The following is a 50,236-nucleotide window of genomic DNA, read 5'->3' as shown; positions in this document are numbered from 1 at the left end:
TGGCGGGTGAACGAGGCTGTATCCTGCCATTATATCTGGCATCGACGCTGGGTAAAAAACGCATAATCCAGGCGGAGGGCGCTGGGTATAGAAATCTATTCCCAAGCCTGACAACGCAGAGTATGCGTTTTTTACACGCGTCCCGGAGGGCTGGGGCCATTTTTTCACATAGCTGTGTTGCTCACACCTTATTTGGTTCACCAAATTTCACTGTTCGCGCCTTGCCATGTGAAAAAATAGCCACCAGCGATGCTCAGAGATAATGGCAGGATACAGCCTGCACCAATACTCAGTCACACATGATGTCTGCAATGCGTAATTCAGAGGTCAGGCTGTCACCTCCCACTGCATCAGTTCTTCGAGCATCTTTAAGCGCTGCGGTGCGCTCAGGCAAGCCAACCAGGACGTTTTTTCCGTCGCGGTAAAGTACTTCAACCAGAATTGACGCATAGATGACCCCTTCGTTGTCTCATCGCTTCATCGGAATCTATTATTGGCTTAATATAGGGATTATAAAATTGCTGAGTTTTCCGCAGGAGTTCCCCTTTTATGTCTTCTGGTCGTTTGCAACAACAGTTCATCCGTCTGTGGCAATGCTGTGACGGCAAAACGCAAGACACCACGCTGAACGAGCTGGCAGAGCTGCTTAGCTGCTCGCGCCGCCATATGCGTACCCTGCTTAATACCATGCAGGAGCGCGGTTGGTTAACGTGGGAAGCCGAGGTTGGACGCGGTAAACGCTCACGCCTGACATTCCTCTACACCGGGCTGGCGCTCCAGCAGCAACGCGCAGAAGACCTGTTGGAACAGGATCGCATCGATCAACTGGTGCAACTGGTCGGTGACAAAACGGCCGTACGGCAAATGCTGGTTTCCCACCTCGGCCGCAGCTTTCGTCAGGGTCGGCATATCATGCGCGTTCTCTATTATCGTCCCATGCGCAACCTGCTACCTGGTACGGCGCTACGCCGCTCCGAAACCCATATCGCCCGACAAATCTTCAGCGCCTTACTTCGCGTAAATGAGGAAAATGGGGAACTGGAAGCGGACATTGCCCATCACTGGCAGCAGATTTCACCTTTACACTGGCGATTCTTCCTGCGACCGGGGATCCATTTTCATCACGGTCGTGAGCTGGAGATGGACGATGTGATCACCTCATTGACCCGAATTAACACGTTGCCTCTGTACTCTCACATTACACAAATCGTCTCTCCCACGGCCTGGACGCTGGATATCCATCTGTCCCAGCCCGACCGTTGGCTTCCCTGGTTATTGGGGCAAGTCCCCGCCATGATCCTGCCGCGAGAATGGGAAACGCTGAATAACTTCTCCAGCCACCCGATTGGTACTGGCCCATATGCGGTGATGAGAAACACCAATAACCAGCTGAAAATTCACGCATTTGATGATTACTTTGGTTACCGGGCGCTGATCGACGAAGTGAACGTTTGGGTGTTACCTGACATCGGCGAAGAGCCAGGCGGCGGTTTGACGCTAAAAGGTCCCACAGAGGATGAAAAGGCGATTGAAAGTCGCCTCGAAGAAGGTTGCTACTACCTGCTGTTTGATGCACGATCCCACCGCGGCGCAAATCAGGAGGTCCGCGAGTGGGCTAGCCGCGTACTCTCGCCAACCCATTTAATTTGCCACGCCGACGAACAGTATCAGCGACTGTGGTTCCCCGCCTACGGCTTACTGCCTCGCTGGCATCACGCCAGACCCGGCCATGGCGAAAAACCAGCCGGGCTGGAAACGCTGACGCTCACTTACTATCGCGATCACATCGAACACCGGATTATCGCGCAGATCATGAAAACGCTGCTGGCTGCGCATCAGGTGCAGTTGACTATTCAGGAGATCGACTACGATCAATGGCATGCGGGAGAAATCGTCAGCGATATTTGGCTAAACAGCGCCAACTTTACCCTACCGCTGGACTTCTCGCTGTTCGCCCATTTGTGCGAAGTCCCGCTGCTGCAAAACTGTATCTCACGGGACTGGGAAAACGATGCGGCTCGCTGGCGAACGGGCGAAATGAGCCTGGCAGCATGGTGCCAACAGCTGCTCGCCACAAAGGCCATTGTGCCATTAATCCACCACTGGCTGATCATTCAGGGACAGCGCAGTATGCGCGGGTTACGCATAAATACCCTCGGCTGGTTTGATTTTAAATCGGCGTGGTTTGCTCCGCCGGATCCTTAATTGATGCTAAGCAACAAAATCATTACACTAACGCCGTTCTCAACGGGGTGCTAAATAAAAACATACACAGAATCATTCGATCTGCGTATGGGCTGAGAGATACCCGTCGAACCTGATCCGGATAATGCCGGCGAAGGGATTTGAGGCTTATCTCAAGTCCTTTGCCACCCAACTCTTGAGGTGCAAAGTGTTTAAAAAATGTCTTCCGCTTTTACTGCTGTGCGCAGCGCCTGTCTTCGCCAAACCTGTACTGACCGTCTATACCTACGACTCGTTCGCAGCTGACTGGGGCCCGGGCCCGACAATCAAAAAAGCCTTTGAAGCTGACTGCAACTGTGAATTAAAACTGGTCGCGCTGGAAGATGGCGTTTCATTGCTTAACCGCCTGCGCATGGAAGGAAAAAACAGTAAAGCCGACGTTGTACTCGGTCTGGATAACAACCTTCTGGAAGCCGCCACACAAACCAAACTGTTTGCCAAAAGTGGTGTAGCAAACGACACCGTTAACGTACCCGGCGGCTGGAAAAACGATACCTTCGTTCCGTTTGACTACGGCTATTTCGCCTTCGTTTATGATAAGAACAAGCTGAAGAATCCGCCCAAAAGCCTGAAGGAACTGGTTGAAAGCGACCAAAAATGGCGCGTCATTTATCAGGATCCGCGCACCAGCACGCCGGGTCTGGGTCTGCTGCTATGGATGCAGAAAGTCTATGGCGATAAAGCGCCAGAGGCGTGGCAGAAACTGGCAGCCAAAACCGTCACCGTCACCAAGGGCTGGAGCGAAGCCTACGGCCTGTTCCTGAAAGGTGAAAGCGATCTGGTGCTCAGCTACACCACCTCTCCGGCCTATCACATCATCGCCGAGAAAAAAGACAACTACGCCGCCGCTAATTTTAGCGAAGGCCACTATTTGCAGGTGGAAGTCGCCGCGCGTACCACGGCCAGCAAGCAGCCGGAACTGGCCGAGAAGTTCCTGAAGTTTATGGTGTCTCCGGCATTCCAGAATGCGATTCCGACCGGCAACTGGATGTATCCGGTGACGCAGGTCGCCCTGCCGTCAGGATTCGAGCAACTGACTAAGCCAGCCACCGCGCTGGAATTTACGCCGCAGCAGGTTGCAGCTCAACGCCAGGCATGGATTAGCGAATGGCAACGCGCCGTCAGCCGTTAATCCCCGGCTGGCTGGTTCCAGGGCTTTCAGCTGCCACATTGATGGTGGCTGTCGCGTTGGCCGCGTTTCTGGCGCTGTGGTTTAACGCCCCGCAGGGAGAGTGGCTCTCGCTGTGGCAAGATGACTACCTGTGGCACGTGGTGCGCTTTTCTTTCTGGCAGGCTTTTCTATCCGCTGTGCTGTCGGTTGTCCCGGCGATTTTCCTTGCCAGAGCGCTCTATCGTCGCCGTTTTCCAGGACGTCTGGCGCTGCTGCGTCTGTGCGCAATGACGTTAATCCTGCCGGTGCTGGTCGCGGTATTCGGCATTCTTAGCGTCTACGGTCGCCAGGGTTGGCTGGCCTCACTCTGGCAAGTCTTCGGGCTGGAATGGACCTTTTCACCGTACGGTTTGCAGGGCATTCTGCTGGCGCACGTCTTTTTCAATCTGCCGATGGCCAGCCGTCTGCTGTTGCAGTCGCTGGAGAATATTCCCGGCGAGCAGCGGCAGTTAGCCGCTCAGTTAGGTATGCGCGGCTGGCATTTCTTCCGTTTTGTTGAATGGCCGTGGCTGCGTCGTCAGATCCTGCCCGTCGCAGCACTCATCTTTATGCTGTGCTTCGCCAGCTTCGCCACCGTTTTATCGCTGGGCGGTGGGCCGCAGGCCACCACCATCGAGCTGGCTATCTATCAGGCGCTGAATTTTGATTACGATCCTGCCCGCGCAGCCATGCTGGCGTTGATCCAGATGATTTGTTGTCTGGCACTGGTGCTGCTCAGCCAACGTTTGAGCCGCGCCATCGCCCCCGGCACCACGCTGGTTCAGGGCTGGCGGGATCCCGACGATCGTCTGCACAGCCGTCTGGCTGACTTAATTCTGATTGTTCTCGCTCTGTTGCTGTTGCTTCCGCCGTTGCTGGCGGTGATTGTCGATGGCTTAAACCGCCATGTACTGGATGTTCTTAGACAACCCGTACTGTGGCAGGCGCTGGGAACCTCGCTGCGCATTGCGCTGGCGGCAGGTGCGTTGTGCGTCATACTCACCATGATGCTGTTATGGAGCAGTCGTGAACTGCGTGCCCGACAACGGGCGCTGGCAGGACAAATGCTGGAGCTGAGCGGCATGATGATCCTCGCCATGCCGGGTATCGTGCTGGCAACCGGCTTCTTTCTGCTGCTCAATAACACTATTGGGCTTCCCGAATCTGCCGACGGCATTGTTATTTTTACCAATGCGCTGATGGCGATCCCTTATGCATTGAAGGTGCTGGAAAACCCAATGCGTGACGTCACTGCGCGCTATAGTATGTTGTGCCAGTCGTTGGGCATTGAGGGATGGTCGCGCCTGAAAGTGGTTGAACTGCGCGCCCTGAAGCGCCCGCTGGCACAGGCGATGGCGTTTGCCTGCGTGCTGTCGATTGGCGATTTTGGTGTAGTGGCGTTATTTGGTAATGAGGATTTCCGCACCCTGCCGTTTTATTTATATCAGCAGATTGGCTCTTATCGCAGTCAGGATGGCGCGGTTACGGCGTTATTACTGCTGATCCTGTGCTTTACGCTGTTTACCGTTATTGAGAAATTGCCGGGTCGAAATGTTAAAACTGATTGATATCACATGGCTTTATCACCATCTGCCCATGCGCTTTACGCTGTCGGTCACGCATGGTGAGCAGGTAGCGATACTCGGGCCAAGCGGCGCCGGGAAAAGTACGCTTCTGAATCTGATTGCCGGCTTTCTGACACCTGCCAGCGGCACGATGATGATTGCAGGTGAAGATCACACCACCACACCACCCTCTCGTCGCCCGGTTTCGATGCTGTTTCAGGAAAACAACCTGTTCAGTCATCTGAGCGTGCAGCAAAATATCGGCCTGGGCCTGAATCCAGGATTGAAGCTGAACGCACCGCAGCGGGAGAAAATGCACCATATCGCCCGGCAAATGGGTCTTGATAACCTGCTGGACAGGCTTCCGGGCGAGCTTTCCGGCGGGCAGCGACAACGTGTGGCGCTGGCGCGTTGCCTGGTGCGCGAACAACCTATTTTGCTACTTGATGAACCGTTCTCTGCGCTTGACCCTGCGCTGCGCCAGGAGATGTTAACGCTGGTGGCTGAGGTCTGTCGCGATAAGCAACTTACGTTGCTGATGGTTTCGCACAGCGTAGAAGATGCGGCGCGCATTGCGACGCGTTCGATTGTGGTCGCCGACGGACGCATCGCCTGGCAGGGCAAAACGGATGCGTTATTAAGCGGTCAGGCCAGCGCCTCGGCGTTATTGGGCATTAAAGCATAATGCGTTGCCGGATAAGGCGAAGCCGCCATCCGGCAAAGGAATCGTCAGTAACCCACCACTTTGCGCAGAATATCGATATACACCGGCATCAGCGGATGGCGCAGCAACACCACCAGCGCAACCACGCCAATGCCGAGCGTCAACGGCGCCAGATACAACAAACGGCTGCGGGGGAAATACGCGGTTAAGCGATCGACAGCCGCTTTGCCGCTGCGCCACAACCGCCAGCAAAACCAACCGCCTACCCACAGCAGTAGCGCCGTGGCCAGCAGCAACCATTTGAAATCCCCACTCTGCATATCAGCAGGAATATCGATTGCCGCCCCCGCCAGGATCCCCGGCAGAAAATAGAACGGCGGCCACAACACGCAGCCGATGATATTGGGCACAATAAATTTCGCGACAGGCAGATCCAGCATGCCCGCCACCATCGGCACCAGCGGTCGCGTCGGACCAACAAAACGTCCCACCAGAATAGTAAACATGCTGTGCTGATGCAGCGCGTGCTCGGTTTTATCCAGCAATGCCTTGTTCTTTTTCATGAACGACCAACGGTGCAGCGGCTTTTTAAAGCGCCAGCCCAGCCAGAAGGAGATCCAGTCTCCCAATAAGCAACCAATGATGCCCGCAAGCCAGGCATGCCAGAAGTTCAGTTCGCCACTGCCAATCAGCGCCCCCAGCCCGGCCATCATCACGGTACCGGGCAGGATCAGGCCAACCAGCGCCAGCGACTCCAGAAAGGCCACCAAAAGTACGGCGATCAGAGAGTACAGGGCGGACTGGAGAATAAAGTGTTCCAGCAATGCTTGCATAATGTGTCCGTCAGATTTACGAAGCAGGGATTCTGCTAACCCTTCTCAACTTCGTCAAGCCATCAATTGTCTGAATAGATTGCGAGTTATGACAACTTTCAGGACACATCATTCACTTTTTATTCACATCCGGCGCGAAACTCGCTCGGACTGGCACCGGTACATTTTTTGAAAACGCGCGAGAAATAGAGCTGGTCGTCGAAGCCAACATTGCGACCCACCGTAGCAATAGGCATACGGGTGGTACTTAGCAATAGCTTGGCCTGGCTGATACGCTGATCCTCGCGCCAGCTTAATACGCTGATGCCCAACTGTTGGCGGAACAGATGCGACAACCGGGACGGTGACAGGCAGACATGCTGCGCAACGCTGGCAATATCAAAATTACTGTCCGCCAGATGATCGCTGATGTACTGGCAGGCATCGCGCACGCGATTGTCCATGGGTGGGTGCAGCGATTCATTAATGGCGTCCATACGTCTGAGCAATAATTGCTCCAGCAGGTTTATCGCCAACAGTTCGGAATAGCGCCCTTCCCCCTGTCCGGCATGAATGATCTGTCCAAACAGTTCGTTAAAATGCGGCTGGTGCGCTTCATCCGGGCGGAAAAAACCGGTCTGGGCAAAGATTGCCGGCCAGGCCAGCCACTCCTGCCAGTAGGCGCGCGGGCGAAAATAAACCCACTGGTGATACCACTCGCTGGCGTCAGGATGGCGTCCGTAGTGGTGAATTTCTCCGGGAGGAAACAGCAAAATATCCCCAGGACGACAGACAAACTGCTGGCCCTGGTTATTGATAACCCCCTCGCCACGGATGGTGAGATTGAGGATGTAGCCCTTCATCCCCAGCGGCCTGTCGATAAAAAAATCCAGGTATCCGTTCGCCTCAATGGGGGTTAATCCGGCCACCAAATGCGCGTTAAACGAATAGCCTGGCAGCAAGGGATCGTTTTGCGTTTCAGCCATAATTTCAATACTCCCTAGGTTCTGCTAAGAAACAATTTGTCCATATTATGCCAGACATCATCGCCGTCGCCGCTGCGGGCCGCTGTGTTTGCGGTAATGGACCATCAACCCCGCTTGTGAAAAGCACTTTGTAAAAAACATGTCCCAAGCCAACGTCAAAATCGGCTAACAAAAGTGTCTATAACTACGGCAGAAATGTCCACATTGATTATTTGCACGGCGTCACACTTTGTGATGTCACAGCATTTTAATCCATAAGATTAGCGAATCCTGCCTGACGGTTTTTATCCCTGGTCACTACTGTTTATCCATACCCGTATTTTTGGATGGAGTAAAACGATGGCGATTACAATTGGCCTCGATTTTGGTAGTGATTCAGTACGCGCGTTGGCAGTGGAATGCGCCACCGGTGAAGAAATCGCCACCAGCGTAGAGTGGTATCCACGTTGGCAGGAAGGGCAATATTGTGATGGCCCGAACAACCAGTTTCGCCATCATCCGCGCGACTATATTGAATCGATGGAAGCGGCGCTGAAAACCGTGCTGGTCGAACTGAGCGCTGAACAGCGTGCGGAAGTGGTCGGAATTGGCGTTGACAGTACCGGCTCAACCCCGGCCCCCATTGATGCAGACGGTAACGTACTGGCGCTGCGTCCGGAGTTCGCTGAAAACCCGAACGCCATGTTTGTCCTGTGGAAAGATCACACCTCAGTAGAAGAAGCGGAAGAAATTACCCGTCTGTGCCACACGCCGGGCAAGATCGATTACTCCCGCTATATCGGCGGTATTTATTCCAGCGAATGGTTCTGGGCCAAAATCCTGCATGTGACCCGCCAGGATGATGCGGTTGCAGAGGCTGCGGTTTCATGGATTGAGCTGTGCGACTGGGTTCCGGCCCTGCTCTCCAATACCGTACGCCCGCAGGATATTCGCCGCGGACGCTGCAGCGCCGGACACAAATCCCTGTGGCATGAAAGCTGGGGCGGTCTGCCGCCAGCCAGTTTCTTTGATGAGCTCGACCCCATCCTTAACCGCCATCTGCCATACCCAATGTTTACCGATACTGTCACGGCCGACCTGCCGGTTGGCACCCTGTGCGCCGAGTGGGCGCAGCGTCTGGGGCTACCGGAAAGCGTGGTGATTGCAGGCGGCGCTTTTGACTGCCATATGGGCGCAGTCGGCGCGGGCGCACAGCCCAATACGCTGGTAAAAGTCATCGGCACCTCAACCTGCGACATTCTGATTGCCGACAAACACAGCGTCGGCGAACGCGCGGTGAAAGGCATATGCGGCCAGGTTGATGGCAGCGTAGTGCCTGATTTTATTGGCCTTGAGGCGGGACAGTCTGCTTTCGGCGATATCTATGCCTGGTTTAGCCGCGTACTGAGCTGGCCGCTGGAGCAGCTTGCCGCGCAGCATCCGGAGCTGAAGACCCAGATTAAAGCCAGCCAAAAACAACTGTTGCCAGCGCTCACCGAAGCCTGGGCGAAAAATCCGTCGCTGGATCACCTGCCGGTGGTACTCGACTGGTTTAACGGTCGCCGTACGCCCAATGCCAACCAACGTTTGAAAGGGGTGATTACCGATCTCAATCTGGCCACCGACGCACCAGCGCTGTTCGGTGGGCTGATTGCCGCCACGGCCTTTGGCGCGCGCGCAATTCAGGAATGCTTCACCGAACAGGGCATTGCGGTTAATAACGTGATGGCGTTAGGTGGCATCGCCCGCAAAAACCCGGTCATCATGCAGACCTGCTGTGACGTGCTGAACCGTCCGCTACAAATCGTTGCTTCCGACCAGTGCTGCGCACTCGGTGCGGCTATCTTCGCCGCCGTAGCCGCTAAGGTCCACGCGGACATTCCCGCCGCCCAACAAAAAATGGCGAGCGCCGTAGAAAAGACGATGCAACCTCGCCCAGAACAGGCTCAACGTTTTGAACAGCTTTACCGCCGCTACCAGCAATGGGCAGTAAGCGCTGAACAACAATACCTTCCGACTGCCATGCCGGCGCAAAAAACACCGGTAAACCAGGCAACCCTGACACATTAAGGACACGACAATGACGATTTTTGATAACTATGAAGTGTGGTTTGTGATTGGTAGCCAGCATCTGTATGGCCCTGAAACCCTGCGTCAGGTAACCCAACATGCCGAGCACGTCGTTAACGAACTGAATACTGAAGCTAAACTGCCCTGCAAACTGGTCTTAAAACCGCTGGGCACCTCGCCTGACGAAATCACCGCTATTTGCCGTGACGCCAACTATGACGATCGCTGCGCAGGGATGGTGGTCTGGCTGCATACCTTCTCGCCGGCGAAAATGTGGATCAACGGCCTGGCGATCCTCAACAAACCGCTGATGCAGTTCCACACCCAGTTTAACGCCGCCCTGCCGTGGGACAGCATTGATATGGACTTTATGAACCTGAACCAAACCGCGCACGGCGGTCGTGAGTTCGGCTTCATCGGCGCACGTATGCGTCAGCAGCACGCCGTGGTCACCGGTCACTGGCAGGACAAACAGGCACACGAACGCATCGGCTCCTGGATGCGACAGGCCGTGTCCAAACAGGACACTCGCCATCTGAAAGTCTGTCGTTTTGGCGACAACATGCGCGAAGTTGCGGTCACCGATGGCGATAAAGTTGCCGCGCAGATCAAATTCGGCTTCTCGGTAAACACCTGGGCCGTGGGCGATCTGGTGCAGGTCGTGAACGCAATTAGCGACGGCGAAATCAACGCACTAATCGATGAGTATGAAAGCTCTTACACCATGACGGCGGCAACGCAAGTCCACGGTGAAAAACGTCAGAACGTACTGGAAGCCGCCCGTATTGAACTGGGGATGAAGCGCTTCCTGGAACAGGGCGGATTCCACGCCTTTACGACAACATTCGAAGATTTACACGGCCTGAAACAGCTCCCGGGTCTGGCCGTACAGCGTCTGATGCAGCAAGGCTATGGCTTTGCTGGCGAAGGCGACTGGAAAACCGCCGCTCTGCTTCGCATCATGAAGGTGATGTCAACCGGTCTGCAGGGCGGCACCTCATTTATGGAGGATTACACCTACCACTTCGAGAAAGGCAACGATCTGGTACTTGGTTCGCACATGCTGGAAGTGTGCCCGTCCATCGCGGTGGAAGAGAAACCGATCCTCGACGTACAACACCTCGGCATTGGTGGTAAAGACGATCCCGCCCGTCTGATCTTCAACACCAAAACCGGCCCGGCCGTGGTTGCCAGCCTGATCGATCTCGGCGATCGCTATCGTCTGCTGGTTAACTGCATCGACACCGTACCAACCCCACATGAGCTGCCGAAACTGCCGGTGGCAAACGCACTGTGGAAAGCCCAGCCGGATCTGCCAACCGCATCTGAAGCCTGGATCCTTGCCGGAGGCGCGCACCACACTGTGTTCAGCCACGCGCTGGATCTGAACGATATGCGCCAGTTCGCAGAAATGCACGATATCGAGATCGCCGTGATCGACAACGATACCCGTCTGCCAGCCTTTAAAGACGCGCTGCGCTGGAACGACGTGTATTACGGTTTTAAACGCTAAGATACGGATTGCCCGGTGGCACTGCGTTTACCGGGCCTACGATCCTGTAGGCCGGATAAGCGAAGCGCCATCCGGCAGGGAGACAATAATGTTAGAAGATCTTAAACGTCAGGTGCTGGAAGCCAATCTGGCGTTGCCTAAGCACAACCTGGTCACCCTGACCTGGGGCAACGTTAGCGCAGTCGATCGCGAACGCGGCGTATTTGTGATTAAACCATCCGGTGTCGATTACAGCGTAATGACCGCAGAAGATATGGTCGTCGTCAGTATCGCTACCGGTGAAGTGGTGGAAGGTAATAAAAAGCCCTCTTCCGATACCCCAACGCACCGTCTGCTGTATCAGGCTTTCCCGACCATTGGCGGCATTGTTCACACCCATTCCCGTCATGCAACCATCTGGGCGCAGGCGGGGCAGTCTATTCCCGCCACGGGGACCACTCATGCGGACTATTTCTACGGCACGATTCCCTGCACACGGAAAATGACCGAGGAAGAAATCAACGGCGAATATGAGTGGGAAACCGGTAACGTGATCGTTGAAACCTTTGAGAAACAAGGCATTGATGCTTCGCAGATGCCAGGCGTGCTGGTGCACTCTCACGGTCCGTTTGCCTGGGGAAAAAATGCTGAAGATGCTGTACACAACGCTATCGTGCTGGAAGAAGTGGCCTATATGGGGATCTTCTGCCGCCAGCTCGCGCCGCAATTGCCGGATATGCAACAAACCCTGTTAGATAAACACTACCTGCGCAAACACGGTGCAAAAGCCTACTACGGACAGTAACCTTGATATAAGCGCGTTTTAGTCGTCACGCGCTTTATTTCTACTCGGCTATATATTCAGCAAAAGCACTTTGATAAACACAGTTATTAGAACAAACATACTCAATCACATTGTCATAATTCCCATGAGTTTCCTCTCCTTCCAGAGAATGGAAGAAAATATAATCTGTTATCGTTGACTGCCATTTCTGCCCACGCAACAAATAATTAATTACCGTATCACGATGACCATTTCTTCTGTCATACCCCTGCCAGTGAAAAAAAGCGTTTCCACTTTCAATTATTTCAGCCCGCCAAATTTGTCCGGTCCATGTTTTGTACTCAATATATTTGCTCACAGTTTTGATTGATGGGTTTGAAAGTTGAGTGTTAACAAACAGATAATACTGGTATCCAGGCAAAATCGCCTGAGTATAGACATTCATAAAAACTCCATTTCATCATTTTCCCGGATATGTATTAAGAAGCACCCGAACAGCAAGCTGAGAATAAAATAATATCCCGAGATAAAAACCAAATTATACAGAGAGACTCCCGACGAATTCGAACTGAAAATCCGTTTCTATTCGGCAATAAACATGATTAAATATATATTATATTTCAAACTCATATCCGGATGCTTCGAATAAAATCTTTACATCAACCATTAATAAACACAAATGAAAAAAGTAACTTTTCCTGAATCCGAGAAAGATGTAGCAAAAATAAATAAGCACAAATCTGAAAAATAGCAAACATCCGATAATGGACTTAATAATACCAATCAATAACCCAGATGGACAGTTTCCATTTAAAACAACAGCCACACAAATAAAATAGTTTACTGCAACGCGTCTTAGGCACGACATTCATATATTAAATGCGAAGATAACCCATGCTGGCACAACACATTTTTTACTCAGAGACGCTTTTTACTCCGGCGGATACCGCGTCTTACGCCTCATACCTGTACAAAATAACAGTACAATCATGTAAACCAGGCTATAATAATGTCTGGTTTTTTGATGGATACGCAGCGTGGCGCAGGCAGGATTTATTTTAACCCGGCACTGGCGGGATACCCCGCAGGGGACAGAGGTTTCATTCTGGCTGGCAACCGACAGCGGGCCATTGCAGGTCACGCTAGCGCCGCAGGAGTCGGTCGCTTTTATCCCCACCAGCCAGACACCCCGCGTCACCACACTGTTACGCACTGAAAAAGGTTATCGCCTGACGCCGCTTCAGCTGCAAGACTTTCACCGTCAGCCCGTTTCTGGCCTGTATTGCCATTCACATCGCCAGCTTATGCGGCTGGAAAGACTGCTGCGCGAAAATGGTGTAACGGTCTACGAGGCCGATGTCCGTCCGCCGGAGCGCTATTTGATGGAGCGCTTTATTACATCTCCTGTCTGGGTCGAAGGCGACAGGCATGACGGCGCGCTGATCAATGCTCGCCTGAAACCGAATCCGGATTATCGACCGCCGCTGAAATGGGTTTCGCTGGATATCGAAACCACGCGCCACGGTGAACTCTACTGCATCGGCCTTGAAGGTTGCGGCCAGCGAATTGTCTACATGCTCGGCCCGGAAAACGGTAATGCCTCAGCGCTGGATTTTGAACTTGAGTACGTTGCCAGCCGTCCGCTGTTGCTGGAAAAGCTCAATGACTGGATTACCCTTCACGATCCTGATGTGATAATCGGCTGGAACGTCGTGCAATTCGATTTACGCGTCCTGCAAAAGCACGCCGAACGTTACCGCATTCCCCTGCGTTTTGGTCGTGACAATAGCGAGCTGGAGTGGCGCGAGCATGGCTTCAAAAACGGCGTGTTCTTCGCGCAGGCTAAAGGTCGCCTGATTATCGACGGCATTGAGGCGCTCAAATCCGCATTCTGGAATTTCTCATCGTTCTCGCTGGAAACGGTGTCGCAGGAGCTACTGGGCGAAGGGAAGTCAATTGATAATCCCTGGGACAGGATGGACGAAATCGATCGCCGGTTTGCCCAGGATAAGCCCGCGCTTGCCACCTACAATCTCAAAGACTGTGAACTGGTCACCCGCATTTTTCATAAAACCGAGATCATGCCATTTCTGCTGGAACGATCGACGGTCAACGGTCTGCCGGTCGACCGGCACGGTGGTTCAGTTGCCGCCTTCGGACATCTCTACCTGCCGCGCATGCACCGGGCGGGTTATGTGGCACCGAACCTGGGTGAAGTCCCCGCGCACGCCAGCCCAGGTGGCTACGTGATGGACTCGCGCCCAGGCTTATACGACTCGGTACTGGTGCTGGATTATAAAAGCCTGTACCCCTCAATAATTCGTACTTTTTTAATCGATCCGGTGGGGCTTATCGAAGGGATGGCGCAGCCGGATCCGGAGCACAGCACCGAAGGGTTCCTTGACGCCTGGTTCTCACGTGAAAAGCACTGCCTACCGGAAATCGTTACCCGGATCTGGCATGGGCGCGATGAAGCAAAACGCCACGGGAATAAGCCGCTCTCGCAGGCGCTGAAAATCATCATGAACGCATTTTACGGCGTGCTGGGAACCACCGCCTGTCGCTTTTTCGACCCGAGACTGGCCTCGTCCATTACCATGCGCGGTCATGCGATCATGCGCCAGACCAAAGCACTGATTGAAGCTCAGGGTTACGACGTTATCTATGGCGATACCGACTCGACCTTTGTCTGGCTGAAAAAGGCGCACTCAGAAGATGATGCCGCCCGGATTGGCCGTGAGCTGGTGAGCTATGTCAACGACTGGTGGGCGCAGTCCCTGAAGCAACAAAACCTGACCAGCGCGCTGGAGCTGGAATTTGAAACCCACTTTTGTCGATTTCTGATGCCGACCATTCGCGGTGCAGATACCGGCAGTAAAAAGCGCTACGCCGGGATGATTCAGGAAGGTACAGAGCAACGCATGGTGTTTAAGGGCCTGGAAACGGTAAGAACCGACTGGACGCCACTGGCCCAACAGTTTCAGCAGGAGCTATACCTGCGAATTTTTCGTAACGAACCTTATCAGGAGTTTGTTCGCGAGACTATCGACCGTCTGATGGCGGGTGAACTGGACGACCAACTGGTGTATCGCAAACGCCTGCGTCGCCCGTTAAGTGAATACCAGCGCAATGTGCCGCCACACGTGCGCGCCGCGCGCCTCGCCGATGAGCAAAATGTAAAGCTGGGACGTCCGCCGCAGTATCAGAATCGCGGCACCATTAAATATGTCTGGACGATAAATGGTCCAGAACCCGTGGATTATCAGCTTTCAGCCCTTGACTACGAGCACTATTTGACCCGGCAGATCCAGCCCGTAGCCGAGGGAATACTTCCCTTTATCGATGATAACTTTGCTACACTACTCACAGGGCAACTGGGGTTATTTTGACGCGTGACGAAACCGTCGCCATCCAGTACCATAGCGCCCTTTCCATTCCTGGACCCCAATACACTTGCTGCCACTTTACTCTGGCAGAGGGTGAGTATTGCCTGCAACTAAAGATATAGAGCCGAACATATATGCCTTTTACACTTGGTCAACGCTGGATCAGCGATACAGAAAGCGAATTGGGACTTGGTACCGTTGTCGCCATGGATGCGCGAACCGTCACTTTACTTTTCTCTTCGACGGGTGAAAACCGTCTGTATGCGCGCAGTGATTCCCCCGTGACCCGCGTGATGTTCAATCCTGGTGATACGATAACGAGCCATGAAGGCTGGCAACTGCATGTCGATGAAGTAAAAGAAGAAAACGGCCTGCTTGCCTATATCGGAACCCGCCTTGATACCGAAGAAACCGGTGTAACGCTGCGTGAAGTGCTGCTGGACAGCAAGCTGGTGTTCAGCAAACCACAGGATCGCCTGTTTGCCGGCCAGATTGACCGTATGGACCGCTTTGCGCTGCGCTATCGCGCACGTAAATTTCAGAGCGAGCAGTACCGTATGCCGTGGAGTGGTTTGCGTGGTCAACGTACCAGCCTGATCCCCCACCAGCTCAACATTGCCCATGATGTTGGCCGTCGTCATGCCCCTCGCGTATTGCTGGCAGACGAAGTGGGTTTAGGTAAAACCATTGAAGCCGGGATGATCCTGCATCAACAGCTGCTGTCAGGCGCCGCAGAGCGCGTGCTGATTATCGTCCCGGAGACGTTACAGCACCAGTGGCTGGTCGAAATGCTGCGTCGTTTCAACCTGCGTTTTGCGCTGTTTGATGATGAGCGTTATGCAGAAGCGCAGCACGATGCCTACAACCCGTTTGAAACCGAACAGTTGGTTATCTGTTCGCTCGACTTTGCCCGTCGCAGTAAACAGCGCCTGGAGCATCTGTGTGACGCCGAATGGGATCTGCTGATTGTCGATGAAGCGCATCACCTGGTGTGGAGCGAAGACGCGCCCAGCCGTGAATATATGGCCGTTGAACAACTGGCAGAACGCGTACCGGGCATCCTGCTGCTGACCGCAACGCCGGAACAACTGGGCCTGGAAAGCCACTTTGCGCGCCTGCGCCTGCTGGACCCCAGCCGCTTCCACGATTTCGCCCAGTTTGTTGAAGAACAGAAAAATTACCGTCCGGTCGCCGATGCCGTCGCCATGCTGCTGGCTGGCAACAAACTGAGCAACAATGAGCTGAACATGTTAGGTGACATGATTGGCGAACAGGACATTGAACCGTTATTGCAGGCGGCAAACAGCGACAGCGAAGACGCCCAGAGCGCGCGTCAGGAGCTGGTTTCAATGCTGATGGACAGACACGGCACCAGCCGCGTGCTGTTTCGCAACACCCGTAACGGCGTGAAAGGCTTCCCGAAACGCGAACTGCATACCATCAAGCTGCCGCTGCCAACCCAATACCAGACGGCGATTAAAGTTTCCGGCATTATGGGCGCGCGTAAGAGTGCGGAAGACCGGGCGCGCGACATGCTCTACCCGGAACAGATTTATCAGGAATTCGAAGGCGATACCGGTACCTGGTGGAACTTTGACCCGCGCGTGGAATGGCTGATGGGCTATCTGACCAGCCACCGCTCGCAAAAAGTACTGGTTATCTGTGCAAAAGCCACCACCGCGCTTCAACTGGAGCAGGTTCTGCGCGAGCGCGAAGGTATCCGCGCGGCCGTGTTCCATGAAGGGATGTCGATCATTGAGCGTGACCGCGCCGCTGCCTGGTTTAGCGAAGAAGATAGCGGCGCTCAGGTAATGCTGTGTTCTGAAATCGGCTCCGAAGGGCGTAACTTCCAGTTCGCCAGCAATCTGGTGATGTTTGACCTTCCGTTCAACCCGGACCTGCTGGAACAGCGTATTGGTCGTCTGGATCGTATTGGTCAGGCGCATGATATTCAGATTCACGTCCCGTACCTGGAAAAAACCGCGCAATCCGTACTGGTGCGCTGGTACCACGAAGGTCTGGATGCGTTCGAACACACCTGCCCGACCGGCCGTACCATCTACGACACGGTCTATAACAATCTGATCGGCTACCTGGCTGAACCAGAAAATACCGATGGCTTTGACGATCTGATCAAAACCTGCCGCGAACAGCATGACGCGCTGAAAGCACAGCTGGAGCAAGGTCGCGATCGTCTGCTGGAGATCCACTCTAACGGCGGTGAAAAAGCGCTGGCACTGGCTGAGAGCATTGAAGAGCAGGACGACGATACCAGCCTGATCGCCTTCGCCATGAACCTGTTTGATATCGTTGGTATTAATCAGGATGACCGTGGCGACAATCTGATCGTGCTGACCCCGTCCGATCATATGCTGGTGCCTGATTTCCCTGGGCTGCCGGAAGATGGCTGCACCATTACGTTTGAGCGTGATGTCGCCTTGTCGCGTGAAGATGCGCAGTTTATTACCTGGGAGCATCCGTTAATCCGTAATGGTCTGGATCTTATCCTCTCCGGCGACACCGGTAGCAGCACCATTTCGTTGTTGAAAAACAAAGCATTACCGGTCGGTACTCTGCTGGTTGAGCTGGTGTATGTGGTTGAAGCGCAGGCGCCGAAACAGCTGCAGTTGAACCGCTTCCTGCCACCAACGCCGGTACGCATGCTGCTGGATAAAAACGGCAATAACCTTGCCGCACAGGTTGAATTCGAAACCTTTAACCGCCAGCTCAGCGCTGTTAACCGCCACACCGGCAGTAAACTGGTCAACGCCGTGCAGCAGGACGTTCATGCCATTCTGCAACTGGGTGAAGCGCAGGTGGAAAAATCGGCTCGCGCGCTGATCGACGCGGCGCGTAAAGAAGCGGACGAAAAACTGACTGCGGAACTGTCGCGCCTCGAAGCGCTGCGTGCCGTTAACCCGAACATCCGTGATGACGAACTCAGCGCAATTGAAAGCAACCGTCAGCAGGTGATGGAAAGCCTGGATCAGGCGGGATGGCGTCTTGATGCCCTGCGCCTGATCGTCGTGACGCATCAGTAACGGAGCCATACATGGGGATGGAAAACTACAATCCGCCGCAGGAACCCTGGCTGGTTATCCTGTATCAGGATGAGCATATTATGGTGGTCAACAAGCCGAGCGGCTTGTTGTCCGTGCCGGGTCGTCTGGATGAACACAAAGACAGCGTGATGACGCGTATTCAGCGCGACTATCCGCAGGCTGAATCCGTACATCGTCTGGATATGGCCACCAGCGGCGTGATTGTAGTGGCGCTAACAAAAGCGGCAGAACGTGAGCTAAAACGCCAGTTTCGCGAACGCGAGCCGAAGAAACAGTACGTGGCACGGGTGTGGGGACATCCCGCACCTGCCGAGGGACTGGTTGATTTGCCGCTGATTTGCGACTGGCCGAATCGGCCAAAGCAGAAAGTGTGTTATGAAACCGGGAAATCAGCGCAAACTGAGTATGAGGTGGTGGAGTTCGCGGCGGATAACACCGCCCGGGTGGTGCTCAAACCCATTACCGGACGTTCCCACCAGTTGCGTGTACATATGCTGGCTTTAGGGCATCCAATCCTGGGCGACCGCTTCTATGCGCCGCCGGAAGCGCTGGCGTTGGCGCCGCGCCTGTTGCTGCATGCAGAGATGTTAACCATCACCCATCCCGAATACGGCAACAGTATGACGTTTAAAGTCCCGGCGGATTTTTAAATTCAATTCCCATTTATGCCGGGGGCGCTTCGCTTACCCGGCCTACAGTTATCAACGTAGGCCGGGTAAGGCGCTAGCCGCCATCCGGCATAACGATTATTTAAAGCCTTTCTGTTCTTTAATTAGCTCGTAGGCTTTTTGAATTTCCTGCGCTTTTTGCTTCGCCATTTCCATCATTTCTGGCGGCAGGCCTTTCGCAACCAGCTTGTCAGGGTGGTGCTCGCTCATCAGCTTACGGTAGGCGCGCTTAATGGTGGTCGCATCATCGGTCGCTTTCACACCCAGCACATTGCAGGCGTCTTCCAGCGTCGGGCCGCGTTGCGCCTGCTGCCAGCCACCGCCGCCGGACTGCTGCTGATATCCGCCGCCAAACTGCGCGCCGCCCTGCATCATACGCAGGAACTGATCAAATTGGGTCCGTGAGATCCCCAACTCTTCAGCAATAACATACAGCACTTCACGCTCGTTAGGGTGCAATGACCCATCGGCAAATGCCGCCTGAATCTGAATCTCCAGGAACATGCGGATCAGATCGAATCGACCAAAACAGACGCTGCGAAACTGACGCATTTTTTCACGTAATGGGTAATTGTCTGATTTTCCCACCCGGAAAGCATGCTGCGCGGCCGTACGCGAATCACCGTGCAAATTCATGCGGTCCATCAATTGGCTGGCGATATGAATATCGGCTTCCGTGACGCGGCCTTTGGATTTGGTCAGATGCCCCATCACCTCAAAAGTGGTGGCAAAAAACAGCGCCTGACGCTCTCGTTGGTTGGCGAACCACGCCATTTTGCGCATGCGGGCTTTGTCGAACATATGGCCAACTAACAGGCCTAACACCACACCCCAGAAGCCGCCGCCCATCATTAAGGCCACGGCCACACCAATAATCTTTCCCCAATACTGCATATATTCCCCAAATCTTTATGCTCTTGGCCAGGCTATGTCCCACAATATAAGGTGCTTTTACCGTTTTACGGCTGCGGTCAATTGTGGGACATCGCCTATAATTTGCATTATCATACCTGTCATTCAATGCCGTGCCTAACACCACGGAGCCTTAATCGGCAGGATTAACACTAGCGCAGTGAAGATGAGATAAGTTAGGCTGTGACCGTTTGTCACGCGCGACGCTACTGATGATGGAACAATAAATACAACGTATGAAAAAACGTATTCCCACTCTTCTGGCCACCATGATTGCCAGCGCCCTTTATAGCCAACAGGGTCTGGCAGCCGATCTCGCCTCACAGTGCATGTTGGGCGTGCCAAGCTACAACCGTCCTCTGGTGCAGGGCGATACCAATGAGTTACCTGTCACCATCAATGCCGATCACGCGAAAGGGAACTACCCTGATGACGCCGTGTTTACCGGCAACGTGGATATTGCGCAGGGTAACAGCCGCCTACAAGCCGATGAAGTGCAGCTTCATCAAAAGCAGGCCGAAGGTCAACCCGCTCCCGTTCGTACCGTCGATGCGTTGGGCAACGTCCATTATGATGACAACCAGGTCATTCTGAAGGGACCAAAGGGTTGGGCAAACCTGAATACGAAAGACACCAACGTCTGGGAAGGTGACTACCAGATGGTGGGACGTCAGGGGCGCGGGAAAGCGGACCTGATGAAACAGCGCGGTGAGAATCGCTATACCATTCTGGAAAACGGCAGTTTTACCTCCTGTCTTCCGGGTTCAAATACCTGGAGCGTCGTCGGTAGCGAAGTGATCCATGACCGTGAAGAACAGGTCGCTGAAATCTGGAACGCCCGTTTTAAGCTGGGCCCGGTTCCTGTGTTTTACAGCCCCTATTTACAACTCCCAGTCGGCGATAAACGCCGTTCCGGTTTCTTGATCCCGAACGCAAAATACTCCACCAAGAACTATTTTGAGTTCTACCTGCCGTATTACTGGAATATCGCGCCCAACATGGACGCCACCATTACGCCGCATTATATGCATCGCCGTGGCGGCATTATGTGGGAAAACGAATTCCGTTACCTGACCCAGGCGGGCGCAGGTCTGATGGAACTCGATTATCTGAATTCCGACCGGGTCTACGACGACGAACATCCGAATGATGATAATTCACGCCGCTGGCTGTTTTACTGGCAACACGCCGGTGTGATGGACCAGGTGTGGCGTTTCAACGTCGACTACACCAAAGTCAGCGACTCCAGCTACTTTAATGATTTTGACAATAAGTACGGTTCCAGCACCGACGGTTATGCGACACAGAAATTCAGTGTCGGCTATGCGGTACAAAACTTTGATGCGACAGTCTCAACCAAAAAATTCCAGGTTTTTGACGATCAGAACAACAGCAGTTATTCCGCAGAACCACAGTTAGACGTCAACTTCTATCAGAATGACGTCGGTCCATTTGATACCCGTATTTATGGACAGGCGGTGCATTTCGTCAATACCAATGACGACATGCCGGAAGCGACGCGTGTTCACCTTGAGCCGACCATCAATCTGCCGCTATCCAATCAGTGGGGAAGTATCAACACTGAAGCGAAGCTGATGGCGACGCACTACCAGCAGACCAATCTGGACTGGTACAACAACAATCAGGGTAACGTAAATAAGCTCGACGACTCCGCTAACCGCGTCATGCCGCAGTTCAAAGTCGACGGTAAGTTGGTATTCGAACGTGACATGGAAATGCTGGTGCCGGGCTATACCCAGACGCTGGAGCCGCGTGCGCAGTATTTGTATGTGCCTTATCGCAACCAAAGTCATATCTATAACTATGACTCTTCCCTGCTGCAAGCTGACTACAGTGGCCTGTTCCGTGACCGTACCTATGGCGGTCTGGACCGTATTGCCTCCGCTAACCAGGTAACGACTGGCGTCACATCTCGCGTTTATGATGACGCGGCCGTTGAACGTTTTAATATTTCTGTGGGTCAAATCTACTATTTCACCGAGTCTCGCACTGGCGATGACAACATAAAATGGGAGAATGACGACAAAACCGGTTCATTGGTATGGGCAGGTGATACTTACTGGCGCATCTCCGATCGTTGGGGTTTACGCGGTGGGATCCAGTACGACACGCGTCTGGACAGTGTCGCCACCAGCAGCAGCAGCATCGAGTACCGTCGCGACGAAAACCGCATGCTGCAGTTGAACTACCGCTATGCCAGCCCGGAATATATCCAGGCAACACTGCCGTCGTATTACTCTACGGCAGATCAGTATAAAAACGGGATTTCTCAGGTGGGTGCAGTGGCGAGCGTGCCGATCGCTGAGCGTTGGTCAATCGTCGGAGCTTACTACTTCGATACCAATGTGAACAAAGTGGCGGATTCCATGCTGGGCTTACAGTACAACTCCTGCTGTTATGCCATTCGCGTCGGCTATGAACGTAAGCTGAATGGTTGGGATGACACCCAGAAACACGCGGTATATGACAACTCGATCGGCTTTAATATCGAACTGCGCGGCCTGAGCTCTAACTATGGTCTTGGCACCAACCAGATGCTGCGTTCGAACATTTTGCCGTATCAAAGCTCTTTATGATCTGATTGATTTACAACGTAATCCGCATTGCGGTTAATTGATAATGGAAAAAGTATGAAGAACTGGAAAACGCTGCTTCTCGGTATCGCCATGGTCGCGAATACCAGTTTCGCTGCCCCACAGGTAGTCGATAAAGTCGCAGCCGTCGTCAATAACGGCGTCGTTCTGGAAAGCGACGTCGATGGCTTAATGCAGTCAGTAAAACTGAATGCGGGTCAGGCAGGTCAGCAATTACCGGACGATGCCACGCTGCGTCATCAGATCCTGGAGCGTTTGATCATGGATCAAATCGTTCTGCAGATGGGTCAGAAGATGGGCGTAAAAATCTCTGATGAACAGTTAGATCAGGCCATCGCCAATATTGCCAAGCAGAACAATATGACGCTGGATCAAATGCGCAGCCGTCTGGCTCAGGATGGTCTGAGTTATTCGACCTATCGCAACCAGATCCGTAAAGAGATGACCATCTCTGAAGTGCGTAATAATGAAGTTCGCCGTCGCGTCACGATTCTGCCACAGGAAGTTGATGCCCTGGCGCAGCAGGTCGGCAACCAAAATGATGCCAGCACTGAGCTGAACCTGAGCCACATTCTGATCCCACTGCCGGAAAACCCAACTTCCGATCAGGTAAACGAAGCGGAAAGTCAGGCGCGTTCAGTGGTTGATGAAGCACGTAATGGTAGCGATTTCGGCAAACTGGCCATCACTTATTCTGCCGATCAGCAGGCGCTGAAAGGCGGCCAGATGGGTTGGGGACGCATTCAGGAACTGCCGGGCATCTTCGCCCAGGCGTTAAGCACCGCGAAAAAAGGCGATATCATTGGCCCAATTCGCTCTGGTGTCGGCTTCCATATCCTGAAAGTCAACGACATGCGTGGTCAAAGCCAGAGCATTTCCGTGACTGAAGTTCATGCCCGCCATATTCTGCTGAAACCGTCGCCGATCATGACCGATCAACAGGCGCGTCTGAAACTGGAACAAATCGCGGCTGATATTAAGAGCGGTAAAACCACCTTTGCGGCAGCGGCTAAAGAGTTTTCTCAGGATCCGGGGTCTGCCAACCAGGGCGGTGACCTGGGTTGGGCTGCAGCCGATATTTTCGATCCGGCTTTCCGCGATGCGCTGACTAAACTTCATAAAGGCCAGATGAGCACCCCGGTGCACTCCTCATTCGGCTGGCATCTTATCGAGCTGCTGGATACGCGTAATGTTGATAAAACTGACGCGGCACAGAAAGACAGAGCTTATCGCATGCTGATGAACCGTAAATTCTCGGAAGAAGCAGCGACCTGGATGCAGGAACAGCGCGCCAGTGCGTACGTTAAAATTCTGAGCAACTAATGACTCAAATTCAACGTGTTGTGATCACTCCCGGCGAACCTGCCGGGATTGGTCCGGACCTTGTGATCCAGCTTGCACAGCGCGAGTGGCCGGTAGAACTCGTTGTTTGTGCTGATGCCACGCTACTCCGTGACCGGGCAGCCATGCTCGGTTTACCGCTCTCGCTCCTTCCCTACTCTCCAGATATCCCAGCCCAACCACAATCAGCGGGTACGCTGACGCTATTGCCGGTTGCGTTGCGCGCGCCTGTCGTCGCGGGCCAACTGGCGGTAGAGACTGGGCAATATGTAGTCGACACGCTGGCTCGCGCCTGCGATGGTTGTCTGCAAGGTGAGTTTGCGGCGCTGACTACCGGTCCGGTTCACAAGGGCGTCATCAATGACGCTGGCGTCCCGTTTACCGGGCATACCGAGTTTTTTGAAGAGCGTTCACAGGCGAAGAAGGTTGTCATGATGCTGGCAACCGAAGAGCTGCGTGTTGCCCTGGCGACCACACATCTGCCGCTTAAAGCCGTTGCTGAAGCCATTACCCCGGCATTATTGCGAGAAGTAATCGGTATTCTGCATCATGATCTACGCACTAAGTTTGGCCTGAACGATCCGCGTATTCTGGTGTGCGGCCTTAACCCGCATGCCGGTGAAGGCGGTCATATGGGAACGGAAGAGATAGACACCATCATCCCGGTACTGGATGAACTGCGTGCGCAGGGGATGAAATTAAACGGTCCACTGCCCGCAGATACGCTGTTTCAGCCTAAATATCTCGACCACGCGGATGCCGTGCTGGCAATGTACCACGATCAGGGCCTCCCCGTGCTAAAATACCAGGGATTTGGTCGCGGTGTGAATATCACGCTGGGCCTGCCCTTTATTCGCACATCCGTCGATCACGGTACCGCGCTTGAACTTGCGGGACGTGGACAAGCAGATGTCGGCAGTTTTATTACGGCGCTTAATCTCGCCATCAAAATGATTGTTAATACCAATGAATAATCGAGTCCATCAGGGCCATTTAGCCCGTAAACGTTTCGGGCAAAACTTCCTCAACGATCAGTTTGTGATCGAAAGTATTGTCTCTGCTATCAACCCGCAGAAAGGTCAGGCCATGGTCGAAATCGGCCCGGGCCTGGCTGCATTGACCGAACCCGTAGGCGAACGTCTGGACAAGCTCACGGTCATTGAGTTGGACCGCGATCTCGCCGCGCGCCTGCAAACGCACCCGTTTTTAGGGCCGAAGCTGACTATTTATCAGCAAGATGCCATGACCATGAACTTCGGTGAGCTTTCACAAACGATGGGTCAGCCGCTGCGCGTATTTGGCAACCTGCCGTACAACATCTCCACGCCGCTGATGTTCCATCTTTTTACCTATACTGATGCCATTGCCGACATGCATTTCATGTTGCAAAAAGAGGTGGTCAATCGTCTGGTTGCAGGGCCAAACAGTAAAGCGTATGGTCGATTAAGCGTCATGGCGCAATATTACTGCAATGTGATCCCGGTGCTCGAAGTTCCACCGTCGGCTTTCACACCAGCACCGAAAGTAGATTCCGCCGTTGTACGCCTGGTCCCTCACGCGACGATGCCGTACCCGGTTAAAGATGTTCGCGTCCTGAGCCGCATTACCACCGAAGCGTTTAATCAGCGCCGTAAAACGGTACGTAACAGCCTCGGTAATCTGTTCAGCGTTGAAGTGCTGACAGAGTTGGGCATTGACCCGGCAATGCGAGCGGAAAATATCTCTGTCGCGCAATACTGCCGGATGGCTAACTATCTGTCAGAAAACGCGCCTTCGAAGGAGAGTTAAGCATGATCAATTCGCCCCGAGTGTGTATTCAGGTACAAAGCGTCTACATTGAGGCGCAATCCTCACCTGATGATGAACGTTACGTTTTTGCTTATACCGTGACTATCCGCAATTTGGGGCGAGCGCCAGTGCAGCTGTTGGGGCGTTATTGGTTGATAACCAATGGTCATGGGCGCGAAACCGAAGTTCAGGGTGAAGGTGTGGTTGGCGTTCAGCCCCATATCGAACCTGGCGAAGAGTACCAGTACACCAGCGGCGCCGTTATTGAAACGCCGCTGGGCACCATGCAGGGTCATTACGAAATGATCGATGAGCAGGGCATCGCCTTTACTATCGATATTCCCGTATTCCGACTCGCCGTTCCAACACTCATTCATTAAAACAATAACTATGGCGACATACCTTATTGGCGACGTTCACGGTTGTTACGATGAACTGGTAGCCTTGCTGCATCAGGTAGACTTTAATTCCAAAAAAGACACCCTATGGCTCACCGGCGATCTGGTCGCTCGTGGGCCGGGTTCGCTGGACGTTTTGCGCTACGTGAAATCACTGGGCGACAGCGTGCGGTTAGTATTGGGTAATCACGATTTACACCTGCTGGCCGTGTTTGCCGGCATCAGTCGTAATAAACCAAAAGACAGAGTCACATCGCTGCTCGAAGCGCCGGATGCTGACGAATTAATCAACTGGCTTCGTCGTCAGCCGCTGCTGCAGGTCGACGAAGAGAAAAAACTGGTCATGGCGCACGCTGGCATTACCCCTCAATGGGATTTGCAGACCGCGAAAGACTGCGCACGGGACGTAGAAGCCGTGCTGTCGAGCGACTCGTATCCGTTTTTTCTTGATGCGATGTATGGCGACATGCCGAACAACTGGACCCCGGAGCTGACGGGGCTGGCGCGCCTGCGTTTTATTACCAACGCGTTTACCCGCATGCGTTACTGCTTCCCCAACGGTCAACTGGATATGTACAGCAAAGAGTCACCAGAAGACGCACCTGCCCCGCTGAAGCCGTGGTTTGCCATTCCTGGACCTGTCAGTGAAGCGTACAGCATTGCATTCGGGCACTGGGCATCGCTGGAGGGTAAAGGCACGCCAGAAGGTATTTACGCGCTGGATACGGGGTGTTGCTGGGGAGGCGATCTCACCTGTCTGCGCTGGGAAGACAAACAGTACTTTGTGCAGCCATCAAATCGCCATCTGAATCTGGATCCTGGTGAAGCGGTCAACGCCTGAGAGATTTATGCCTGATGACGCTACGCTTATCAGGCCTACACTTGGCACAAGAGTAGGCCGGATAAGGCGTTTCGCAGCCATCCGGCATTTACAGGATTAACGACGCTCCAGAATCTCGAAGCAGTAGCTGTGAGAGTTTTGCGCGTCGGCATCATGGAACTCACTGAAAACAGACTCCCAGTCATCCGGTTCGTAGTCCGGGAAATGCGTATCCCCTTCGACTTCAGCATCAATGTGCGTCAGATACAGCTTCTGCGCTTTTGGCAGGAACTGCTCATACACGCGCCCACCGCCAATCACCATAATCTCTGGTTCATCACCGCAGGCCGCAATGGCTTCATCAACAGACTTCACCCACTGCACACGATCGTCGGTGCCAGGCTTGCTGCTGATGACGATATTTTTACGCCCAGGTAACGGTCGCCCGATGGATTCCCAGGTGTGGCGTCCCATGACAACCGGCTTGTTTAAGGTATTACGTTTAAACCAGGCGAGATCGGCAGGGAGGTTCCACGGCATGGCGTTCTCCATACCGATGACGCGATCTACCGCTAACGCCGCAATCAGACTGATCATTGAATATTTCCCGGATACAAAAAAATTGTCGCCACTATACGGAAAGCGCAATCTTTCGTCGACTGGCGGAAAGAGGATGAACAGGAAAATTTTCCGTTCTGCTGGCGAACCGACCTATTTAAGGTGGTACGCCAGCATTACAGTAGTTCAAAAACAGCCAATTAGCAGTAAAGTTTGCAGAACATCACATTTTTTACCCTATGCTGACGGTTTCACTTCCGGCTCATCGGCGACGTCGCCCGTATGCTTACCTTCATCCGTGCCTTGCCAGCCATGGCGTTGAATTAACGATAAGTGCTGACGATCTTCCGCAATAATTTCACTCAGCATTGCGCTGGTGCGTTTATAAACGGCCGCGCGGGAAGTCGCGTCATTTTCCCCTTTCACCATCTCCTCTACCATCATGGTATTGAATCGGCGGAATACGTCGGCCCGCTCACGTGCCTCATAGCGCCCAAGCCCAAGACCTTCCAACGCCAGACGTCCGGTCTTCAGTGCACCTTCAAAGGTTTCACGTTCCGGCATATCCACGCCCGCCTGGCGCAGGCGGATGTAATGATCCACATCGCGCGCACGAGCAATAATTTGCAGATGCGGGAAATGCTCTTTCACCATTTCGGTTAACTGCAGGCTGGTTTGCGGATCGTCAATGGCATTAATAATGACTTCAGCTTTCGCCGCCCCGGCAGACTCCAGCAGATCCATCCGGGTCGCATCACCATAGAAAACCTTCATGCCGAATTTACGCAGCGTTTCGATATGGTCCGGGTCATGATCAAGAACCACCATTTTGACCCCGCTCGACAACAACAGACGACCGGTTATCTGGCCAAATCGCCCAAATCCAGCGATGATCACCCGCGGTTGCTCCTCATCGATTTCATCGGCTTCCCGCTCTTCCGAAGTCGCCGATTTTTCCAGACGCGTCAAAATCACCAGCAAAATCGGCGTAGCCGCCATCGACAACGCCACCGCCAGCGTCAGCGATTTCGCCCAGTCAGGATCGAGCACATTTGCCATTTGTGCCGCGCCAAACACCACAAAGGCAAACTCACTGCCCTGCCCTAACAATACGGCAAACCAGCGACGCTGCTTGTTCGGCACCTGCAACGGTTTCGCTATCAACCACAGCATGACGGTTTTGATAACCAGGAAACCGACCAGCAAAATGATAATGCGCAAGGGATTATCAATCAGCGTACCAAAGTCGATAGACATCCCCACGCCAATGAAAAACAGTCCCAGCAGCAATCCTTTAAATGGCTCAATGTCGCTTTCCAGCGCGTGGCGATACTCAGAGCTTGCCAGCAGCACCCCGGCCAGAAACGCCCCCATCGCCATCGACAGGCCAACCTCTTCCAGGAGCAGACCGAAGCCAAACACGAGGAACAGCGCAACGGCACTGAATACTTCCCGCAGGCCCGAACGCGCAACAAAACGCAAGGCCGGACGTGTGACATAACGCCCCAATACCACCACTAATACCAGTGCGCCCGCTACCTTCAGGGCTAACAATGCAAACGCCCCAAGCGTAGTCGATGCGCCGCTCGCCGCCAGTAACGGGATCATCGCCACCAATGGAATAGCGGCGATATCCTGGAACAGCAGCACGGCAAACGCGCTGCGGCCCATTTGCGAAACCATCAGGTTGCGTTCATTCATTGCCTGCATAGCGATGGCCGTTGAGGAAAGCGCCAGCGTCATGCCGATCAGTTCCGCTACCTGCCAGCGCAGGCCAAGGAACATACAGAACAAACCAATTAAGCCGCCGCAAACCACCATCTGTAGCGCGCCGCCGCCGAACACCGAGGCTCGAAGTTTCCACAAACGTTGCGGATCCAGCTCCAGACCGATGACAAACAGCATCAGCACCACACCGATCTCCGCAAAATGCAGGATGGATTCGGCGTCCGTCACCAGCCTCAGACCCCAGGGTCCGATAATGCACCCGGCGATGAGATAGCCCAGCACCGACCCTAACCCCAGCCGCACGGCAATGGGGACTATCAGCGCCGCCGATCCGAGATAAATCAGCGCCTGTATCAGCGTATGGCTATCCATGATGAACCTCCTGCCACTCCAGCAGACGTTGTTTGTAATGACGCGCCTGCGCCTGCAGGGTTTCATCATCGCAGATAAACGTACAGTGCATCGCAAACGGCGGTAGCCATTTGAGGCCGCAATAGAGCGCTGTCGCCTGTAAAGGCTGGGAAAGCACATCAAATCCGGGATAGGAGCCAATATCGAAGTGGTTTTCACCGCCGCCGGTCGTCACCGCCCACAGCAGTTGTTTACCGTGCAGCGCAGTACCGCCATGGCCATACGCCCAGCCGTGCGAAAGAACTTTATCCATCCACAGCTTGAGGAGAGGCGGTGTGCTGTACCACTGTATGGGGTGTTGCCAGACGATAAGATTCGCGCTCGCCAGCGCATCCTGTTCAGCGGCGATATCGATATTGAAGTCGGGATAGAGTTCATACAGCGAACGAACTTCTACGCCCTCCAGCGTCCTTGCCTGCTCAAGCATCCGCTTATTCGCATGCGAGTGCTGCGGATAGGGATGCGCATAAATGATGAGAATCATGATTAGCCTGTGTCACTGCATTATTGTAATAACAGTGAGTTTAGTCACTTAATCCACAGGCTAACAGTCAATATTATTGAGTGGCTGAATGGAGAAAACTGAACTAGTTATCCAGTTCGCTCATATCCTTAACCTGATCTCGGTTAATTTGTTCCGTCTTACCCGTTTGCGCGTTTTTGTACGAGACCAGGCCCGTATCTTCATCCACTTGCGGTTTGCCATCAGTGACAATCGTTTTGCCGTCGGTCGTTTTAACCGCCTGATTAGAAGAGCAACCGGCAACGGTAAACAGTGTTGCGGCGGTAAAAATGGAGGTGATCAGAATATGTTTTTGCATGGTGTTCTCCCTGCTTTTCAGTCACTTTCAGTGATATGCCCGTTAACTGTAGGCTAACTGACTGAGTTGCAGGGAAAATACAGAACACTCTTAACCGCTCACTCTGGACATCGGTTTTCTGCGAATCGTCATTTGGCTGGTTTGCGCCAGCGTCAGACCTCGCGTTTCCGGGGCGAAAGCGATGGAAACGAGCAGGCCAACCAGCGAAATTCCTGCGCCCATCAGCATCACATTGCTGACCCCATATTTGGTGATGAACACCGGCAACGCCCAGGTTGAAACAATGGTGCCGATACGGCTTAACGACATAATCACCCCGACGGCAGAGGCACGAATATCGGTGGGGAACAGTTCGTTAGGGTATAGCCACTGCAGATTTCCGGGTCCCCCTGAGAAAAAAGCGTATACAGCAAACGCCAGCACCACCAGCCATGCGCCCATATCAGGGATTAGCCCCAGCACGGCCAACGCCAGCGTCATCATAATAAAGCTGCCAATCAACAACGGTCGGCGGCCCGCGCTATTGAGCCAGAACATGGGCGGAATGCACCCCAGCATAAAGCACAGGCTTATCACCACATTGCCCAACGCGGCGCTTTTCCCGGCACCAAGCCCCAACAGTCCAACAATCTGCGGACCAAAGGTATAAATGGCGAACATCGGGATCACCTGACAGGTCCAGATGGCGGCAACAAACAGGACAAACGGGAAATGACGGCGGTTAAACAGCTGGAGAAAACGCGTCTCCTGCGGTGCTTCTTCGTCGAATACCACCGGTTCGCCGAACAGTTTGATCATCATCGCTTCACACTCTTTCACCCGACCTTTACGCAGCAGCCAGCGTGGAGATTCAGGAAGATCGAAGCGCCCAATCAGGATCAAAATACAGGGGATCACCGCGCTGCCCAACATCCAGCGCCATCCGCCCTCAACATCATACAAACAGTAACCGACCAGATCGGCACAGGTGGCGCCGACATACCACATCGCGGCGATAAAACCGATGGAGAAAGCGCGCTGGCGGGTATTGGAGAACTCGGTAATCATCGAGGTAGCAATCGGATAATCGGCACCAATCACAATGCCGATCAGCACGCGCATCACTAACAATTCAACGGGCGAGGAAACAAACATGGTTGCTGCCGATATCACGCCAATGGCGATAATATCGATGATGAACATTTTGCGCCGCCCGACCTTATCGGAAATGTAGCCAAACAGCGACGTCCCCACAAACAGACCGGCGAGCGTGCCGGCGCCCAGCAGACCAATCCACTGTGCGTCCAGTTTCAATGCTGGCGTGAGCTGTTCCAGCGCCACGCCAATCATCACCAGCACATAACCATCCAGAAACGGCCCACCGCTTCCCCACAGCATTATCCGGCGGTGAATAGAGGTAAATTTGATGTCATCAAAGTTCCTGGGCTGCTGCATAGCGACTTCCTGTTTCAACACGGGCAAAGCGTCATCTGTAGGCCGGATAAGGCATTTACGCCGCCATCCGGCATTGGCGCCACATGATTGCCGGATGGCGACGCTACCGCATCTTATCCGGCCTACGGGTGCACAACCTCGTACTTATTAACCGTAGCGAAACTCCACGCCAAATGTCCCACGCGGGTATTCCCACTTTTCCAGCGCTGTATCGAGCCCGAGAATGCGGCACGTTCCGCACTCCAGGCATCCGGCGTAATCAAACCGTACGCTGCCGTCGTCCTGTTTTTTATACAGCCCTGCTGGACAGGCCTTAATCAGCACTTCCAGCGCCTGTTTATCAGGATCGGTTTTGAGAATGATATGCGGGCTGTCTTCATCGACATTGAACTTATTGACGCCCAGTTTGACGTCCACATTGACGGGAGATGTCATAATACGGTCACTCCTTTCAGGCCATCTTTCATCAGGTTGATGAAGCCCACTTTCTTCGCATGGCGCAGGATTTTTTTACGCATTGGCACTGGGGCGGAACCATCCACGGTGAACAGGTCGCGTGCGATACTGACCGCCATTTCGGGATAGGCGGTAAACATGCGCGGGTTATCAAGAAAAGCAGGAAGCTTCTGGTACATACGCATATCGCGCATCGGGCCATCGTCCAGATGCTGACGGTATTCACCCAGCGACTGCTTGCTAAAGTCGTCACGCTTCATCGCTGAAAGCACCGTTTTCGCCGCCGCTTCGCCTGCGGAAATGGCGAGATCCATACCGCGAATGGTAAAGCCGAGGTTCATACACATTCCGGCAGCGTCACCGGCAATCAGCACACCGTCCCCCACCAGTTCAGGCTGCATATTCATACCGGCTTCAGGTACGACGTGCGCGGCATATTCCACCAGCTTGCCACCGGCGATCAGCGGGGCAACCGCCGGATGCTGTTTGAAATCTTCCAGCATTTGCGGGACCGATTTTTTAGCGTCTTTCAGATGATGAAGACCGCAGACCAGTCCCAGAGAAAGGGTCGTTTCATTCGTATAGAGAAAACCACCGCCCATCAACCCATCAGTTGGCGAACCGGCAAACAGGCAGGCTGCACCTTCGTTCCCCTGTAACTGGAAACGATCTTCAATTACCGATTTTGGCAGTTCGATCAGCTCTTTTACGCCGACGGCAACATGCGATGCCTCGACGCGCTTTGCCATACCCAGCTTTTCAGCCAGCAGAGAATTCACCCCATCGGCGAGGATCACCACTTTGGCTTCCAGAATATCGCCGTCGGCTTCCACGCCCACGACTTTACCCTCGCGCTGCACAACGTTATCCACGCGAATACCGGTGATGAGCTGGGCGCCCGCCTCCTCGGCCTGTTCCATCAGCCAGGCGTCAAATTTGCTGCGTAAGACGGAATAAGAAACCTGCGACGATGCGGCGTCTTCGCCATTGCAATAGTCGATGGTCATCGCCCCTTTGTCGGTCATAAAGGCGAGTTTTTCGTGGGTGATGATGCGTTCAATGGGGGCCTGCTCAGCAAAACCGGGAATGATGCGCTCCAGGCTATGCGCATACATGCGCCCACCGGTGACATTCTTCGCGCCAGCAGAATTGCCGCGCTCGATAACCAGCACCTGTGCACCTTCCCGAGCCAGCACCAGCGCCGCAACCGAACCAGCCAGACCTGCACCCACGATGATGGCATCAAAGATATCTTCGGACATACGTACTCCTGTCAGCGGCAGGACGCCTTCGCATCCTGCCCGAAATGGTTTAACGCGCTAAGGCAGCCGTCAGCGCAGGCAGGATCTTCAGCGCATCACCAACGATGCCGTAATCCGCATACTGGAAAATCGGCGCATTTTTATCTTTGTTAATGGCGAAAATCGTCTGCGCGCCGTTGGCGCCGACCATATGTTGGATCTGCCCGGAAATCCCTACCGCCAGATACAGTTCAGGCTTGAGCATCAGGTTGGAAATACCGACGTAGCGTTCGTGCTCCATCCACTTCTCGTTTTCCGCCACCGGACGGGAACAGGCCAGCTCAGCGCCAATCGTCTGGCACAGCGCTTCGGCCAGCGAGATATTTTCTTTGCTGCCGATACCTCGTCCCACGCTGACCACCAGGCGGGCTTTGTCGAGGTCGACGCTGTTGCTCTGACGCGCCTGAGTTGCCGTACGGGTCACGGCAACGGCCGGATCCTGCCACTGTACAGTATGCATCTCGCCGCTGCGGGTAGTATCCGGTTGCTGCGCGTCAAACGTTCCGCTACTGAGAGTGATCACGGCAAACGGCGAAGCGATGGTTTCTGCCCCTATCGCCAGGCCGCCGTAAACCATATGTTTGACCGCCGCTTTACCGTCCTGCACGGCGACTGCGCTGGCGTCGTTTGAAACGGCTGCCGACAAGCGAAAACCCAGTTTTGCCGCTAACAGCTTGCCGCGACGCGTATTCGGCAGCAGCACTGCGCCGCCCTCGCTGTGCTGACGAATGGTCTGAGCCATCACATCGGCGAACTCTTCAACCATACGGTCTTCTGGTTTGCCGCTGAGCAGCCAGACATGATCCGCGCCTAAATGACATGCCGTTGCGCTGTCCGCATCGCTGAGCACAAACGTGTTAACTTTTTCACCTAAAGCCTGCGCACCTTTCATCAGTTCCGGCAGACGAGAAGGGGTATCGCTGAATACCCAGACACTGGAAAATTTGTTCATAACATCCCCTGATAATTAAATGATTTTGCGAAGATTCTCGACAAACGCGGCAATCTGTTCTTCACCGTCACCTTCAATCACAACGCGCTGACGCTCGCGCTGTTTCGGCGCAGCAACCTGCTGTGCGGAATACGCCTGCACGCTGTTCAGACCAATGTCTGCAGGCGACCAAACCTGAACCGGTTTTTTCGCCGCGCCAAGAATGGCTTTCATGGAAGGGATTTGAGGGGTGTTGATATCCGTTGAGACCGCGATCACCGCCGGGAGCGGGATGCTCAGTGTTTCGACTTCATCTTCCAGCTCACGCTCTACCGTCAGCGTGCTATCGGTAAGAGAGAGGATTTTACTCACGCCATTAATCGTGGGAACGTTCAGCGCTTCGCCCACCAGCAGACCAACCTGCTGAGCATAGAGATCGGAAGAACCGTCACCACAGATAATCAGATCGAAACCGGCTTTTTGCGCGGCGGCGGCCAGCGCGGTAGCCGTTTGTTGTGGCAGCGCCTGTTCAAATTGATCGTCAATGACAACAATCAGTTCATCAGGGCCACGGGAGAGTACATCTTTGCGCCCTTTTGCATTGGTCAGCGCTTTGCCGCCGACGCTCATGGCGACAACCTGGGCCTCTCCTGCCTGTTGTTTTAACTGACAAGCCGCTTCGATCGCATTCAGGTCGTACTGGCTGATTTTGCCATCCGCTTTGCTGAAATCGAGTGAACCATCAGTATTATTAATCGCAATATCCTGTTCATCAGGTACGCATTTGTAGCAAGTAATTATCTTCATTGCATCTCCAGAAATCATGAAGGAAACGTATTTATATCGGCGGTGTTAAATACAGATATCACGCTCTTTAATTCGGAAATAAAACCTTAATCACCAATATTGAAAATGTCACACATTGAAATTCGTAACTTTCAATAGTGTTACGTACCTCACCAATATTGAAAGAGTCACGTCAAATATGAAAATTTTCAATATTGTCTGCGGGTTCAACAATATTGAACGCCAGTCACTTAAAAAAGTTAAAAAACCAACATCAAGATTATGATTAATAAAGAAATTATTTAGATTTCCAGACAAAATAACCAGCATAAAAAAGTGTGATACAGATAACAGAATAGCCGGAAATGAATACCCATTATGAGTTACTCACTGAGGCGACCCCAGAGGTTAAAAGTTATCAACAAATCATTAATAATAAATAAACAAAAGATCGTTCACGGGCTCGCTAAATAAATTTCGTTTTCACACTGGAATTCACTTATGAAAAATGAAAAGAGAAAATCGGGAATTGAACCGAAGGTTTTTTTTCCGCCATTAATAATAGTTGGAATACTTTGTTGGCTAACAGTAAGAGATCTCGATGCCGCTAACGTCGTTATTAATGCGGTATTCAGTTATGTCACCAATGTCTGGGGCTGGGCATTTGAATGGTATATGGTCGTCATGCTAGGCGGCTGGTTCTGGCTGGTTTTTGGCCCGTATGCCAAAAAGAAATTAGGCGACGAAAAACCGGAGTTTAGTACCGCCAGCTGGATCTTTATGATGTTCGCCTCCTGTACTTCAGCCGCGGTGCTGTTCTGGGGCTCTATCGAGATCTACTACTATATCTCTACCCCGCCGTTCGCCCTGGCGCCCAACTCCACCGGTGCGAAAGAGATAGGCCTGGCATACAGCCTGTTCCACTGGGGGCCGTTGCCGTGGGCAACCTACAGCTTCCTCTCCGTTGCCTTCGCCTACTTCTTCTTTGTGCGCAAGATGGATGTGATCCGTCCCAGCTCCACGCTGGTACCGTTAGTGGGCGAAAAGCATGCGAAAGGGCTGTTCGGCACCATCGTTGATAACTTCTACCTGGTGGCGCTGATCTTCGCGATGGGTACCAGCCTCGGTCTGGCGACGCCGCTGGTAACCGAGTGTATGCAATGGCTGTTCGGTATTCCGCATACGCTGCAACTCGACGCCATCATCATTACCTGCTGGATCATTCTGAACGCCATTTGCGTAGCCTGCGGCCTGCAAAAAGGGGTCAGGATCGCCAGCGACGTGCGTAGCTACCTGAGCTTCCTGATGCTGGGCTGGGTGTTTATTGTCAGCGGCGCCAGCTTCATCATGAACTACTTCACCGACTCGGTCGGCATGCTGCTGATGTATCTGCCGCGCATGCTGTTCTATACCGATGCCATCGGCAAAGGCGGATTCCCGCAGGGCTGGACCGTCTTCTACTGGGCATGGTGGGTCATTTACGCCATCCAGATGAGTATCTTCCTGGCGCGTATTTCTCGTGGTCGTACCGTACGTGAACTGTGCTTTGGGATGGTGCTGGGCCTGACTGCTTCCACCTGGATCCTGTGGACAGTCCTTGGCAGCAATACCCTGCTGCTGATGGATAAAAACATTCTCAACATCCCACAGCTGATTGAACAACACGGCGTGGCGCGCGCCATTATCGAAACCTGGGCCGCCTTGCCATTCAGCACCGCCACCATGTGGGGATTCTTTATCCTCTGCTTTATTGCCACCGTCACGCTAATTAACGCCTGCTCCTACACCCTGGCGATGTCCACCTGTCGCGAAGTTCGTGATGGTGAAGAACCGCCGCTGTTGGTACGTATCGGTTGGTCCGTTCTGGTCGGCGTCATCGGCATCGTTCTGCTGGCGCTGGGTGGGCTGAAGCCCATTCAGACCGCAATTATCGCCGGAGGATGTCCGCTGTTCTTCGTCAACATCATGGTGACGCTGTCCTTTATTAAAGACGCCAAAGTGCACTGGAAAGACAAGTAATTCTTATTAACCCAATTGATCAAGAGGCTGAAAGATGGATTTCAACTTAAATGACGAGCAGGAGCTGTTTGTCGCCGGTATTCGTGAACTGATGGCCAGTGAGAACTGGGAAGCTTATTTTGCCGAGTGCGATCGCGACAGCGTCTACCCTGAGCGTTTTGTAAAAGCACTGGCGGATATGGGCATCGATAGCCTGTTGATTCCGGAAGAACACGGTGGACTGGAAGCGGGTTTTGTCACCGTGGCCGCCGTCTGGATGGAACTCGGACGTCTTGGCGCACCGACTTACGTGTTGTACCAATTACCTGGCGGTTTTAACACTTTTCTGCGTGAAGGTACTCAAGAGCAAATTGATAAAATCATGGCGTTCCAGGGAACCGGTAAGCAGATGTGGAACTCTGCCATCACCGAACCGGGAGCGGGATCGGATGTTGGCAGTCTGAAAACCACTTATACACGCAAAAATGGTAAGGTTTATCTTAATGGCAGTAAGTGCTTTATCACCAGTAGCGCCTATACCCCGTACATCGTGGTGATGGCGAGAGATGGCGCATCGCCGGATAAACCTGTTTATACCGAGTGGTTCGTTGACATGAGCAAAGCGGGTATCAAGGTCAACAAACTGGAGAAACTCGGTCTGCGTATGGATAGCTGCTGTGAAATCACCTTTGACGACGTTGAGCTGGACGAGAAAGACATGTTCGGTCGGGAAGGTAACGGTTTCAATCGCGTGAAAGAAGAGTTTGACCATGAACGCTTCCTCGTCGCGCTGACCAACTACGGTACGGCAATGTGCGCGTTTGAAGACGCCGCGCGCTACGCCAACCAACGCGTACAGTTTGGCGAAACGATCGGCCGTTTCCAGCTGATTCAGGAGAAGTTCGCGCACATGGCGATCAAACTGAACTCCATGAAAAACATGCTGCTGGAAGCCGCATGGAAAGCAGATAACGGCACTATTACCTCGGGCGACGCGGCCATGTGCAAGTACTTCTGCGCCAACGCGGCATTTGAAGTGGTAGACACCGCCATGCAGGTGCTGGGTGGCGTGGGTATCGCGGGTAACCATCGCATCACGCGCTTCTGGCGTGACCTGCGCGTTGACCGTGTTTCTGGTGGTTCTGACGAAATGCAGATCCTGACGTTGGGTCGTGCGGTACTCAAGCAATACCGTTAATCGACCCCTTGTAGGCCTGATAAGACGCTCGCGTCGCCATCAGGCAATTATGCCGGATGGCGCTGTGCTTATCCGGCATACATACCGCAAAAAAATGCCAGGAGCAAAATTATGGATCACTTACCAATGCCAACCTTTGGCCCACTTGCCGGGGTACGAGTTGTCTTTTCAGGGATCGAGATTGCCGGTCCGTTCGCCGGACAGATGTTCGCCGAATGGGGGGCTGAGGTTATCTGGATTGAAAACGTTGCGTGGGCCGATACCATCCGCGTACAGCCTAACTATCCGCAGCTCTCACGTCGTAACCTGCACGCCCTGTCGCTCAATATTTTCAAAGATGAAGGTCGGGAAGCGTTTCTGAAGCTGATGGAAACCACCGATATCTTCATTGAAGCCAGTAAAGGCCCGGCCTTTGCCCGTCGCGGCATTACCGATGAAGTGCTGTGGGAACATAACCCGAAACTGGTTATCGCCCACCTTTCCGGCTTCGGCCAGTTTGGTACCGAGGAGTACACCAATCTTCCGGCTTACAACACCATCGCGCAGGCGTTCAGCGGCTATCTGATTCAAAACGGTGATGTTGATCAGCCGATGCCAGCCTTCCCGTACACCGCCGATTACTTCTCCGGGATGACCGCAACGACAGCGGCGCTGGCGGCTCTGCACAAAGTCCGCGAAACGGGTAAAGGTGAAAGCATTGATATCGCCATGTACGAGGTGATGTTGCGCATGGGTCAGTACTTCATGATGGATTACTTTAACGGCGGCGAAATTTGCCCACGCATGACCAAAGGCAAAGACCCGTATTACGCTGGCTGCGGCCTGTATAAATGCGCCGATGGCTATATCGTCATGGAGCTGGTCGGCATCACGCAAATCAACGAGTGCTTCAAAGATATTGGCCTCGCCCACATTCTTGGCACACCGGAAGTCCCGGAAGGCACCCAGCTTATCCATCGCGTGGAATGCCCTTACGGCCCGCTCGTGGAAGAGAAACTGGACGCGTGGCTGGCAACACACACCATCGCCGAAGTCCAGGCGCGCTTTGCTGAGCTGAATATCGCCTGCGCGAAGGTGCTGACCATTCCGGAACTGGAAGGCAACCCGCAGTACGTTGCCCGTGAATCGATTACTCAGTGGCAAACGATGGACGGTCGCACCTGCAAAGGACCGAATATCATGCCGAAATTTAAAAACAACCCAGGGAAAATCTGGCGTGGCATGCCGTCACACGGCATGGATACCGCCGCCATTCTGAAAAATATTGGATATAGCGAAGCAGACATAAATGAGCTGGTCGGCAAAGGCCTGGCCAGAGTTGAGGAATAAAAGCGACGCGCTGACCCGCGAGTGGGTTAGCGCTCACGCCTGATTTCAGTGGATAAAGCAATATGGATATCGTTGGCGGACAAAACTTACGTCTGATGTGGGACGACCTGGCCGGGGTGTACGGAGATAAAACGGCGTTAATTTTCGAATCCTGCGAAGGAAACGTTCGGCAATTTAGCTATGCCTCGCTCAATGAAGAGATTAACCGCACGGCAAACCTGTTCCATTCTTTAGGGATCCGCAAGGGCGATAAGGTCGCATTGCATCTGGATAACTGTCCGGAATTCATTTTTTGCTGGTTTGGGCTGGCAAAAATTGGCGCCATTATGGTGCCGATTAATGCCCGCTTGCTGGGCGAAGAAAGCGCCTGGATCCTGCAAAACAGCCAGGTAAGCCTGCTGGTCACCAGCGCCCAGTTTTATCCTATGTACCGCCAGATACGGCTGGAAAATACCACACCGCTTAATCATATCTGTCTGATTGGCGAGCAACTTCCGGTTGAGGACGGCGTGAGCCACTTTACCCAACTGCAATCCCGTCAGTCCGCCACGCTGTGCTATACACCTGCGTTATCCACTGACGATACGGCGGAAATTCTGTTTACCTCTGGCACCACCTCACGGCCTAAAGGGGTGGTGATTACCCACTACAATCTGCGATTTGCCGGCTACTACACTTCCTGGCAAATCGCCCTGCGCGATGATGACGTCTACATGACGGTAATGCCCGCTTTTCATATCGACTGTCAGTGTACGGCAGCCATGGCGGCATTCTCCGCAGGCAGCACCTTTGTGCTGTTGGAAAAGTACAGCGCCAGGGCATTTTGGGATCAGGTACGTAGATACCAGGCGACGGTCACCGAATGCATTCCGATGATGATCCGAACGCTGATGGTTCAACCCCCAGCGCCAACGGACAGACAGCATCGCCTGCGCGAAGTGATGTTCTATCTCAATTTATCCGAGCAGGAAAAAGACGCCTTTACCGAACGTTTTGGCGTCAGGCTGCTGACCTCCTACGGTATGACCGAAACCATCGTCGGCATTATTGGCGATCGCCCCGGAGACAAACGGCGTTGGCCCTCTATTGGCCGCGTGGGTTTTAGCTATGAAGCCGAAATCCGTGACGATCGCAACCGTCCCCTGCCCGCCGGAGAAATTGGCGAAATCTGCATCAAAGGCGTGCCGGGCAAAACCATCTTCAAAGAGTACTATGCCCAGCCGGAGGCTACCGCCAAAGCGCTGGAAGCTGAGGGTTGGTTACATACCGGAGATTCGGGTTACCAGGATGCGGACGGTTTTTTTTATTTCGTCGACAGGCGCTGCAACATGATTAAACGCGGCGGAGAAAATGTCTCCTGCGTCGAGCTGGAAAATATTATTTCTGCGCATCCGAAAATTCAGGACATTGTGGTTGTCGGTATTAAAGATTCAATCCGTGATGAAGCCATTAAAGCGTTTATTGTCCTTAATGAAGGTGAAACATTAAGCGAAGCCGAGTTCTTCAGCTTCTGCGAAAACAATATGGCGAAATTTAAGGTTCCCTCTTTTATGGAGATCAGAACCGACCTGCCACGCAATTGTTCAGGAAAAATAATCAAAAAAAATCTGAAATAACCTCTCTGGCAGGAATATCTCCTGCCTGAAAACCTATTTATCTGGAGATGAACTATGAGTGAATCATTACATCTGACCCGTAACGGCCCGATTCTGGAAATTACCCTCGACCGGCCTAAAGCCAATGCCATTGATGCCAAAACCAGCTTTGCCATGGGTGAAGCGTTTCTTAATTTTCGTGATGACCCGGAATTACGCGTAGCGATAATCACCGGCGGCGGCGAGAAATTCTTTTCTGCGGGCTGGGACTTAAAAGCGGCAGCTGAAGGTGAAGCGCCGGATGCCGATTTTGGCCCAGGCGGCTTTGCCGGTTTAACCGAAATTTTCGACCTCGATAAACCGGTCATCGCTGCGGTAAACGGCTATGCGTTTGGCGGTGGTTTTGAATTGGCGCTGGCGGCGGATTTTATCGTCTGTGCGGAAAATGCCAGCTTCGCGCTACCGGAAGCCAAGCTCGGGATCGTGCCTGACAGCGGCGGCGTTCTGCGTCTGCCGAAGCTACTGCCACCGGCTATCGTCAACGAAATGGTGATGACCGGCAGACGAATGAGCGCCGAAGAAGCGCTGCGTTGGGGTATCGTCAACCGCGTTGTCAGCCAGAGCGAACTGATGGATAGCGCGCGCGAACTGGCGCAGCAGCTGGTGAATAGCGCCCCGCTCGCTATTGCCGCACTGAAAGAGATTTACCGCGCGACCAGCGAAATGCCGGTGGAAGAAGGCTACCGCTACATCCGCAGTGGTGTGCTGAAGCACTATCCGTCAGTGCTGCACTCCGAAGATGCGCTTGAAGGACCGCAGGCATTTGCCGAAAAACGCGATCCGGTGTGGAAAGGACGCTGATAACCGATGAGCTATTACGCCTTTGAAGGCCTGATTCCGGTAGTGCATCCAGAGGCGTATGTTCATCCCAGCGCCGTGTTGATTGGTGATGTGATCGTGGGGGCTGGCGTCTACGTCGGCCCACATGCCTCACTGCGCGGTGACTATGGTCGCCTGATTCTGGAGGCAGGTTCTAACTTGCAGGATGGCTGCATCATGCACGGTTATTGCGACACTGACACCATCGTGCATGAGAATGGGCATATCGGCCATGGCGCAATCCTGCACGGTTGCGTGGTGGGCAGAGATGCGCTGATCGGCATGAACAGCGTCATTATGGACGGCGCAGTGATTGGTGAAGAGAGCATTGTCGCCGCCATGAGCTTTGTCAAAGCCGGCTTTCAGGGGGAGGCCAGGCAACTGCTGGTCGGTTCACCTGCTCGCGTATTGCGTGAAGTCACGGTTCAGGAACTGCACTGGAAACGGTTAAACACCAAAGAGTATCAGGACCTTGCAACCCGCTGCCAAACAAGCCTACACGAGACGCAGCCATTAACGCGGGTCGAAAAAAACCGGCCGCGCCTGAAAGGCACGACGGACGTAAAACCCAAATCAGCACAGTAATTGATGCCGGATGCGCTCACGCTTATCCGGCCTACGCGTCAACCACCGTTTATACCGCCATCAGGCAAACTGACAATTAGCGACGCATACTCTTGGAGAGCATCATCTGCCATTTCTGCTCACGGTTGAGCTCTGTTGGGGGAACGGCAGACAGCCGCGGCGTTTTCGCCACACTCACCTTTTTTTCCTGCAAATTGTGGCTCAATCGGTTGTAGAGGTGAGAATCAATACTGATGACTTTTACCAGACGCTGGCACTGGCAGCCCCGGCCTGCAATCTGATTAGGGATCATCTTAACTTCACAAACAATTTCTCCCACTTCCGACAGAATATAAGAGAGAGTATTAATTGCTTTGCAGTGCTCAATATCAAAATGGCGGGAAATTTCCTTTGCGGTGATCCAACGATCCTCAGCCATCATCCAGTCAGCAATTAACAAATAAAGCGGTCTTTCAACATATTTTTCACACATAAGCACACCATTTCACAAATTAAAAATCTGGCTACGGCCTGTCCAAATTAATAAAAACTAAGCCATATTAAAATTGTGGATATAAAGGATAGTATGCGACTTGAATGTTGATTAGTGTGAGCTATATCGTGCTTATTACATTGAAAATGTGGTTATGAAAGTGCATCTGGCCAGGAATGACCTTACACGAATTAAAAAAAGGGTTTCTTTACAGAAACCCTTTCGAGATTATATTGCAGGTCAGGTTAACGCAATTATCACCGAACCTATTTTTTATGACTTTTTGATCTGTGCGTGCATTTCCTGCACAGAGGTCACCTTCTCAGTGGCATCGGCATTCAGCGCCATCGCCGTCGCGAAACCGCCGTTCAGGGTAGTGTCATAATGCACTTTGTACTGCAGTGCGCTGCGGCGAATCAGCTTGGAGTCTTCAATCGCCTGACGCCCTTCGGTGGTGTTGATGATGTAAGTGTACTCGCCATTCTTGATACGGTCCTGAATGTGCGGACGCCCTTCATGCACCTTGTTCACCAGACGTGGATTGATACCCGCTTCGCCCAGCACAATCGCCGTACCGTGCGTCGCATCCAGCTCAAAACCAAACTTCAGCAGCTTCGCCGCCAGGTCAACCACGCGCTCTTTATCGCCTTCGCGAACGGAGAGCAGTGCACGACCCTGTTTTTTCATGGTGGAGCTGCTGCCCAGCTGTGCCTTAGCGAACGCTTCTGCGAAGGTACGCCCCACGCCCATCACTTCCCCGGTAGAGCGCATTTCCGGCCCTAACAGCGGGTCAACGCCCGGGAACTTGTTGAACGGCAGCACCACTTCTTTTACCGAGTAGTACGGCGGGATAACTTCCTTGGTGACGCCCTGCTGTGCCAGCGTTTTTCCGACCATTACGCGTGCCGCGACTTTTGCAAGCGCAACACCCGTTGCTTTGGAGACGAATGGAACGGTACGCGCCGCACGCGGGTTCACTTCAATCAGGTAAACTTCGTTATTCTTCACCGCAAACTGAACGTTCATCAGACCGCGAACCTGCAGTTCGAAGGCCAGTTTCTGCACCTGCTGGCGCATTACATCCTGAATTTCCTGGCTCAGCGTGTACGCAGGCAGAGAACATGCGGAGTCACCGGAGTGTACGCCCGCCTGTTCGATGTGCTCCATGATGCCGCCAATCAGCACCATTTCGCCGTCGCAGATAGCGTCCACGTCCACTTCAACCGCATCGTCAAGGAAACGGTCCAGCAGTACCGGCGCATCGTTAGAAACGCTGACCGCAGTCTGGAAGTAGCGACGCAGGTCGGCTTCGTCGTAGACGATTTCCATCGCGCGACCACCGAGAACATACGACGGACGCACCACCAGCGGGTAGCCAATCTCTTTCGCCTTCTCAACAGCCTGTTCGATAGCCGTTACGGTAGCGTTCGCCGGTTGCTTCAGCTTCAGACGGTCAACCGCGTGCTGGAAACGCTCACGGTCTTCCGCGCGGTCGATGGCATCCGGGCTGGTGCCGATAACCGGTACACCTGCCGCTTCCAGCGCACGCGCCAGCTTCAGCGGGGTCTGGCCGCCGTACTGTACGATGACGCCTTTCGGCTTCTCAATACGCACGATTTCCAGTACGTCTTCCAGGGTTACCGGCTCAAAGTACAGGCGGTCGGAGGTGTCGTAGTCGGTAGAGACGGTTTCCGGGTTACAGTTGACCATGATGGTTTCATAACCATCTTCGCGCAGCGCCAGCGAGGCGTGTACGCAGCAGTAGTCAAATTCGATACCCTGGCCGATACGGTTTGGACCGCCGCCCAACACCATGATTTTATCACGGTCGACGGACGGATTTGCTTCACACTCATCTTCATAAGTGGAGTACATGTAAGCAGTGTCGGTGGCAAATTCTGCCGCGCAGGTATCCACGCGCTTATAGACCGGGTGCAGGTTGTACTGGTCGCGCAGCTTGCGGATTTCCGCTTCGCGAACGCCGGCCAGTTTCGCCAGACGCGCATCGGCGAAACCTTTACGCTTAAGCTGACGCAGGAAGTCAGCGTCGAGGCCGTTGATGCCAAGGTCAATGACTTTTTCTTCCAGACGCACCAGCTCTTCAATCTGCACCAGGAACCAGCGGTCGATGTTGGTCAGGTTGAACACGCCATCGACGGACAGGCCAGCACGGAAGGCATCGGCGATGTACCAGATACGCTCAGCGCCAGCGTCTTTCAGCTCGCGACGGATTTTAGTCAGTGCTTCCGGGTCGTCCAGGCTGACTTTCGGGTCGAAGCCGGTCGCGCCCACTTCCAGACCGCGCAGCGCTTTCTGCAGCGATTCCTGCTGGGTGCGGCCAATCGCCATCACTTCACCGACAGATTTCATCTGCGTGGTCAGACGGTCATTAGCACCAACGAATTTCTCGAAGTTGAAGCGTGGAATTTTCGTCACAACGTAATCGATGGAGGGCTCAAACGAGGCCGGAGTACGGCCGCCGGTGATGTCGTTCATCAGCTCGTCGAGGGTATAACCCACCGCCAGCTTGGCGGCAACTTTCGCAATCGGGAAGCCGGTGGCTTTGGACGCCAGCGCCGAGGAGCGGGATACGCGCGGGTTCATCTCGATGACAATCAGGCGACCGTTTTTCGGGTTTACCGCAAACTGGACGTTAGAACCGCCGGTTTCCACGCCAATTTCACGCAGTACCGCCATCGAGGCGTTACGCATGATTTGATATTCTTTGTCAGTCAGCGTCTGGGCAGGTGCTACGGTGATGGAGTCACCGGTATGGATGCCCATCGCATCGAAGTTTTCGATGGAGCAGACGATGATGCAGTTGTCGTTTTTATCACGCACCACTTCCATCTCGTACTCTTTCCAGCCAATCAGCGATTCATCAATCAGCAGCTCGTTGGTTGGGGAAAGGTCCAGACCGCGTTCGCAGATTTCTTCGAACTCTTCGCGGTTGTAGGCGATACCGCCACCGGTGCCGCCCATGGTGAAGCTAGGACGGATAATGCACGGGAAGCCAACGTCAGCGGCAACCGCCAGCGCTTCTTCCATGGTGTGAGCGATGCCTGAACGCGCGGTGTCGAGACCAATCTTCTTCATCGCGATGTCGAAGCGACGACGGTCTTCCGCTTTATCAATAGCATCCGCCGTCGCGCCAATCATGGTCACGCCGAACTCAGCCAGTACGCCCTGGCGTTCCAGTTCCAGTGCGCAGTTCAGCGCGGTCTGGCCGCCCATGGTTGGCAGCACCGCGTCCGGGCGTTCTTTCTCAATAATTTTGCGTACTACTTCCCAGTGAATCGGCTCGATGTAGGTGGCATCGGCCATTTCCGGGTCGGTCATGATGGTTGCCGGGTTGGAGTTCACCAGAATAACGCGGTAACCCTCTTCACGCAGGGCTTTACACGCCTGGGCGCCGGAGTAGTCAAACTCACACGCCTGACCGATAACAATCGGACCCGCGCCCAGAATCAGGATACTTTTTATGTCTGTACGTTTTGGCATGGCTCTTTTACTCCTGATTATTTCGCGGACTGACGGTATTGCTCAATTAACTCGATAAAGTGGTCGAACAGCGGTGCGGCATCGTGCGGACCGGGGCTCGCTTCCGGGTGCCCCTGGAAGCTAAAGGCTGGCTTATCAGTACGATGAATGCCTTGCAGCGTGTGGTCGAACAGGGATTTATGCGTCACGCGCAGGTTCGCCGGAAGCGTCGCTTCATCGACCGCAAAACCGTGGTTCTGCGCGGTGATCATCACGGTGTTGTTATCAATATCTTTTACCGGATGGTTGCCGCCGTGGTGGCCGAACTTCATCTTAATGGTCTTCGCACCGCTCGCCAGCGCCAGCAGCTGATGGCCGAGGCAGATACCAAATACCGGAATATCGGTTTCGAGGAATTTCTGAATCGCGGTAATCGCGTAGTCGCACGGCGCCGGGTCGCCAGGGCCGTTGGACAGGAAGATACCGTCCGGATTCATCTTCAGAACGTCTTCTGCTGAGGTTTTCGCCGGTACAACCGTCAGGCGGCAGCCGCGGTCCGCTAACATACGCAGAATGTTACGTTTAGCGCCGAAATCGTACGCCACAACGTGGAACGGCAGTTCATCGGTAGATTTGGCTTCCGGCAGGTCACCGGCCAGCGTCCAGCTACCTTGCGTCCAGCTATACGGCTCCGCAGTGGTGACTTCTTTCGCCAGGTCCATACCGTTCAGGCCAGGGAACGCTTTCGCTTTTTCCAGCGCCAGCGCGGCATCCGGATTATCGCCCGCGATGATACAGCCGTTTTGTGCGCCCTTTTCACGCAGCAAACGCGTCAGCTTACGGGTATCGATATCGGCAATCGCCACAATGTTATGGCGCTTCAGATAAGAAGAAAGGTCTTCGGTATCGCGGAAGTTGCTGGCAATCAGCGGCAGGTCGCGGATGACCAGACCTTGCGCATGTACCTGAGAAGATTCAGCATCGGCTTCATTGGTGCCGACATTACCGATATGAGGATAAGTAAGAGTGACGATTTGGCGGGAATAGGAAGGATCAGTGAGGATTTCTTGATAACCGGTCATTGAAGTATTGAAAACGACTTCCCCAACCGCCGAACCTGTTGCCCCTATGGCCCGACCGTGAAACTGGGTTCCGTCTTCCAGAACCAATAGCGCTGACTTAATCAAAACACCCTCCAGAGAATATTCACTCACTTTATTTGCATATTAATTCATTAACACATCATGAATCAATGCAAATTTGCTTACCTATGGATTTCTGGCAAACGGCGGCATTCTAGAGATAGCCCACGTAAAAGTCTACCCAAAAGGGTAATTTTTATTATTATTTTGCGCCATTGACGAATTAACCCGCCTCCAGGCACCAAAAAGATCAACTAACTTAGAGCAGAAAACGCTTGCGGAGCAGGAAGAGTATTAAATCTCAGAAACAAGAGACAAAAAGTAGACCAAATGGTCAAAATTTACATTTAACCAACACAAAAAGACAATAAAACTCATAAAAATAAGATATTCAATTCAAAATAAACTTTAAATAGATAAAATAAAGGGCAATAAAATATTGCCCCATGTAATCAAATAATTACGACTACAATAACCACATCACGAAGGGTAAAAAACCTTACAAATTGCGTAAATCAAGCACATCTCGCATATCAAAAAGACCATTTGATTTAGATTTCAGCCAAACCGCCGATCTCACGGCACCGTTGGCGAATGTCATACGGCTGGACGCTTTATGCGTGATCTCAATACGCTCGCCAATATCGGCGAACATCGCAGTATGTTCCCCGACGATATCCCCCGCTCGCACCGTGGCAAAACCAATCGTGCCCGGTACGCGCTCGCCGGTGTAACCCTCACGGGAATAGACTGCGCAGTCTTTCAGATCTTTATCCAGCGCCCCGGCAATCGCCTCGCCCATCGCCAGCGCAGTGCCTGACGGCGCATCCACTTTGTGGCGGTGATGCGCTTCAATAATCTCTATATCGGTGTAATCACCCATCACTTTCGCCGCTTTCTCCAGCAGCTTCAGCATGACGTTGACGCCAACGCTAAAGTTAGCGGCGAAGACGATGCCAATATCCTGCGCGGCATCGCGAATAGCCTGTTTTCCCGCCTCATCAAAGCCGGTGGTGCCAATTACCATCCCTTTCCCATGCTGGCGGCAAAACGCCAGATGCGCCAGCGTGCCTTCCGGGCGGGTAAAATCGATGAAAACATCGAAATCATCTTTCACCGCTTCAAGGCTACTTTGTACCGTAACGCCCGTTTTCCCGGCTCCGGCTAACTCTCCGGCATCGCTTCCCAGTAAGGAAGAGCCTTCGCGCTCCAGCGCCGCGCCAAGCTGTACGCCATCCATGCCAAGAGTGGCCTGAATCAACTGACGCCCCATGCGTCCACCGGCTCCCGCGATGGCAACGCGGATTTGTGCATCATGCATAGCTATTCTCTTTTGTTAATTTTACGTAAATCGTTTTCAGATTAACCAGCGTATCGCTGCGCCGCCAGCCGAAAACGTCGATAATTAGAATTTAATGATAAACAGGGAAAGATATCAGTAAAAGGCATGACGCCACGGAATAAGCAGCGTCATATCGTTATATAACGCGGAAATCAGGGGGCCAGTGCCAGAACGTGCGCCACCCACTGCTGGAACCCCTCGACATTCAGCCCCAGTGCCACCTGGGCATTAGCGGGTTGCCCCAGCCGCCCTTCGATATCTACCACCGTTGTGCCAGAGGTATATTCCCCCTGCGTTTCAACGCCGACAAAACAGGGCTTGAGCGTAAAGAGATCCGGGCGCACCAGCCAGGCAATCGCACAGAGATCGTGCATTCGCAGCCCCGTATTCATGCTACCGCTACGGTAGTGACTGAACAGCGCATGCAGCATTTTTCCCGTCTGGTTAAGCTGAGGTAACGTCGCCAGATACTCCGGCGCAAGCATCGCCTGGTTGGTCACGTCCAGCCCGCACATTACAATCTCCAGCCCGCTCTGGAAGACTTTCGCGGCAGCCTCGGGATCGATAGCAATATTAAACTCGGCGTTGGGTGTGAAGTTCCCGCGCCCGGCAGAACCGCCCATAATCACCAGGCGCTTAATGTTAAATACGCATTCAGGATAATGGGTCAGCAGCAGCGCAATGTTGGTCAGCGGGCCAATTGCCACCAGCGTCACGGGCTGTGAGGCATGCATCAGCGCATCACGAATCGCCTGGAAGGCGGGTTTTGCCATCGCCTGTCGGTCGTGTTCGACAAATTCATACCCTTCCATACCGGACTCACCATGCACGGAAGCGGCATCACGCAGCGGCCGCACCAGCGGCATCGATGCTCCCTGCGCCAGTGGAACATCCGCATTCCAGAAGTGCAGCAGTTGCAACGCATTACGGGTGGTTTTTTCCACCGACACATTGCCTGCTACCGTGGTCATCAGTTGCAGATCCAGCTCAGGGGCAAACAGCGCGGCGGCAATGGCGGCGGCATCATCAATGCCGGGATCGGTATCAAGAATGA

At 53.4% G+C, this 50,236-nt stretch carries 41 protein-coding genes and 1 riboswitch; of the genes, 22 read left to right on the top strand and 19 right to left on the bottom strand.

Annotated features, from left to right (window positions below):
• Positions 1–327: 327 nt before the first annotated feature.
• Positions 328–450, bottom strand: a complete 123-nt coding sequence (sgrT, locus tag FDX03_RS08485) for a glucose uptake inhibitor SgrT (RefSeq protein ID WP_048212707.1) — start codon at positions 448–450, stop codon at positions 328–330.
• Between the two features lie 99 nt (positions 451–549).
• Between sgrT and sgrR the strand changes: the two genes are divergently transcribed.
• From sgrR to thiQ, 4 genes are all read left to right on the top strand, one after another.
• The gene (gene sgrR, locus FDX03_RS08480) at positions 550–2,205 is read left to right on the top strand and encodes an HTH-type transcriptional regulator SgrR (protein WP_137345793.1); all 1,656 of its coding nucleotides are present in this window, start codon (positions 550–552) and stop codon (positions 2,203–2,205) included.
• Positions 2,206–2,238: 33 nt separating this feature from the next.
• Positions 2,239–2,362, top strand: a riboswitch (TPP riboswitch).
• Positions 2,363–2,392: 30 nt separating this feature from the next.
• Complete coding sequence (thiB, locus tag FDX03_RS08475; protein WP_137345792.1) at positions 2,393–3,376, top strand: thiamine ABC transporter substrate binding subunit; 984 nt, start codon at positions 2,393–2,395, stop codon at positions 3,374–3,376.
• Positions 3,352–4,962 (top strand): thiamine/thiamine pyrophosphate ABC transporter permease ThiP, encoded by a 1,611-nt coding sequence (gene thiP, locus FDX03_RS08470; RefSeq protein WP_137345791.1) that lies wholly within the window; start codon positions 3,352–3,354, stop codon positions 4,960–4,962. Before thiB ends, thiP begins: the two co-directional genes overlap by 25 nt.
• Positions 4,946–5,644, top strand: coding sequence for a thiamine ABC transporter ATP-binding protein ThiQ (gene thiQ, locus FDX03_RS08465; RefSeq protein WP_137345790.1), 699 nt, complete (start codon positions 4,946–4,948; stop codon positions 5,642–5,644). The genes thiP and thiQ overlap by 17 nt, the downstream gene beginning before the upstream one ends.
• Before the next feature lie 44 nt (positions 5,645–5,688).
• On the opposite strand, the gene FDX03_RS08460 is transcribed toward thiQ, so the two are convergent.
• Together FDX03_RS08460 and araC are read right to left on the bottom strand one after the other, a co-directional pair.
• On the bottom strand, positions 5,689–6,456 hold the full coding sequence (locus FDX03_RS08460) for a DedA family protein (RefSeq protein ID WP_048212711.1): 768 nt from the start codon (positions 6,454–6,456) through the stop codon (positions 5,689–5,691).
• A 119-nt stretch (positions 6,457–6,575) separates the two neighbouring features.
• On the bottom strand, positions 6,576–7,421 hold the full coding sequence (araC, locus tag FDX03_RS08455) for an arabinose operon transcriptional regulator AraC (RefSeq protein WP_048212712.1): 846 nt from the start codon (positions 7,419–7,421) through the stop codon (positions 6,576–6,578).
• A gap of 339 nt (positions 7,422–7,760) precedes the next feature.
• Between araC and araB the strand changes: the two genes are divergently transcribed.
• The 3 genes from araB (at position 7,761) to araD (ending at position 11,767) form a co-directional block, all read left to right on the top strand.
• A complete protein-coding gene (gene araB, locus FDX03_RS08450) occupies positions 7,761–9,470 on the top strand; it encodes a ribulokinase (RefSeq protein WP_137345789.1) in 1,710 nt (569 codons plus the stop codon).
• Positions 9,471–9,480: 10 nt separating this feature from the next.
• The gene (gene araA / locus FDX03_RS08445; RefSeq protein WP_137345788.1) at positions 9,481–10,983 is read left to right on the top strand and encodes an L-arabinose isomerase; all 1,503 of its coding nucleotides are present in this window, start codon (positions 9,481–9,483) and stop codon (positions 10,981–10,983) included.
• Positions 10,984–11,071: 88 nt separating this feature from the next.
• Complete coding sequence (araD, locus tag FDX03_RS08440) at positions 11,072–11,767, top strand: L-ribulose-5-phosphate 4-epimerase (protein WP_061067226.1); 696 nt, start codon at positions 11,072–11,074, stop codon at positions 11,765–11,767.
• 40 nt (positions 11,768–11,807) lie between these two features.
• Here araD and FDX03_RS08435 read toward each other — a convergent pair whose 3' ends face one another.
• The gene (locus tag FDX03_RS08435; RefSeq protein ID WP_137345787.1) at positions 11,808–12,191 is read right to left on the bottom strand and encodes a DUF4751 family protein; all 384 of its coding nucleotides are present in this window, start codon (positions 12,189–12,191) and stop codon (positions 11,808–11,810) included.
• 592 nt (positions 12,192–12,783) lie between these two features.
• On the opposite strand from FDX03_RS08435, the gene polB reads away from it, so the two are divergent.
• The 3 genes from polB (at position 12,784) to rluA (ending at position 18,844) form a co-directional block, all read left to right on the top strand.
• Positions 12,784–15,135, top strand: a complete 2,352-nt coding sequence (polB, locus tag FDX03_RS08430; RefSeq protein WP_137345786.1) for a DNA polymerase II — start codon at positions 12,784–12,786, stop codon at positions 15,133–15,135.
• A gap of 131 nt (positions 15,136–15,266) precedes the next feature.
• Positions 15,267–18,173 (top strand): RNA polymerase-associated protein RapA, encoded by a 2,907-nt coding sequence (gene rapA, locus FDX03_RS08425; protein ID WP_005124513.1) that lies wholly within the window; start codon positions 15,267–15,269, stop codon positions 18,171–18,173.
• An 11-nt stretch (positions 18,174–18,184) separates the two neighbouring features.
• The gene (rluA, locus tag FDX03_RS08420; protein WP_003018849.1) at positions 18,185–18,844 is read left to right on the top strand and encodes a bifunctional tRNA pseudouridine(32) synthase/23S rRNA pseudouridine(746) synthase RluA; all 660 of its coding nucleotides are present in this window, start codon (positions 18,185–18,187) and stop codon (positions 18,842–18,844) included.
• A gap of 96 nt (positions 18,845–18,940) precedes the next feature.
• Here rluA and djlA read toward each other — a convergent pair whose 3' ends face one another.
• Positions 18,941–19,756, bottom strand: a complete 816-nt coding sequence (gene djlA / locus FDX03_RS08415) for a co-chaperone DjlA (protein WP_005124510.1) — start codon at positions 19,754–19,756, stop codon at positions 18,941–18,943.
• A 254-nt stretch (positions 19,757–20,010) separates the two neighbouring features.
• On the opposite strand from djlA, the gene lptD reads away from it, so the two are divergent.
• From lptD to apaH, 6 genes are read left to right on the top strand one after another with little or no spacing between them, the layout of a single operon-like run.
• Positions 20,011–22,371, top strand: coding sequence for an LPS assembly protein LptD (gene lptD, locus FDX03_RS08410; RefSeq protein WP_137345785.1), 2,361 nt, complete (start codon positions 20,011–20,013; stop codon positions 22,369–22,371).
• A gap of 54 nt (positions 22,372–22,425) precedes the next feature.
• Complete coding sequence (gene surA, locus FDX03_RS08405) at positions 22,426–23,712, top strand: peptidylprolyl isomerase SurA (RefSeq protein WP_048212721.1); 1,287 nt, start codon at positions 22,426–22,428, stop codon at positions 23,710–23,712.
• Positions 23,712–24,704 carry a 4-hydroxythreonine-4-phosphate dehydrogenase PdxA gene (pdxA, locus tag FDX03_RS08400; protein ID WP_137345784.1) on the top strand — a complete coding sequence of 331 codons (993 nt, stop codon included), beginning with the start codon at positions 23,712–23,714 and terminating at the stop codon, positions 24,702–24,704. Before surA ends, pdxA begins: the two co-directional genes overlap by 1 nt.
• Positions 24,697–25,518, top strand: coding sequence for a 16S rRNA (adenine(1518)-N(6)/adenine(1519)-N(6))-dimethyltransferase RsmA (gene rsmA / locus FDX03_RS08395; RefSeq protein ID WP_048212723.1), 822 nt, complete (start codon positions 24,697–24,699; stop codon positions 25,516–25,518). The genes pdxA and rsmA overlap by 8 nt, the downstream gene beginning before the upstream one ends.
• 2 nt (positions 25,519–25,520) lie before the next feature.
• Positions 25,521–25,898 (top strand): Co2+/Mg2+ efflux protein ApaG, encoded by a 378-nt coding sequence (apaG, locus tag FDX03_RS08390; RefSeq protein WP_003018867.1) that lies wholly within the window; start codon positions 25,521–25,523, stop codon positions 25,896–25,898.
• A 10-nt stretch (positions 25,899–25,908) separates the two neighbouring features.
• Positions 25,909–26,757: a bis(5'-nucleosyl)-tetraphosphatase (symmetrical) ApaH gene (gene apaH / locus FDX03_RS08385; protein ID WP_061067221.1), complete on the top strand. Its 849-nt coding sequence runs from the start codon at positions 25,909–25,911 to the stop codon at positions 26,755–26,757.
• 96 nt (positions 26,758–26,853) lie between these two features.
• Here the strand turns inward: apaH and folA are convergent, their stop codons facing one another.
• The 9 genes from folA to FDX03_RS08340 form a co-directional block, all read right to left on the bottom strand.
• Entirely contained in the window at positions 26,854–27,333 is a 480-nt protein-coding gene (folA, locus tag FDX03_RS08380) for a type 3 dihydrofolate reductase (RefSeq protein ID WP_003018873.1), read from the bottom strand.
• Positions 27,334–27,531: 198 nt separating this feature from the next.
• The gene (gene kefC / locus FDX03_RS08375) at positions 27,532–29,394 is read right to left on the bottom strand and encodes a glutathione-regulated potassium-efflux system protein KefC (protein WP_137345783.1); all 1,863 of its coding nucleotides are present in this window, start codon (positions 29,392–29,394) and stop codon (positions 27,532–27,534) included.
• Positions 29,387–29,917: a glutathione-regulated potassium-efflux system oxidoreductase KefF gene (gene kefF / locus FDX03_RS08370; RefSeq protein ID WP_137345782.1), complete on the bottom strand. Its 531-nt coding sequence runs from the start codon at positions 29,915–29,917 to the stop codon at positions 29,387–29,389. Before kefF ends, kefC begins: the two co-directional genes overlap by 8 nt.
• Positions 29,918–30,020: 103 nt before the next feature.
• Complete coding sequence (locus FDX03_RS08365) at positions 30,021–30,254, bottom strand: YgdI/YgdR family lipoprotein (RefSeq protein ID WP_101741364.1); 234 nt, start codon at positions 30,252–30,254, stop codon at positions 30,021–30,023.
• 90 nt (positions 30,255–30,344) lie between these two features.
• Positions 30,345–31,688, bottom strand: coding sequence for an MFS transporter (locus tag FDX03_RS08360; protein WP_137345781.1), 1,344 nt, complete (start codon positions 31,686–31,688; stop codon positions 30,345–30,347).
• Positions 31,689–31,835: 147 nt separating this feature from the next.
• On the bottom strand, positions 31,836–32,123 hold the full coding sequence (gene fixX, locus FDX03_RS08355; RefSeq protein ID WP_000203736.1) for a ferredoxin-like protein FixX: 288 nt from the start codon (positions 32,121–32,123) through the stop codon (positions 31,836–31,838).
• Positions 32,120–33,406, bottom strand: a complete 1,287-nt coding sequence (locus FDX03_RS08350) for an FAD-dependent oxidoreductase (protein WP_137345780.1) — start codon at positions 33,404–33,406, stop codon at positions 32,120–32,122. The genes fixX and FDX03_RS08350 overlap by 4 nt, the downstream gene beginning before the upstream one ends.
• A gap of 49 nt (positions 33,407–33,455) precedes the next feature.
• On the bottom strand, positions 33,456–34,397 hold the full coding sequence (locus FDX03_RS08345; RefSeq protein WP_137345779.1) for an electron transfer flavoprotein subunit alpha/FixB family protein: 942 nt from the start codon (positions 34,395–34,397) through the stop codon (positions 33,456–33,458).
• A 15-nt stretch (positions 34,398–34,412) separates the two neighbouring features.
• The gene (locus FDX03_RS08340; protein WP_121584180.1) at positions 34,413–35,183 is read right to left on the bottom strand and encodes an electron transfer flavoprotein FixA; all 771 of its coding nucleotides are present in this window, start codon (positions 35,181–35,183) and stop codon (positions 34,413–34,415) included.
• A gap of 480 nt (positions 35,184–35,663) precedes the next feature.
• Here FDX03_RS08340 and caiT point away from each other — a divergent pair, with 480 nt between their 5' ends.
• The 6 genes from caiT (at position 35,664) to caiE (ending at position 42,746) form a co-directional block, all read left to right on the top strand.
• Complete coding sequence (gene caiT, locus FDX03_RS08335; RefSeq protein WP_048212731.1) at positions 35,664–37,181, top strand: L-carnitine/gamma-butyrobetaine antiporter; 1,518 nt, start codon at positions 35,664–35,666, stop codon at positions 37,179–37,181.
• 34 nt (positions 37,182–37,215) lie between these two features.
• On the top strand, positions 37,216–38,358 hold the full coding sequence (gene caiA / locus FDX03_RS08330; RefSeq protein WP_003018898.1) for a crotonobetainyl-CoA dehydrogenase: 1,143 nt from the start codon (positions 37,216–37,218) through the stop codon (positions 38,356–38,358).
• Between the two features lie 111 nt (positions 38,359–38,469).
• On the top strand, positions 38,470–39,687 hold the full coding sequence (caiB, locus tag FDX03_RS08325) for an L-carnitine CoA-transferase (RefSeq protein ID WP_048212732.1): 1,218 nt from the start codon (positions 38,470–38,472) through the stop codon (positions 39,685–39,687).
• 62 nt (positions 39,688–39,749) lie between these two features.
• Positions 39,750–41,303 carry a crotonobetaine/carnitine-CoA ligase gene (gene caiC, locus FDX03_RS08320; RefSeq protein ID WP_137345778.1) on the top strand — a complete coding sequence of 518 codons (1,554 nt, stop codon included), beginning with the start codon at positions 39,750–39,752 and terminating at the stop codon, positions 41,301–41,303.
• Positions 41,304–41,357: 54 nt separating this feature from the next.
• Complete coding sequence (gene caiD, locus FDX03_RS08315; protein ID WP_000004376.1) at positions 41,358–42,143, top strand: crotonobetainyl-CoA hydratase; 786 nt, start codon at positions 41,358–41,360, stop codon at positions 42,141–42,143.
• Between the two features lie 6 nt (positions 42,144–42,149).
• Positions 42,150–42,746 carry a carnitine operon protein CaiE gene (gene caiE / locus FDX03_RS08310; protein ID WP_060855456.1) on the top strand — a complete coding sequence of 199 codons (597 nt, stop codon included), beginning with the start codon at positions 42,150–42,152 and terminating at the stop codon, positions 42,744–42,746.
• 76 nt (positions 42,747–42,822) lie between these two features.
• Here caiE and caiF read toward each other — a convergent pair whose 3' ends face one another.
• From caiF to rihC, 5 genes are all read right to left on the bottom strand, one after another.
• Positions 42,823–43,218, bottom strand: coding sequence for a carnitine metabolism transcriptional regulator CaiF (caiF, locus tag FDX03_RS08305; RefSeq protein WP_003018912.1), 396 nt, complete (start codon positions 43,216–43,218; stop codon positions 42,823–42,825).
• Between the two features lie 273 nt (positions 43,219–43,491).
• Positions 43,492–46,719: a carbamoyl-phosphate synthase large subunit gene (gene carB, locus FDX03_RS08300; RefSeq protein ID WP_137345777.1), complete on the bottom strand. Its 3,228-nt coding sequence runs from the start codon at positions 46,717–46,719 to the stop codon at positions 43,492–43,494.
• A 17-nt stretch (positions 46,720–46,736) separates the two neighbouring features.
• Entirely contained in the window at positions 46,737–47,885 is a 1,149-nt protein-coding gene (carA, locus tag FDX03_RS08295; protein ID WP_115643905.1) for a glutamine-hydrolyzing carbamoyl-phosphate synthase small subunit, read from the bottom strand.
• A gap of 454 nt (positions 47,886–48,339) precedes the next feature.
• The gene (gene dapB, locus FDX03_RS08290; RefSeq protein WP_048212738.1) at positions 48,340–49,161 is read right to left on the bottom strand and encodes a 4-hydroxy-tetrahydrodipicolinate reductase; all 822 of its coding nucleotides are present in this window, start codon (positions 49,159–49,161) and stop codon (positions 48,340–48,342) included.
• Between the two features lie 173 nt (positions 49,162–49,334).
• Positions 49,335–50,234 carry a ribonucleoside hydrolase RihC gene (gene rihC / locus FDX03_RS08285; RefSeq protein WP_249357017.1) on the bottom strand — a complete coding sequence of 300 codons (900 nt, stop codon included), beginning with the start codon at positions 50,232–50,234 and terminating at the stop codon, positions 49,335–49,337.
• Positions 50,235–50,236: the final 2 nt, after the last annotated feature.

Source organism: Citrobacter sp. wls827 (assembly GCF_005280875.1).
Taxonomy (GTDB): Bacteria; Pseudomonadota; Gammaproteobacteria; order Enterobacterales; family Enterobacteriaceae; genus Citrobacter; species Citrobacter youngae.
Note: the sequence above shows the minus strand (reverse complement) of the source record. Positions and strands in the feature narration are given on the sequence as shown.

Coding starts and splice junctions, on each gene's coding strand:
- sgrT (WP_048212707.1), bottom strand. CDS start 450: ATGCGTCAATTCTGGTTGAAGTACTTTACCGCGACGGAAAAAACGTCC.
- sgrR (WP_137345793.1), top strand. CDS start 550: ATGTCTTCTGGTCGTTTGCAACAACAGTTCATCCGTCTGTGGCAATGC.
- thiP (WP_137345791.1), top strand. CDS start 3,352: ATGGCAACGCGCCGTCAGCCGTTAATCCCCGGCTGGCTGGTTCCAGGG.
- thiQ (WP_137345790.1), top strand. CDS start 4,946: ATGTTAAAACTGATTGATATCACATGGCTTTATCACCATCTGCCCATG.
- FDX03_RS08460 (WP_048212711.1), bottom strand. CDS start 6,456: ATGCAAGCATTGCTGGAACACTTTATTCTCCAGTCCGCCCTGTACTCT.
- araC (WP_048212712.1), bottom strand. CDS start 7,421: ATGGCTGAAACGCAAAACGATCCCTTGCTGCCAGGCTATTCGTTTAAC.
- araB (WP_137345789.1), top strand. CDS start 7,761: ATGGCGATTACAATTGGCCTCGATTTTGGTAGTGATTCAGTACGCGCG.
- araA (WP_137345788.1), top strand. CDS start 9,481: ATGACGATTTTTGATAACTATGAAGTGTGGTTTGTGATTGGTAGCCAG.
- araD (WP_061067226.1), top strand. CDS start 11,072: ATGTTAGAAGATCTTAAACGTCAGGTGCTGGAAGCCAATCTGGCGTTG.
- FDX03_RS08435 (WP_137345787.1), bottom strand. CDS start 12,191: ATGAATGTCTATACTCAGGCGATTTTGCCTGGATACCAGTATTATCTG.
- rapA (WP_005124513.1), top strand. CDS start 15,267: ATGCCTTTTACACTTGGTCAACGCTGGATCAGCGATACAGAAAGCGAA.
- rluA (WP_003018849.1), top strand. CDS start 18,185: ATGGGGATGGAAAACTACAATCCGCCGCAGGAACCCTGGCTGGTTATC.
- djlA (WP_005124510.1), bottom strand. CDS start 19,756: ATGCAGTATTGGGGAAAGATTATTGGTGTGGCCGTGGCCTTAATGATG.
- lptD (WP_137345785.1), top strand. CDS start 20,011: ATGAAAAAACGTATTCCCACTCTTCTGGCCACCATGATTGCCAGCGCC.
- surA (WP_048212721.1), top strand. CDS start 22,426: ATGAAGAACTGGAAAACGCTGCTTCTCGGTATCGCCATGGTCGCGAAT.
- pdxA (WP_137345784.1), top strand. CDS start 23,712: ATGACTCAAATTCAACGTGTTGTGATCACTCCCGGCGAACCTGCCGGG.
- rsmA (WP_048212723.1), top strand. CDS start 24,697: ATGAATAATCGAGTCCATCAGGGCCATTTAGCCCGTAAACGTTTCGGG.
- apaG (WP_003018867.1), top strand. CDS start 25,521: ATGATCAATTCGCCCCGAGTGTGTATTCAGGTACAAAGCGTCTACATT.
- apaH (WP_061067221.1), top strand. CDS start 25,909: ATGGCGACATACCTTATTGGCGACGTTCACGGTTGTTACGATGAACTG.
- folA (WP_003018873.1), bottom strand. CDS start 27,333: ATGATCAGTCTGATTGCGGCGTTAGCGGTAGATCGCGTCATCGGTATG.
- kefC (WP_137345783.1), bottom strand. CDS start 29,394: ATGGATAGCCATACGCTGATACAGGCGCTGATTTATCTCGGATCGGCG.
- kefF (WP_137345782.1), bottom strand. CDS start 29,917: ATGATTCTCATCATTTATGCGCATCCCTATCCGCAGCACTCGCATGCG.
- FDX03_RS08365 (WP_101741364.1), bottom strand. CDS start 30,254: ATGCAAAAACATATTCTGATCACCTCCATTTTTACCGCCGCAACACTG.
- FDX03_RS08360 (WP_137345781.1), bottom strand. CDS start 31,688: ATGCAGCAGCCCAGGAACTTTGATGACATCAAATTTACCTCTATTCAC.
- fixX (WP_000203736.1), bottom strand. CDS start 32,123: ATGACATCTCCCGTCAATGTGGACGTCAAACTGGGCGTCAATAAGTTC.
- FDX03_RS08350 (WP_137345780.1), bottom strand. CDS start 33,406: ATGTCCGAAGATATCTTTGATGCCATCATCGTGGGTGCAGGTCTGGCT.
- FDX03_RS08345 (WP_137345779.1), bottom strand. CDS start 34,397: ATGAACAAATTTTCCAGTGTCTGGGTATTCAGCGATACCCCTTCTCGT.
- FDX03_RS08340 (WP_121584180.1), bottom strand. CDS start 35,183: ATGAAGATAATTACTTGCTACAAATGCGTACCTGATGAACAGGATATT.
- caiT (WP_048212731.1), top strand. CDS start 35,664: ATGAAAAATGAAAAGAGAAAATCGGGAATTGAACCGAAGGTTTTTTTT.
- caiA (WP_003018898.1), top strand. CDS start 37,216: ATGGATTTCAACTTAAATGACGAGCAGGAGCTGTTTGTCGCCGGTATT.
- caiB (WP_048212732.1), top strand. CDS start 38,470: ATGGATCACTTACCAATGCCAACCTTTGGCCCACTTGCCGGGGTACGA.
- caiC (WP_137345778.1), top strand. CDS start 39,750: ATGGATATCGTTGGCGGACAAAACTTACGTCTGATGTGGGACGACCTG.
- caiD (WP_000004376.1), top strand. CDS start 41,358: ATGAGTGAATCATTACATCTGACCCGTAACGGCCCGATTCTGGAAATT.
- caiE (WP_060855456.1), top strand. CDS start 42,150: ATGAGCTATTACGCCTTTGAAGGCCTGATTCCGGTAGTGCATCCAGAG.
- caiF (WP_003018912.1), bottom strand. CDS start 43,218: ATGTGTGAAAAATATGTTGAAAGACCGCTTTATTTGTTAATTGCTGAC.
- carB (WP_137345777.1), bottom strand. CDS start 46,719: ATGCCAAAACGTACAGACATAAAAAGTATCCTGATTCTGGGCGCGGGT.
- dapB (WP_048212738.1), bottom strand. CDS start 49,161: ATGCATGATGCACAAATCCGCGTTGCCATCGCGGGAGCCGGTGGACGC.